This is a genomic window from Mycobacterium sp. 852002-40037_SCH5390672 (genome assembly GCF_001665875.1).
Lineage (GTDB): Bacteria > Actinomycetota > Actinomycetes > Mycobacteriales > Mycobacteriaceae > Mycobacterium.
Map to the genome: position 1 here is coordinate 1 of NZ_LZTA01000082.1, position 57,328 is coordinate 57,328.

Below are 57,328 nucleotides of genomic sequence, written 5' to 3' on the forward strand. Positions count from 1 at the left end.
AGGTGGTTCCGCCCACCCTCAATCTGGAAAACCTCGACCCCGAAATCGACCTGGACGTGGTGGCCGGCAAACCCCGCCCGGGCAACTACGAGTACGCGATCAACAACTCGTTCGGCTTCGGTGGGCACAACGTGGCCATCGCCTTCGGGCGGTACTGACGGCGACGCAGACGCCGGGCTGGATCGCCGAGCGCTCGTTTGGTGACTGAAGCACGGGGTAAAGCAGCGACTATGGCTTTCGCCGACTATCAAAACGAGTTGTACGACCAGTCGCTCCACGGCAATCAGCCGCAGTACCCGATCAGGTTCGAGGAGCTGGAGAAAAAGGCGTCGGCGGCGATGACGCCGAAAGTGCTGGGATACGTGGCAGGCGGCGCCGGTGACGAGCACACCCAGCGCGCCAACTGCGAGGCTTTCAAGCGGTGGGGGTTGTATCCGCGCATGGGAATCGCCCCCGAGCAGCGCGACATGTCCGTCGAGTTGTTCGGCATCAGGTTGCCGTCCCCGATTTTCATGGCACCCATCGGCGTCATCGGGGTATGCGACCCGGACGGGCACGGGGACATGCTCTGCGCGCGGGCCTCGGTCCGCACGGGTGTGCCGTTTTTCGTGGGAACACTGTCGGCCGACCCGATGGAAGACCTTGCCGCCGAGCTGGGCGACACCCCGGCCTTTTTCCAGCTGTACACGCCGCCGGACCGCACGATGGCCGCCAGCCTGGTGCACCGGGCCGAGGCGGCCGGCTTCAAGGGCATTGCCGTCACCCTCGACACCTGGGTCACCGGCTGGCGCCCCCGCGACCTGAGCGGCGGTAACTACCCCCAGGTGCCCAGTGGCTGCCTGGCCAACTACACCAGCGATCCGGTTTTTCGCGCCAGCCTGAGCCGGGGCGAAGACGCCACCGAGGCGGCGGTGCGCAAGCTACCGATCTTCGGTGGACCGTTTCGGTGGTCGGACCTGGAGTGGCTGCGATCCGAGACCAGCCTGCCGCTGATGGTCAAGGGCATCTGCCATCCCGACGACGTTCGCCGCGCCAAAGACATTGGCGTGGACGGCATTTACTGCTCCAACCATGGCGGTCGACAGGCCAACGGTGGGTTGCCCTGCTTGGATTGCCTGCCCGGGGTGATCGAGGCCGCCGGCGGGATGCCGGTGCTGTTCGACTCGGGTGTGCGCGGCGGCGCCGACATCATCAAAGCGCTCGCGCTGGGTGCTACCGCCGTGGGGATCGGCCGCCCCTACGCCTACGGGCTGGCCGTCGGCGGTGTCGACGGCATCGTGCACGTCTTGCGCTCGCTGCTGGCCGAAGCGGACCTGATCATGGCCGTCGATGGATATCCCTCACTCAAGGACCTGACGCCCGACGCACTCCGGCGCGTCGAATACGTTGACTCACACAGTTATTCGTAACTGCCCTCCACATACCAGCGCCGCTGGCGATAGCACAGCAGCAGCGCACGCTCACTCTCCAGCAATACCTGGGCGCGGGCGGTGCGACCCTTACCCAGGTCGGGATCCCACCATCGTTCGTCGACCGGCCAGGGCCCGGACCACCAGCACAGCCGCTCGTCCCGGCCCTGGGCGATCATGCGCGCGGGGTCGGCGGAGAACAGCCCCCGAATGGTCACCCGTATCGGATTTCCTTGGGCGTCAAGAAGTTCCACCGGATCGTCAAGCAACACCGCCGGTGAGGGCTCGGGCAGCCGGCCGGGCCACGGCAGGTCGGGGTCGGCCCGCGGTACCGGCTCGTCGCCCAGCGGGATCAGCGTGATGCGCTCGGCCGGGCCGCGCCCGCCGGACAGCACCGGCACTCGCACCGCCTCGGGGCCGAGCAGGCCCTGCACCCGCACCAGCGCCCGGCGGGCCCGCAGCCTGTCCTCCTCACCCAGGCCGCCCCAGAGCGGCAACTGCAACGCCTCGGCGGATACCACCTCCACCGCGCCCAGCCGCAACAACGTCACCGCGGCGGTGGGACGGGGATCGCGCGCGGTGCGGCTGCTCAACCATCCGTCGAGCTGCCAGCGCACCCGATCGGCGGTGGCATCCTCGGTCAACGGCTCGGCGCACCGCCACACCCGGTGCAGTTCTTCGCCGTTGGCGGTCACGGCGTGGATGGCCAGCCGGGTGCATCCCACCCCGGCGGCCATCAGCGTCTGATGCAGACGGCCGGCCAGTGAGCGCCCGGCGAACGCCGCGGCATCAACCCGGTCGATCGGCGGATCGCAATCCAGCACGGCCTCGAGTTCGGCCGGCGGCTCCCGGCCCGACGGCGGCCGTTCGGGTTCGCCGCGGGCCAACCGGTGCGCGGTCACCCCGTCGGCGCCGAACCTGGAAGCCACGTCGCTGCGCGACAGTGCGGCGAACTGCCCGATGGTACGAATCCCCATCCGCCACAACAGGTCCGTCAGTTCCTCGCGGCCGGCACCGGACAGGCTCGGCTCGGTGGCAAGTTGGCGGATGGACAGCACCGACAGAAACTTCGCATCGCCTCCCGGCTCGACGATACGGCCCGCCCGCGCCGCGAAGACCGCGGTGGACAACTGGTCGGCGATCCCGGCCTGACACTCGGCGCCGGCCACTGAACTCACAGCCACCGCATCGATCAGCCGTTCGGCGGCGGTGACCTCGGACCCGAAATAGCGGGCCGCCCCGCGCACCGGCATCACCAGGAGGCCGGGCCGCAGCACCTCGGCACGGGGTACCAGGTCGTCCACCGCCGCAACCACCGCTTCGAAGAAGCGGGCGTCGCGGTCCGCGTCGGCGGCGGTGACGTGCAGTTGCGGGCACCGGGCGGCCGCCTCCCGGCGCCGCAACCCCCGCCGCACTCCGGCCGCACGGGCGGCCGACGAGCAGGCGATCACCCGGTTGGCCAGCGTGACCGCGATCGGGGTGGTCGCGGACAGACCCGCGGCCGTCGCCGCCGCGACCGCGGGCCAATCCATGCACCAGATCGCCAAAACCCTTGAGCCAGAAGGGGGCACCACGGTATTACCCGGCTCGCGCTGGGGTCATCACCCGTCGTCCCGCACACATCCCGCTGACCTGCAGCCGCACCCCGGCGATCCGGCCGAATCCAGGGACGGGCGCCTCCCGACAGCCCGGAGTGATCTCATAACCACAGACCCGGGCGGCAAGGCGCGTGGGCGCCCCTTGCCAATCGCCACCGGTGACCAACAGGGTGCAGCCCTTGTTCCGGGCGCGGGCCACCACCGCGCGCGCCCGCGTTGGCGGCACCCGGCGCCCGCCCAGCCCCAGGACCACCAGATCCATGCCGTCGACGAGCACCGCGGCCACCTCCACCGGATCGGTTCCGGGATCCGGTATCACCGCGACCCGGCTCAGATCCGCCCCCATCTCCGCGGCGGCCAGCAGCCCGATGTCCGGCTGGCCGACGATTGCGGCGTTGCCACCGGCCGCCGTGACGGCGGCCACCATGCTCAGCAGCAGCGACCGGGCACCCGAGAGCACGGCGACCGTTCCCCGCGGCACCGGCGCGGGCAACAGATCGGCCAGCCACGACGGGAGGGCCAGCTGGAATTCCGAGTCCGGCAGCAGGTCGCCGGCGGGCGCGAAGGCCGGCCCGGCCTTCTTGCCGGAGATGCTCGCCATCCGCCGGCGAAGCGATTCCAGCTGTTCAGCACGGGTGTCCTGGCGGGGGCTGGAGGCAAAAGCCGCGGTCATGACAGCCTCCTAGCACCAGGTTCCGGGAAGTGTATTCGAATGTATGTTCGATACATTTCGAAGTAAACACCCGCCCTCCGACAACCGTCAAGCGACGCAAGGGGCAGTGTTATGCGATCGGTACTGGTGTGGCTGATGGGTGCCCTGTGGCCGATTTCGCGGCGGCCGGCTACTCCCATTCGATGGTGCCGGGTGGTTTGCTGGTGATGTCCAGCACCACGCGGTTGACCTCGGCCACCTCGTTGGTGATGCGGGTCGAGATGCGCTCCAGCACCTCGTAGGGAACCCGGGTCCAGTCGGCGGTCATGGCGTCCTCACTGGACACCGGGCGCAGCACGATCGGGTGCCCGTAGGTGCGACCATCGCCCTGCACGCCGACCGAGCGCACCTCACCCAGCAGCACCACCGGGCACTGCCAGATCAGGTTGTCCAGGCCGGCCGTGGTCAGTTCCTCGCGGGCGATCGAGTCCGCGCGCCGCAGGGTGTCCAGCCGCGCAGCGGTGACCTCGCCGACGATCCGGATCCCCAGACCGGGACCCGGGAACGGTTGGCGCGCAACGATTTCCTCCGGCAGACCCAGCTCGCGGCCGACCGCGCGCACCTCGTCCTTGAACAGCAGCCGCAGGGGCTCGACGAGCTTGAACTTCAGGTCGCCGGGCAGGCCGCCGACGTTGTGGTGGCTCTTGATGTTCGCGGTGCCGCTGCCGCCGCCGGACTCCACCACGTCGGGATACAGCGTGCCCTGCACCAGGAACTCGACACCGGAATCCTCAGAGTCCTTGTCCCCCACAATGTCTCGGACCGCTCCCTCGAAGGCCCGGATGAACTGGCGGCCGATGATCTTGCGCTTGCCTTCGGGGTCGGTCACGCCCGCGAGCGCGTCGAGGAAGGTGTCGGCCGCATCGACGGTGACCAGGTTGGCGCCGGTGGCTGCCACGAAATCGCGTTGCACCTGCGCGCGCTCGCCGGCGCGCAGCAACCCGTGGTCGACGAAGACACAGGTCAACCGGTCCCCGATGGCGCGCTGCACCAGCGCGGCGGCCACCGCGGAATCCACGCCGCCGGACAGCCCGCAAATCGCTCGACCGTCACCGATCTGGGCACGCACCTGTTCGATCAGCACCTCGGCGATGTTGGCGGCCGTCCAGTCCGCGCCCAACCCGGCGAAGTCGTGCAGGAATCGGCTGAGTACCTGCTGCCCGTGCGGACTGTGCATGACCTCCGGGTGATACTGCACGCCGGCCAGGCGCCGCTGCCGATTTTCGAAGCCCGCCACCGAAGCACCGGAACTGCTGGCCACCACCTCGAACCCGTCGGGTGCGGCCGTGACCGCGTCGCCGTGGCTCATCCATACCGGTTGCACATTCGGCAGTCCCGAATGTAGTTCGCCGCCAAGGACTTTCAACTCAGTGCGGCCGTATTCGCTGGTGCCGGTGTGCGCGACGGTTCCGCCCAGCGCCTGCGCCATGGCCTGAAACCCGTAACAGATGCCGAACACCGGCACCCCGAGATCGAACAGCGCCGGATCAATCTGGGGCGCGCCTTCGGAGTAAACGCTGGACGGCCCACCGGAGAGCACCAGCGCCAGCGGATCGCGGGCCTTGATGTCCTCCACCGTGGCGGTGTGCGGGATGACCTCGGAGAACACCCGCGCCTCGCGGACGCGGCGGGCGATCAACTGCGCATACTGCGCGCCGAAGTCCACGACGAGCACCGGTCGAGCCGGCGATCCGGAGACCTCGGATACCTCGATTTCAGGGATTTCAGTGGGGTCGGCCACGCACGCGAGTCTAGTGGCTGCCGGCATCGCCGCCGCCCCGCAGGGCTACAGCGAAAACACGTGACGCATTGTGTCGACGGCATCCGGGTCGCCGTCGAACTCGATGCGGCGTAGCGCTGCCTTACGCTTGACTTCGCTTGCCCCCAGCCGGGCGGTGACGAGGTCGGCCGCGCTGGCGGTCAGAGTCACCGAAGGCTCGCCCCGAGCGGCCGCGAGGCGGCCTTGCGTTACCGCGAACTCGAAACGGCGGCCGTCGATCTCGACGCGATACGTCGCCTCGACGTCGGCTGCGTTAGCGGCGTTGCCGCCCAGCAGTATTCCCGCGAGGAACCCGTTGAGCGGCGACACCGGGCCGTCCTCGACCGGGTCCAGTCGGTCCAGCCCGAACCACGCGATGCTGTGCAGGATCGGCAGTACCCGCTGCCAGCCCAGGTCGCTGAGCGTGTACACGGTACGCCCGATGGGCGCCGGCAGGTCGTTCCGGTCGACGAGCCCGGCCTCTTGTAGTTCTTTGAGCCGCTCGGCGAGCAGATTGGTTGCGATCCCGGGCAGCGCGTCGCGCAGGTCGCCGTAGCGGCGGGCTCCTCCGACCAGCTCGCGCAGGATCAGCAACGTCCACCGCTCGCCCAGGACGTCGAGGCCGCGCGCGATCGGGCAGTTCTGGTTGTAGTTCCGGACCGGCACCACGTCAGCCTACCGTGTTACAGACATGTTTTTCAACATATTACTTGATTTATTTGTCTATCGACTTTATCGTCTTGTCATGCATACCGCTCCGGTGCTCACGCGCTCCCGCAGTCATCCGATCGCCGCGCTCGCCGTCATCTGCCTTGGCGTCTTCGTCATCAGCGTCGATGCCACCATCGTCAACGTCGCGCTGCCCACGCTGTCACGTGAACTCGGTGCCGACACCGCTCAACTGCAGTGGATCGTCGACGCCTACACCCTGGTGATGTCCGGTCTGCTGCTCTCGGCGGGCAGCCTCTCCGACCGCTACGGCAGGCGAGGCTGGCTGAATTCCGGGCTGGCACTGTTCGCCGTAACTTCCGCGATTGCGGCACAAACGAATTCGGCGGACGCGTTGATCGCGGCACGCGCGGCCATGGGGGTGGGCGCCGCGGTGATCTTCCCGACCACGCTGGGACTGATCACCAACATCTTCACCGACCCGGTACCCCGCGCCAAGGCGATCGGACTGTGGGCGGCCATGGTCGGCGTCGGGGTGGCCGTGGGGCCGATCAGCGGCGGATGGCTGCTCGAGCACTTCTGGTGGGGCTCGATATTCATGGTGAACATTCCGATCGCGGCCCTGGCCATCATCGGCGGCACGCTGTTCGTTCCGACCTCGCGCGACCCCGCGACGCCGCGCGTCGACGTCCCCGGCCTCATCCTGTCCGCAACCGGGATCACGACGCTCGTCTACACGGTCATCGAGGCGCCCACCTGGGGCTGGACCGACGGCCGAACCGCGGCCGGATTCGCGCTCGCCGCAAGCATTCTCGCCGCATTTGCGCTCTGGGAGCGGCGCAGCACCCATCCGATGCTCGACGTCTCGGTGTTCGCCAACCGGCGGTTCTCCGGCGGCAGCCTGGCGGTGACCGCCGGGTTTCTCACCCTGTTCGGTTTCATCTTCGTCATCACCCAGTACTTCCAATTCATCAAGGACTACACGGCGTTTCAGGCCGGCGTGCGATTGCTGCCGGTCGCCGGGTCCATCGCGCTGGCCAGCATCCTTGGGCCCCGGCTGGTGGAACGAATCGGCACCACCGCCGTCGTCTCCGCAGGCCTCGCCATATTCGCCGGCGGGCTGGCGTGGGCGTCCACCGCCGACGCCGCCACGCCGTACAACCAGATCGCCGTGCAGATGCTACTGCTCGGGGGCGGCCTCGGCCTGACCTTTTCACCGGCCACCGAGGCCATCATGGGATCTTTGTCCGCCGACAAGGCGGGGGTGGGCTCGGCCGTCAACGACACGACGCGCGAACTCGGCGGCACCCTCGGAGTCGCCATCGCGGGCAGCGTCTTCGCATCGGTGTACTCGGGGCATCTGGGCGCCTCCGCCTTGACCGGACTACCCGCCGATGCCATGCGTCATTCGATGGCTGTGGCCCACACGGTGATCCAGCAACTGCCGGCGCCGCAGGCCGCTGCCGTCCGCGGCGTGGTCAACCGCGCGTTCCTGGACGGCATGCAGGTCAGCTCGCTGGTGTGCGCGGGCATCGCGCTGGGCGCCGCGATCATCGTCGCCTGGCTTCTGCCATCCCGGCAGTCGGCACACCGTCCGGAAACCGAGATCACCACGATCACCGAAAGGGCAACGCGATGAACACACCAGCTATGGGCAGCAGTTATGTCCCCGGGCACGCCGACGTGGAGGTCCAATGGCTGCTGCTGGGCGCGCCGATCGGCATCGCCGGGGCCCGGGTGCAGAAATGAACGACACAATCGAGAACCAGTACTCGACAGGACTGTCGCGCACCAACATCGAGCATGCGCTGGTCTGCGCCGGCAAAGACCTTGACCACCTCACCCCGGCCGACCTGGCATTGCTGGAGGACTTCCACACCATGGGCCGCATTGCCACCAACCAGCTGGTGGACCTGGCGCAAATCACCAGCGAGAGCTTGGTTCTCGACGCCGGCAGCGGAGTCGGTGGCACCGCCCGCTACGTCGCCGACCGCTACGGCTGCACCGTCGCTGCGGTGGACCTGACCGACGAATACTGCCAGACGAACCGTTGGCTCAACCGACTCGTCGGACTCGACGGCCTCATCACCGTTCGGCAGTCCGATGTCACCGAACTTCCCTTCCCCGACGGAACTTTCGACGTCGCCATCAGCCAGCACGTCCAGATGAACGTGCCCGACAAGGCCCGCCTGTACGCCGAGGCGCACCGCGTCCTCAAAGGTGGCGGGCGGCTTGCCCTGTGGGACATCACAATCGGGGATGATGGCCCCGCGCTCGACTATCCGCTCCCGTGGGCCGACGAGCCCGGGCGCAGCTGCCTGGTCACCCCCGAGCAATTGCGCGCCGCCGTGGAGTCCGCCGGGTTCACGGTCGAGCACTGGAACGATCTCACCGACCAGGCGGCCGCGCTCATGCAGGCCGTGCTGGCCCAGCCCGACAGCCCGCTGGGCCTGCACGCGTTCGTCACCGACTTCGGCCGGAAGGCTGAAAACCTCACCCAGGCCCTGGCCGACGGACGGCTTCGCGCCATCCAAGCAGTGTGCGAAAGGTAAATAGATGCACGCCAACGAGATTCCCGACCAGCGTTACACCATGACCTGGAGCGGCGGCCGCGGCACGGTGAAGTTCCTGCGCCGGTCCGACGGGTCGCGGTTGCGCTACTTCACGGCAGGAACCGGTCCGCCGCTCGTTCTGCTGCACACGGTCCGCACCCAGCTGGACTACTTCCAGCGGGTAGTGCCCGCGCTGTGGGACGAATACACCGTCTACGCGCTCGACCTGCCCGGGATGGGATGGTCCGACATCGCCGGCGGCGCACGCTACGGCGAGCCCGAACTGCGCGGCGCCCTCGTCGAATTCATCACCGCGCTGGACCTGCGGGACGTCACGTTGGTAGGCGAATCGATGGGCGGTGCGATCGCATTGCTGGCCTCGATCGAGCTGACAGGCCACCTGTCCAGCGTCATCGCCTTCAATCCCTACGACTACCCGAGTGGACTCGAGCGTGGCAACTGGCTCGCCCGCCTGATCGGAACGGCCGTCCGGCTCCCCGGCTCCGGGCCGATCTTCGCCCGGCTGGAAAACCGGCTCATCCTCAAAGGCATGCTTGCCGGCGGCTTCGCCGACCGCGGTGCGCTCCCGAAGGACTTCGTCACCGAACTGCGCCGCAGCGGCCGGCGCCGCGGCTACCCCACGGTGAACCGGGCCATCATGCGCAACCTCACCGGGTTCATCGACGCACGCGACCGCTACACCCAGGTGGAGGCCCCCGTGACGCTGATCTACAGCGAGCACGATTGGTCGCGCGTCGCGGACCGCGAGCAGGTCGCCCGCCGGCTCCCCCACGCCGACATCATCACAATTCCAGGCACCGGCCACTTCTCGGCGCTCGAGCGCCCAACGGAAATGGTGCGAATCATCCGCCGAAGCGCAACCGCCCGTCGATAACGCAGGGCCGGCCGGCGGCCACCGCACCACCCGCCGACCCAGACGAACCCGCTAGGACGACAGGCGTTGGTCCCACAGACGGTCAGGGGTGGCCGGCATCGCAGCGGTCTTGAGTGCGCCGAACCGGTAGGGGGTTGCCTCAGCTGACGGGGCGTGCTGGCTTTGCCACACGGCCGACTCGGCCGAATACCGGGACTGGGCGGGCTGCGGATGCTGCTGGCGTCGGTCGAAGCGGTCGAGCCGGTGCGCCGGTACCAGTCCGGTCAGCATGAGACTCCCGATCTCGCGCAGCATATTGCCTGCGGTGCGCCGGGTATCCGCCGCGCTGACGTAGCGGCGGGCGATGGTGAGAAAGTCCTCGGGTTCAACACCGGCGACATCCCGCACATGGGAGGTCGGCCCGCCCACCTCCCAGGTTCCGAGGCCGGTCTCGGGCAGGTAATGCCGCAAGCCGGACTCGAAGTACATGTCGACTCCGAGTCGCTTGGCGCCCACGCGCACAGCTCGCATGAACATCCACGGGGGAATTTCCATGAGGCGGACCCGCCGACCCAGCGCCTCGCCTATCGCGTCGGCGATATCTTTGCCGGACAACAGCTTTGGTCCAGTCGGGCGATAGGCCCGACCATCATGGCGGTGCGGGTCAAGCAAGGCACCCACCGCGACCCGGGCGATGTCTTCGTTGGACGGGGGCGCGTTGCGTCGTCCCCCCGTGCTGGGCATCGGCAGCACCCCGAGCTGGGCGGCAACCGGCAGAACTTGGAAATAGTTGTCAGCGAAAAACCCAGGATCAACGGCGACATGGGCGGTGTCCGGCAGCAGTTCAAACAGTTTGTCGGACAACCACTGCTGACGCGTCATCAAAGACGGATGCTCCGGACTGGCCAGCCACTGCCCCAGCGCGACCACTGCCTCAACGCCGCTGCGGCGCGCAGCCACGGCGAAGGAGACCGCACTGTCGAGTGCATGCGGGTGGTACGGGGGGTTGAAGAACAATCGGTCCACACCGTCGACTGCGGCCTGAACTTGTTGGAAGTCAAGCATATCCGCGACAACGATCTCGGCGCCCAAGGCGCGCAACCGTGCGCTGCGCCCGTCGTCGCGACGTACCAGGGCCCGCGTCGCCACGCCCTTTTCCAGTAATTGCGCTACGACCGCCCCGCCGATCCTTCCGGTGGCGCCGGTGACCAGCACCCGTGTGTTTGTCATTGGAGTTCCCTTCCTCATCGGATATGGTCGATGTGACCAATGGTTACTTCCGTAGTATGCGGCCGCTATGTGACCGCTGTCAACATCCGGGCGGACGTGAGATGGTAAGGGCATGGGTTCCGTGAGCACCGACTCCCCTGGCAAAAAGGGTTACCACCACGGGGCGTTGCACTCGGCCCTCATCGAGGCGAGCATCGCGCTGGCCCGCGAGGGCGGACCCGATCGGGTGATCCTGCGTGAGGCGGCCCGGGCCGCCGGAGTGTCGCACTCAGCCGCCTACCGCCACTTCGCCGACCGCGAGGCGCTGCTGGCCGAGGTGTCGCGCTTCGCGCGCAGCGAGCTCGCCGCGCAGATGCGCCGACGTGTCGATCGCAGCAACGATCCCCGCAAGAGGCTGCGCGCGGTCGGCACCGCCTACATCGACTTCGCGATTTCGGAGCCGGGGCTGTTTCGCACCGCGTTCACCTCGCATCCCGCGACATCCCCTGACGCGGAGCACACCACCGCCGGCGCCGAACCCTTCGACGTCCTCGGTCAGGTGCTCGACGAAGTCAAGGCCGCCGGTCTCCTGGATGCTGGGCGCCGACCGGGAGCCGAGGTCGCCGCCTGGTCAGCGGTGCACGGCCTGGCCGGGCTGCTGCTCGACGGACCGCTGCCCGCCAGCCCCGCCGCAATCAGATTCTCGCGAGACCAGGTGTTGGACCTCATCGAGCGCGGACTGCTGAACGACACCCCGCCGCACGCGAGTGAGCACGGCTGAAACCTGGCGGCACGCGCGCAACCATGGTGGAGTGGATAGCGCCCAACCCCGATACCCGAGAGCGAGGTACCCGTGCTGGGTCTGCCAGAGAAGGTGCGTGCCTGTCTGTTCGACCTCGACGGCGTGCTCACCGACACCGCCAGTGTGCACACCAAAGCCTGGAAGGCCATGTTCGACGCCTACCTGTCCGACCGGGCCAAGCGCACCGGCGACGAATTCGTCCCCTTCGACGAGGCCGCCGACTACCGCGAATACGTGGACGGCAAGAAGCGCGAGGACGGGGTCCGGTCGTTTTTGGAAAGCCGCGACATCCACCTGCCCGACGGCAGCCCCGACGATCCCGATGACGCCGAGACGATCTACGGCCTGGGCAACCGCAAGAACGACATGTTCCAGAAGGTCTTGAAGGAAGACGGCGTCAAGGTGTTCGACGGGTCGCGGCGCTACCTCGAGGCGGTGTCGGCCGCGGGGCTGGCAATCGCGGTGGTGTCCTCGAGCGCCAATACCCGCGACGTCCTCGAGATCACCGGCCTGGACCGGTTCGTGCAGAAGCGGGTGGACGGCATCACCCTGCGTGACGAACACATCGCCGGCAAGCCGGCCCCCGACTCCTACCTGCGTGGGGCGCAGCTGCTCGACGTCCCCCCCGACGGGGCGGCCGTGTTCGAAGACGCCCTGTCCGGGGTCGCGGCCGGCCGGGCCGGTAACTTCGGGTTCGTGGTGGGCGTCGACCGAGTGGGGCAAGCCGAGGACTTACGCCGCAACGGCGCCGACGTGGTGGTCACCGACCTCGCCGAGTTGCTGCAGTCATGATCACCGACGAATCGTTCCCCGTTGACCCCTGGCACGTACGCGAGACCCAGCTCGACCTCAATCTTCTGGCCCAGTCCGAATCCCTGTTCACCTTGTCCAACGGCCACATCGGGCTGCGCGGCAACCTCGACGAGGGCGAGCCATACGGCCTGCCGGGCACCTACCTGAACTCCTTCTACGAGATCCGGCCGCTGCCCTACGCCGAGGCCGGTTACGGCTACCCCGAAGCCGGCCAGACTCTCGTCGACGTCACCAACGGCAAGATCATCCGACTGCTGGTCGAGGACGAGCCATTCGACGTGCGCTACGGCGAATTGCTCTCCCACGAGCGGAATCTGGACCTGCGCGCCGGAACGCTGACCCGCGGCGCGCACTGGCGCTCCCCGGCGGGCAAAGAGGTCAAGGTGGTCTCCACCCGGCTGGTGTCGCTGGCCCAGCGCGGCGTCGCCGCCATCGAGTACGTGGTGGAGGCGGTCGGCGAATTCGTGCGCGTGACAGTGCAGTCCGAACTCGTCACCAACGAAGACCAACCGCATACGTCCGGCGACCCGCGGGTGGCGGCCATCCTGGAGAACCCGCTGGAAGAGGTCGCCCACGAATGCACCGATACCGGTGCGGTTCTCATGCACCGGACCCGCAGCAGTGCGCTGATGATGGCCGCTGGTATGGATCACGAGGTGGACGTCGCCGGCCGCGTCGAGATCGGCACCGATGCGCGCGCCGATCTGGCGCGCACCACCGTGATCTGCGGCCTGCGCGAGGGACAGAAGCTGCGCATCGTCAAGTACCTGGCGTACGGCTGGTCGAGCATGCGCTCGCGTCCGGCGCTGCGCGACCAGGTCGCCGCCGCGTTGCACAGCGCCCGCTACACCAGTTGGCAGGGGCTGCTGGATGCGCAGCGGAAATATCTGGACAACTTCTGGGATTGCGCCGACGTCGAGGTCGAGGGCGATCCCGAATCCCAGCAGGCCGTGCGATTCGGGCTCTTCCACCTGTTGCAGGCCAGCGCCCGCGCCGAGCGCCGCGCCATCGCCGCCAAGGGGCTCACCGGAACCGGCTATGACGGCCACGCCTTTTGGGACACCGAAGGTTACGTGTTGCCGGTGCTCAGCTACACCGCACCGCACACGGTGGCCGACGCGCTGCGCTGGCGGGCCTCGACCCTGGACCTGGCCAAGGAGCGGGCGGCCGAACTGGGGCTGGCGGGTGCCGCCTTCCCGTGGCGGACCATCCGCGGGCAGGAGTGCTCGGCCTACTGGCCGGCCGGCACCGCGGCCTGGCACATCAACGCTGACATCGCGATGGCCTTCGAGCGCTACCGCGTCGTCACCGGGGACCACGACCTGGAAGCCGAGTGCGGCCTGCAAGTGCTGGTCGAGACGGCCCGGCTGTGGCTCTCCCTCGGCCATCACGACCGGCACGGCGTCTGGCACCTCGACGGTGTCACCGGCCCCGACGAGTACACGGCGATCGTGCGCGACAATGCCTTCACCAACCTGATGGCCGCCAACAACCTGCACATCGCCGCCGACGCCTGCAACCGCCACCCCGATGTGGCCAAGGCGCTGGGGGTCACCACCGAGGAGGCGGCGTCCTGGCGCGATGCGGCCGATGCCGCCAACATTCCCTACGACGACGGGCTGGGTGTCCATCAGCAGTGCGAGGGGTTCACCACCTTTGCGGAGTGGGACTTCCAGGAGAACCACTCCTACCCGCTGCTGCTGCACGACCCTTACGTGCGCCTGTACCCCGCGCAGGTGATCAAACAGGCCGACCTGGTGCTGGCGATGCATTGGCAGAGCCACGCGTTCACGCCCGAGCAGAAGGCCCGCAACGTCGACTACTACGAGCCGCGCATGGTGCGTGACTCGTCGCTGTCGGCCTGCACCCAGGCGGTCATGTGCGCCGAGGTCGGGCATTTGGAACTCGCGCACGACTACGCCTATGAGGCCGCCCTGATCGATCTGCGCGATCTGCACCACAACACCCGCGACGGTCTGCACATGGCCTCGCTCGCCGGTGCCTGGACCGCGCTGGTGGCAGGCTTCGGCGGATTGCGCGACGACGAGGCCATCCTGTCACTGGATCCGCAACTGCCCGATGGCATTTCGCGGTTACGGTTCCGGTTGCGATGGCGAGACTTCCGGGTCACCGTCGACGTCAGCCACACCGATGTCACCTACACGCTGCGCGACGGGCCCGGCGGCAAGCTGAGGATTCGGCACGCCGGCGACGAGCTGGAGCTGAGCACCGAATCCGCGACGACGGTCGCGCTGTGTCCCCGCAAGCCACACCTGCCGCCGCCGCAGCAGCCGCCCGGCCGCGAGCCCATGCACCGGCGGGCGCTGTCCCGGGTCAAACTGTCCCGGGATCACTGAGGATCGGTGGGCCCGAGAATCCGTTGCACCTCGGCACCTGCCGCCTGGCGTATCTCGGCATCCGTCAGCTCTTCAATCCCCGTCGCGGCGCGCAGGATTGGCGAGAACAGCCGCCAACCGAACTGCAGGGCAAGGGCATTGGCCACCGCGAGCCGGGCCCTGACGTCGTCGTCGTACAACGGGCGCACGCCGTCGAGCAGCGTCGCGATGTTGGGGAAGCGCTTCTGCAACTGACCCGCCGGATAGCCGTCGAGCACGGTGCGGGCCATCACCCGCATCTGCCGGTCCATGGAACTCTCCAGGACGGCCGCGGGTGTATCGGTGCCCAGCAGGGCACTGAGGTTGGCGCCCAGGTGATCGAGCACGGCGCCGACCAATTGCTCCTTGGTGCCGAAGTGCCGGAACACCAGTCCGTGATTGACGTTGGATCGCGCGGCGATGTCGCGGATGGACGTCGCGGCCGGACCGCGCTCGGCGAACAGGTCGGTGGCGGCCTCCAGGATCGCCGCGGCCACTTCCGCGCGCCCGGTGGGCATTTTCCCGGGGCCCGTTGCAGAAGTTGTAGTCATCTGACTACACTACCAAATGTAGTCAGTCGACTACACCCGTTTCGACCCAAGGAAACGACAATGACAGGTCAGATAACCGTCACCAAGCTGGGCAGCCGCATCGGCGCCCGGGTGGACGGGGTTCGCCTCGGCGGCGACCTCGACCAGGACGCGGTCGAGAAGATCCGCCGGGCGCTGTTGACCCACAAGGTGATCTTCTTCCGTCACCAGCACCACCTCGACGACGAGCAGCAGCTCGCGTTCGCCGCTCTGCTGGGCACGCCCATCGGCCACCCGGCCGCTTCGGCCCTGGCCGCCAAGCACATCCCGGTGATCACCCCGATCGACTCCGAGTACGGCAAGGCGAACCGCTGGCACACCGACGTGACGTTCGCCGCGAACTATCCGGCGGCGTCGATCCTGCGTGCGGTCAAGCTGCCGGCCTATGGCGGCTCGACGCTGTGGGCCTCGACCGTGGCGGCTTACCAGTACCTGCCCGAGCCACTCAAGCCTCTGGTGGAAAATCTCTGGGCGCTGCACACCAACCGTTACGACTACGTCACCACCGAAGCCGCCATCTCGATGAACGACGCGCAGCGGGCGTTTCGGCAGGCGTTCGAAAAGCCGGACTTCCGCACCGAGCATCCCGTGGTGCGGGTGCATCCGGAGACCGGTGAACGCACCCTGCTGGCCGGCGATTTCGTGCGCGGCTTCGTCGGCCTGGACAGCCACGAGTCAAGCGCCCTACTTGAACTGCTGCAGCGGCGAATCACCGTGCCGGAGAACACCATTCGGTGGAACTGGACGCACGGCGACGTCGCCATGTGGGACAACCGCGCGACCCAGCACCGGGCGGTCGACGACTACGACGACCAGCCCCGGCTGATGCACCGCATCACCCTGATGGGCGATCTGCCGGTGAACGTGCACGGGGAGCACAGCCGCGTGGTCAGCGGCGCACCGCTGCAGGCGATTGCGAGCTAGCTGGCCGAGCTGACCGGATTGATCGGCAACCAGCGCAGCGCCCCCGGCGCGTCGGCCGGGACCACGGGCGCCTTGGGCGCGATCGGCTCCAGCCGGCGATACGGCTCGTTCTGCAATGGACGCTGGTCGTTCTCGCCGTTGTTCGGCCACAACGAGGCGGCCCGCTCGGCCTGGGCGGTGATGGACAGCGAGGGGTTGACGCCCAGGTTCGCCGAGATGGCCGCGCCGTCCACCACGAACAGCGTCGGGTAACCGTAGACCCGGTGGTAGGGGTCGATGACCCCGTGGTCGGCGTTGTCGCCGATCACCGCACCGCCGAGGAAATGCGCGGTCAGCGGGATGTTGAACAACTCTCCCCAGGTGCCGCCCGCCACGCCGTCGATCTTGTCCGCGATGCGGCGGGTGACCCTGTTGCCGACCGGGATCCAGGTCGGGTTGGGCTCGCCGTGGCCCTGTTTGCTGGTGTACCAGCGGATGCCCAGTTTCCCGCGCTTGGTGTAGGTGGTGATCGAGTTGTCCAGGTGCTGCATCACCAGCGCGATCATGGTGCGCTCGCTCCACTGGCGGGGATTGAGCAGCCGCAGCATGGCGCGCGGATCCTCGCGGGCGGTCTCGAGCAACTGCTTCCAGCGGGGCACGTCGGTGCCTTCGGGACCCGGCCCGTCGGTCATCAATGTCTGCAGCAGCCCCATCGCGTTGGAGCCCTTGCCGTAGCGGACCGGCTCGATGTGGGTGTCCGCCGTCGGGTGGATGGACGACGTGATCGCCACGCCGTGGGTCAGGTCCAGGTCCGGGGAGACCTCCAACCTTCCGGCTCCGACGATGGACTCGGAGTTGGTGCGGGTCAGCACGCCCAGGCGGTTGGAGAGCCGGGGCAGCCGGCCCTCGTCGCGCATCTTGAACAGCAGATGCTGGGTTCCCCAGGTTCCCGCGGCCAGGACCACATGCTTGGCGGTGTAGGTGCGCCGATCGCGGCGCAGCCAACTGCCGGTGCGTACGGTGCGTACCTCCCACAGGCCGTCGGGACGCTGCTCGAAGCGTTTCACCGTCGTCATCGGAATCACTTGTGCGCCAGAGGATTCGGCGAGCGCGAGATAGTTCTTCAGCAGGGTGTTCTTGGCGCCGTAGCGGCAGCCCGTCATGCAGCCACCACACTCGAGGCAGCCGGTGCGCTCCGGTCCCACGCCCCCGAAGTACGGGTCCGGCACCGTCTTGCCCGGGGCCTTGGTGCCGTCGGGACCGAAGAACACCCCGACCGGCGTCGGCACGAACGTGTCCCCACAACCCATCTCGTCGGCGACCTCTTTGACGATCCGGTCGGCATCGGTGAAGGTCGGGTTCTGGACCACGCCCAGCATCCGTCGCGCCTGGTCGTAGTGCGGCATCAACTCGTCGCGCCAGTCGGTGATGTGCGACCACTGCGGGTCTTTGAAGAAGGGCTCCGGCGGCACATACAGGGTGTTGGCGTAGTTCAGTGAGCCGCCGCCCACTCCGGCACCGGCCAGGATCAACACGTTCTTCAATGGATGGATGCGCTGAATGCCATAGCAACCCAGTCTCGGCGCCCACAAAAACTTACGCAGATCCCAGGACGTCTCGGCGAAATCCTCGTCGGCGTACCGGCGCCCCGCCTCCAATACGCCGACGCGGTAGCCCTTTTCGGTCAGCCGCAACGCGCTGACGCTTCCCCCGAAACCCGAACCGATGATCAGTACGTCGTAATCCGGCTTCATCGCACCAGTATGGCCTTACCGGCGGGTAACAAGCCAGCGCGGCCTGCGGTCAGCTACCGACCGTCAGGCCGACCTTTTGGAACTCCTTGAGGTCGCAATAGCCGGCCTTGGCCATCGACCGGCGCAGCCCACCGACCAGGTTGAGGCTGCCGAATGGATCGTCGGACGGCCCGTTGAGCACCTGCTGCAACGGCGGGCGCTCACCGACGGCGATCTGCAACAGCGCACCGCGCGGGAGCGACGGGTGCGCCGCGGCGGCCGGCCAGAACCATCCTTCGCCCAGCGCCTCGGCGGACTCGGCCAGCGGCGTGCCCAGCACCACCGCGTCGGCGCCGCAGGCGATGGCCTTGGCCAGCTCGCCGGAGGTGTGGATGTCGCCGTCGGCCAACACGTGCACGTAGCGGCCACCAGTCTCGTCGAGGTATTCGCGCCGCGCGGCGGCGGCGTCGGCGATCGCGGTGGCCATCGGCACGCTGATGCCCAGCACCTCGTCGCTGGTGGTCACTCCCCTGGTCGCGCCGTAGCCGACGATGACGCCGGCGGCGCCGGTGCGCATCAGGTGCAGCGCGGTGCGGTGGTCCTGCACGCCGCCGGCGACCACCGGCACGTCGAGCTCGGAGATGAAGGTCTTGAGGTTCAGCGGTTCCCCGGCCCCATCCCTATCCCGGGCCACTCTTTCAGCCGAGACGATGGTGCCCTGGATGACCAGCAGGTCGATGCCGGCAGCCACCAGCACCGGCGTCAGCGCCTGGGCGTTTTGCGGGCTGACCCGCACCGCGGTGGTGACCCCGGCGTCGCGGATCCGGGCGACAGCGGAACCCAGCAGGTCCGGGTTCAGCGGTGCCGCGTGGAACTCTTGCAGCAGCCGGATCGCCGCCGAGGGTTCGGGCTCCTTGCTGGCGGCCTCGACGAGCTGCGCGATCTTGGCCTCGACGTCGGCGTGCCGCCCGATCAGCCCCTCGCCGTTGAGCACGCCCAGGCCGCCGAGCTTGCCGAGCTCGATCGCGAACGCCGGTGACACCAGCGCATCGGTCGGATGAGCGAGCACGGGGATCTCGAACCGGTAGGCGTCCAGCTGCCAGGCGGTCGACACGTCCTGCGACGAGCGGGTGCGCCGGGAGGCCACGATGCTGACTTCGCTCAGTTCATAGCTGCGACGGGCGACACGGCCCATCCCGATCTCGACCATCTGGGCCTCAGCGTGCGTAGTAGTTGGGGGCTTCGACCGTCATGGCGACGTCGTGCGGGTGGCTCTCCCGGAGTCCGGCCGCGGTGATCCGGACGAACTGCGCCTGTTGCAACGCCTCGATACTCGGCGAACCGGTGTAGCCCATCGCCGCGCGCAGACCGCCGGTCAACTGGTGGATCACCGAGGACAGCGGCCCGCGGAACGGCACCCGGCCCTCGATGCCCTCCGGGACCAACTTGTCTTCCGAGAGCGCGTCGTCGGCGAAGTAGCGGTCCTTGGAGTACGACTTTCCGCCACCCGAACCCCGGCCGGCCATGGCTCCCAACGAGCCCATCCCCCGGTAGCTCTTGAACTGCTTGCCGTTGACGAAGATCAGCTCGCCGGGGGCCTCGGCGGTACCGGCCAGCAACGAGCCCAGCATGGCCGCCGACGCGCCGGCCGCCAGCGCCTTGGCGATGTCGCCGGAGTACTGCAGTCCGCCGTCGGCGATCACCGGCACGCCCGCCGGGCCGCAGGCCGCGACCGCCTCCAGAATCGCCGTGATCTGTGGGGCGCCGACACCGGCCACCACCCGGGTGGTGCAGATCGACCCCGGACCCACGCCCACCTTGACCGCGTCGGCGCCGGCGGCGACCAGGGCCGCGGCCGCCGACCGGGTGGCGACGTTGCCGCCGATCACCTCGACCTTCTCGCCCACCTCGGCCTTGAGCTTGCCGACCATGTCGAGCACCAGCCGGTTGTGCGCGTGCGCGGTGTCCACGATCAGCACGTCCACCCCGGCGTCGACCAGCATCATGGCGCGGACCCAGGCGTCGCCGCCGACACCGACGGCCGCGCCGACCAGCAGCCTGCCGTCACTGTCCTTGGTGGCCAGCGGGTGTTGTTCGGTCTTGACGAAGTCTTTGACGGTGATCAGCCCGGTCAGCCGGCCGTGGCCGTCGACGATGGGCAGCTTCTCGATCTTGTGGCGCCGCAACAGCCCCAGCGCCGCGTCGGCGGACACGCCCTCCTGCGCGGTGATCAGCGGGCCCTTGGTCATCACCTCGGCGACCTTCTTGGTCTGGTCGACCTCGAAACGCATGTCGCGGTTGGTGATGATGCCGACCAGCGCGCCCGACTCGTCGACCACCGGCAGGCCGGAGATCCGGAATCGTGCGCACATCGCGTCGACCTGGGCCAGGGTGTTGTCCGGGCGGCAGGTGACCGGGTCGGTGACCATGCCGGCTTCCGAGCGCTTGACCATCTCGACCTGACCGGCCTGTTCGGCGACCGGCAGGTTGCGGTGCAGCACACCCATGCCGCCGGCCCGGGCCATCGCGATGGCCATCCGCGACTCGGTGACCGTGTCCATCGCCGAGCTCACCAGCGGCACTTTGAGCCTGATCTTCTTGGTGAGCTGGCTGGAAGTGTCCGCGGTGGCGGGCACGACGTCGGAGGCCGCGGGCAGCAGCAACACGTCGTCGAACGTCAGCCCGAGCATGGCGATCTTGTGCGGATTGTTGCCTCCGGTGGGTACCGGGTCATCGACGAGACCACCCACCCGCACATAGGCACTGCCGACGAGGTCAGAGCTGTCTTCCAGGTGGGACGTGCCACGGGTCATCAGTGGGGTCCTCCATACGATGCGGGGTGAGAGACCCATCCTATCGGCTCGCCTGCCGGTGTAGCCCGCTTGCTCGGGCGCGCCGCGCGCACCAACCGGCACGGGCGAGCCACGCGGGAGGGCGAGCGTCTGCCTGCTGGCGTTATCCCGGGCGGGCTGCGTAGGCTAGAGGCGTGCGCGACCACCTCCCACCGGGTTTGCCGCCCGACCCCTTCGCCGACGACCCCTGTGATCCGTCGGCGGCACTGGAAGCCGTCGAGCCAGGCCAGCCCCTGGATTCCCAAGAGCGGATGGCCGTCGAGGCCGACCTTGCCGATCTGGCCGTGTACGAAGCGCTGCTGGCGCACAAGGGTATTCGCGGACTGGTCGTGTGCTGCGACGAATGTCAGCAAGATCACTACCACGACTGGGACATGCTGCGGGCCAATCTGCTGCAGCTGCTGATCGACGGCACCGTGCGTCCGCACGAGCCCGCGTACGACCCCGAGCCGGACGCCTACGTCACGTGGGATTACTGCCGGGGCTACGCCGACGCCTCGCTCAACGAAGCGACGTCGGACGCCGACGGTTTCCACCGCCGGCACTGATTGCTCACTGATTCGGAGTTAGCGGCGCCACCGGGGGTGGCGTCTGGCCGTGATGGTGGTGCTTGCCAACTGATGGACTCGGCGACACGCTCGGCGCGTCGGCCGGTGGACTGAGCGGCGCGGGCGTTCCCGCCTTCGTCGGTGCGATCGACGCGGCCGGCGGGGCAGCCGGGATCGCCGTGGCCGGCCCCGGCGGCGCGGCCGGGGGCGAAGCGACCGGCGGTGTGGCATTCGGGTCGCGCGCTTCGACCTTTGCGTTCAACAGCTTCAGCTGATTCATCAGGTCCTGTTTGCTGGCGGGGTCGTCAATCGACTGCACCAGGCTGCTCACCTCGGTCAGCTGGTTCTTGGCCTGATCCCACTGCCCGCGGTCGATCGATTCCTGCACCTTCGCCAGGTCGGCCTTGGCGGCCAGCATTTCCTGCTTTTCGTGCACCTGGGGCTGGTCGAAGAACATCGCGTGCAACCCGTACAGGGTGCCGCCGGGCCGGGCCTCGACCACCATGGCACCAAAACCACTGAGCACCATCAGCGCCGCGGCAACCGAACCCACGACGCTCAGGCCACGATGGCCGCGCCGGCGCTCCGCCAAACCGGTGCGCAACGCGTTGACGGCCTCTTCGGGCGTCACCAGTGCGCTGGCCGGCGGCCACCTCAGGTTGTCGCGCCAGTCCTCCAGCAGGGTGGTCAGCACGTCGACGTCGGGGTCCTCGACGTCGACCTGCCGGCGCTGGGCGAGCGCGTCGAGCAGCAGATCGGTGCGGGCGAATTCATCCAGGGATTCAGGCACAGTCACCTGCCGCAATCATCTCGGACTTCAGCCGCGACAGTGCGCGGTGCTGGGCAACGCGGACCGCCCCGGTGGTACTGCCGACGGCGGCCGCGGTCTCCTCGGCGGACAGGCCGACGACGACACGCAGGATCAGGATTTCACGTTGCTTGGCGGGCAGGATCTCGAGCAATTCGCTCATCCGGCTCACCGAATCGGCTTCGATCGCAAGCTGTTCGGGCCCCGCGTCGTTTGACCAACGCTCCGGAATCGAGTCGGTGGGATAGGCGAGATCACGTCCGGCAGCCCGGTGGGCATCGGCGACCTTGTGGGCCGCGATGCCGTAGAGGAAGGCCAGGAACGGACGTCCGCGCTCGCGATAGCGCGGCAGCGCCGTGATAGTCGCCAAGCACACCTCCTGTGCCACGTCATCCGCTGACAGGCCACCCCGATCGACTGTGCCGACACGCGCTCGGCAATATCGCACGACGATCGGACGAATGGTCTCCAGCACCTCCCGCAATGCGCCGTGGTCTCCGGTTACGGCCTTGGCGACCACAGCATCGAGACGTTCCCCTGCTGGAATTGTCATCGACGGTGATATCTCCAACGTTACGAAGCGGACACAACGCGGGCCAACCGGGCTAACTAACGAATTGACAATAACGGGCGGAAGGCCGTTTCAAGCGCAACGCCACGTTCCACCGGCGCGCCGCACTTGGCCTGCGCAGACATCTCGAATTTCGTGCAGCTGATGTGCCGGAAATGTGACACTTCCGATATCGATCAGCAAGCAAGCCAGCGCCCAACGAAGTGGTAGCAGCCCTAATCGGCCGGTGGTCGCCACCGCGATGTCGGCGATCGTGCGGGCGCGCTCGAGATCGCCGGCGCAGCACAGCGCGGCGGCCAGCACCACTTCGCTTTTGACCCGGTGCCGCGGCGATGCGACGGCCATGGCCGCGGCCAGCTCCACGCCTTCGCCGGCATGGCGGACGGCGACGTCGCCCTCGCCGCGGGCCATCGCGAGCTCGGCGGCCACCCACCGGCGGCGCACCGGCAGCCGGTCGGGCACCGGGGCTTCTGAGTTGGCCGATGCCAGCAACGGGTCGGCGCGCGCCAGCAGCGTCGCCGCGGCCGCGAAGCGCCCGACACCCAACGCGTCGGCCGCCAGCCCGATGAGGGCGTCGGCGCACGCCTCGGCGTCACCGCCGGCCAGCGCCAGGGCGCGCCCGTCCCAGCCCCGGGCCTCGGTGTGCCAACCGAGTTGGCGCAGGAACGATCCCTGCGTGCTCATGCCCAACGACACCAGCCGCCCGGCCGGAGCGCTGCGCCGTAGCACCGCGAGGTCGCGCAAGGCGGCGCCGTAGCGTCCCTGGCCTCCGGCCGCGACGGCGCGCAGCCACAGTTGGGCCGGCGTCGTCGCCGCCGGCAGCGGCCAGCTGCCGGGCCGGTCTCCGAAGGCAGCGGCGGCCAACTGCCGCCCGATCAAGGAAGTGTGACGAGTTTCAATCACAATGAGGTAGTAAACAGTTTGTGGTCTTCATGTTACCGAACCGTTAATCACTATAGCCCATGGATAAATTCCCCTTATCGGTCCCCCACCCGCTGAGCTGGGGAATCTCGTTTCGGTCAACTGCCTGGTAGCACGCCGTAGGTTTCGCGATTTCAATCGAGATGAACACAAAGTTAATTCTGCTCCGACGGGCACATATTTTGCCGGGCTAAGTGGCTATTGACGTAAATTCACCGTCGCCCCTAACGTCTACGCATGACGGGTAGTCATCGGTGACCCCACTCCACTTAATTTAAGTTGCACCTATCGCTTTCACGAACCTGACCTCGAGCGGGCGGTGCAGAGAGGGAACAAACCAATGCCACAGCCGGAGCAGCTACCTGGACCCAACGCCGACATCTGGAATTGGCAACTCCAGGGATTGTGCCGCGGCGTTGATTCATCGATGTTTTTCCACCCCGACGGTGAGCGCGGCCGCGCGCGCATGCAACGTGAGCAGCGCGCGAAAGAAATGTGCCGGCAGTGCCCGGTGATCCAGGAGTGCCGCTCGCATGCCCTCGAAGTCGGTGAGCCCTACGGCGTTTGGGGCGGCCTGTCGGAGTCCGAGCGCGACCTGCTGCTCAAGGGCGACATCGGCCGCGGGCGCACCATCCGCCGCTCGGCGTAGTCCCTCGATTCGACCCGTCCCCGTCGCGGTTGAACGATCTACGGCGCCAACCCGTGTCCTAGGCATGGACTAGGCCGGCCGGTCGCGGTCCTAGTCGACGCGGCGTCGAGCCCGTTGCGTCCCGCCGGCTCCCGCACACACCGGAGGGGCGCTGTGGCGAATCGGTGGCAGCATGTCGAAAATCGAATCCGCACTACCGGGCTTGCGGTGCGGACCACCCTGGGTCAACAGGCGTGGCTGGACCGGCCCGGCTACCGGCTCGAGCACGCTCTGACCTTCTTGTTCGCGGCCATGGGTGGTCACCGCGACCGAGTCAGCAACGCACTGCATGGCACGTGGCTCGGTCATCCGCTGCACCCGGCGTTGACGTCGGTGCCGACCGGCGCGGTGGCGACGACGCTCGTCATGGACGCGGTCAGCGCGCTGCCCGGCAGTGCCGCCCGACTGCGTGAGGGGTCAAGGTTCGCATTGGGTGTCGCACTCGTGGGGAGCCTCGGCGCCGCCGCGACCGGCGTGACGGATTGGCAGCACACCCACGAGCAGTCGCGCCGGATCGGCCTTGTCCATGGCGCCCTCAACGTGATCGCAACGGCGCTGTATGCGGCGTCGTGGTGGGATCGGCGCCGCGGCCGCCACCGGCGTGGAATGGCGAGCAGCGCGGTGGGTTACGGCCTCACCCTCGGCAGCGGCTACCTGGGCGGGGCTTTGGTGTTCGGATCGGGCACCGGTGTGGACCGGTCCGGCCCCCGGTTGAGTGGCGACCGCTGGATGGCGGTGCTGGCGGCAACCGCGCTGGACGGCCAGCCGCAGCGGGTCGCGGTCAACGGCGTCGGCGTGGTCCTGTATCGCAGCGACGGCCGGATCATCGCGGTCGGTGAGCACTGCCCGCACCTCGGCGCACCGATGAGTGACGGCTGGATCGACCGCGGCCGAATCGTATGTCCCTGGCATGGTTCCAGATTCGCGTGCGGATCGGGTGATGTGCTGCGCGGCCCGGCGACGACGGCCCTGCCGCATTACCCGGTGCGGATTCGCGACGGGCTCGTCGAAATACATGGAATGGCGAAATGAACGCCTACGAGGTCCTTTTCGAGCACCACAATGTCTTACGCGATCTCTGCGCGAAGATCACCGATATACCGGCGGATAGCGACGAGCGCCAGGACGCGCTCGACGGACTGCTGATTGAGCTGGACATCCACATGCGCATCGAGGACGACTTGTTCTACCCGGCCGTATCCGCGGCCAGCACGTTGGTCGCCATCGCCCATGCGGAGCACCGGCAGGTGTGGGATCAGCTGGCGGTGCTGCTGCGCACGTCGCCCGCCGCGCCGGAATACGCCGACGAATGGGAGGCGTTCGTGACGGTCCTCGACGCCCACGCCAGCGAGGAAGAGCGCGACTTATGCCCGGCCCCAATAGATTTGAGTGATGACATGCTCGACGCGCTGGGAATCCGAATGGCCGAGCGCATCGCCCGGTTGCACCGCTCCCCCATCAACAGGTTCCGCGTTCGAAGCCGCAAGGCCCTGCTGAGCTCGCTGGGCAGGTAGGCGCGGCGGGGCCGTGTCAGACCGCGCTGTTAACAACGTCTTTGAGGCCGGCAACACGACGCCGACGCATCTCGGGCGCATCGTGGGCCCAGCCGCGGGCGCGACGGGGCGGGGCCGCCGAGTAGGTCGCCGTTTCGGCGAGGGCGAATGTGGGTAGGCACCGCAAATGATGAAGGCCGCATGCTTTGCGGTCGCGGCGCTTACCGCGACCGTCGCACCGTTAGCCGCATGCTCAAACCAGCAAGGCAGCCAGCCCAATACGTCACCGCTGACCAGCTCGACACCAGGGGCGGAGCGGTTGACCACCCAGCTGAAGACCGCCGACGGGAGTCCGGTCGCCAACGCGACCTTCGAATTCGCCAACGGCTACGCGACGGTGACCGTGGAAGCCGGCCCCAATCAGGTGCTCAGCCCCGGATTCCACGGGCTGCAAATCCATGCGGTGGGCAAATGCGAGGCCAATTCCGTTGCGCCGAGCGGAGGTTCGAGCGGGGACTTCGACTCCGCCGGAAGCGTCTATCAGGCGGCCAATCACACGAGTTACCCCGCCAGCGGTGACCTGACCGCCTTGCAAGTGCGTTCCGACGGCTCGGCGAAACTGGTCACCACCAGTAATGCGTTCACCTCAGCCGACCTGAGAAACAGCTCGGGCACCGCGCTGATCATCCACCAGACCGCGGATAATCTGGGCACCACCGCCCCCTCGGGTGAATCGGGCAAGCGACTGGCCTGCGGTGTGATCGCGGCCTCGTCCGCGACGACGACCTCGTCGACCACCAGCGTCACGACCAGCACCACCACCACCGTCGTGCCGCCGGCATCCACCAGCACGAGCACCAGCACCGTCACGGTCACCAGCACTCCGACCCTGACGTCCACACCGACCACGACCGTGACGACTCCGCCTTACTATCCGCCCGGGCGCTGACGCTAGGCCGAAAACCGAGTCTGGACGGCCGTGGGGCCCTTACAGTTCTGGCATGCAGACGGCACTGTTTGCCCTGGGCCTGGTGCTTTTCCTGCTCGGGCTGCTCACCGGGCTGGCCGTGCCCGCGTTGAAAAATCCGCGCATGGCGCTGTCGAGCCACCTCGAGGCGTTGCTCAACGGCATCTTCCTGGTGGTGCTCGGCCTGCTGTGGCCGCACCTGCATTTGTCCCACGCGTGGGGGATCGCGGCGGTCGCACTTGTCGCCTACGCCGGCTACGCGAACTGGTTGGCGACGCTGCTCGCGGCGGCATGGGGCGCCGGCCGCAGATTGGCGCCGATCGCGACCGGCGACCACGAGGCCTCGGGGGGAAAAGAAGGGCTCGTCAGCTTTTTGTTGATATCCCTGTCGCTGGCGATCTTAGTGGGCGTCGGCATTGTCATCGTCGGGCTCTGACGACGACCCACCAGCACAGTGAGGCCTGAACGATAAAGCGCCCCCGGCCTTTTCGAGCCGGGGGCGCTTGTCGTCGTTTCACTCAGTGGTGGTGATGATGACCGTGGCCGTGGTCATCGGATTCGTTCGCCGGCTTTTCGACAATCGCGGTTTCGGTGGTGAGGACCATCCGGGCCACCGACGCCGCGTTGAGCACCGCCGAGCGAGTGACCTTGACGGGGTCGATGACACCGTCGACGATCAAGTCACCGTAGGTGAGCTTGTCCGCGTTCAGCCCGTGCCCGTTGGGCAGCTCGATCACCTTGTGCACCGCGACCGCCCCGTCGAGGCCGGCGTTGGTGGCGATCCAGTACAGCGGCGCCGCCAATGCCTCGGAAAAGACGTCGACGCCCAGAGCTTGATCGCCCTTGAGCGTTCCGCGGAGCTTGTCCAGCGCCTTGCGGGTCTGCAGCAGCGCCGAGCCGCCGCCCGCGACGATGCCCTCCTCGACCGCGGCCTTGGCCGCCGCGACGGCATCTTCGACGCTTTCCTTGCGTTCCTTGAGCGCGGTCTCGGTGGCGGCACCCACCTGGATCACGGCCACGCCGCCGGACAGCTTGGCCAGCCGCTCCTGCAGCTTCTCGCGGTCCCAGTCGGAGTCGCTCGCCTCGATCTCGGCGCGCAGCTGCTTGATGCGGTTGGCCACCGCGTCCTTGGGGCCGCCACCGTCGACGATGACGGTGTCGTCCTTGCTGACCACCACTCGGCGAGCCGAGCCCAGCACATCCGTGCCGACCTCACGCAGCAGCAGTCCGGCATCGGGGTTGATCACCTGGCCGCCGGTCACGACCGCCAGATCCTCGAGGAACGCCTTGCGGCGGTCGCCGAAGAACGGCGCCTTGACCGCGACGGCCTTCAGCGTCTTGCGAATGGAGTTGACGACCAGGGTCGCCAGTGCCTCGCCTTCGATGTCCTCGGCGATGATCAGCAGCGGTTTGCCCGATTCGGCGATTTTCTCCAGCATGGGCAGCAGGTCGGGCAGCGAGGTGATCTTGTCCTGGTGCAACAGGATCACCGGGTCGTCCAGCACGGCCTGCTGGGCGTCGAAGTCGGTGACGAAATACGCCGACAAGAAGCCCTTGTCGAAACCGACGCCCTCGGTGAACTCGAGCTCGGTGCTCAGCGTCGAGGATTCTTCGACACTGACCACGCCGTCGGTACCGACCTTGGTCATCGCCTCGCCGACCAGCTCACCCAGCAGGGCATCCCGCGACGACACAGTTGCCACCTGTGCGATTCCGTCCTTGCCGGAGACCGGGGTGGCCGACGCCAGCAGCGCCTCGGACACCGCGTCGGCGGCCTTGTTGATTCCCGCCCCCAGCTCGATGGGGTTGGCGCCGGCCGCGACCAACCGCAGACCGCCCTTGACCAGCGCCTGCGCCAGCACGGTCGCCGTCGTGGTGCCGTCTCCGGCGACGTCGTTGGTCTTGGTCGCGACCGACTTCACCAGTTGGGCACCCAGGTTCTCGAACGGGTCTTCCAGGTCGATCTCGCGGGCTACGGTCACGCCGTCGTTGGTGACCGTCGGCCCGCCGAACGCCTTGGCCAGCACCACATGCCGGCCGCGCGGCCCGAGCGTCACCCGTACCGCGTCGGCGAGCCTGTTCACGCCCGCCTCGATGGCGCGACGCGCTGTCTCGTCGTACTCAATGATTTTGCTCATCAGGCTCCTTCAGCCAAACGCATGCCGCCCCGGAAATCACCCGCGCATGACGCGGGGATCCCCGGGGCGGAACACGGTTCTTACTTGGAGACGACAGCCAGCACGTCGCGTGCCGACAGGATCAGGTACTCCTCGCCGCCGTACTTGATTTCGGTGCCGCCGTACTTGCTGTAGATGACGGTGTCACCTTCCGAGACGTCCAGCGGGATGCGCTTCGCGCCGTCTTCGTCCCACCGGCCGGGGCCGACTGCGACGACGGTGCCTTCCTGCGGCTTCTCCTTGGCGGTGTCAGGAATGACCAGACCAGACGCGGTCGTGGTCTCGGCCTCGTTGGCCTGCACGAGAATCTTGTCCTCGAGTGGCTTGATCTTCACCTTCGCCACGATTGGAGCCCTCCAGTGTTTGGGTCGGGTCCGGGACGTGCCCGGACCGGAGTTGACGGGCGGTACGGGTTGACCCCGCACCTTCCGAGTTATCAGGTGTTCGGCATCCGTCCATGCCCGAGCGCCGTCGTCGCGGGTGCCGACACAGGGGCTTGGCCGATTGCCACCTAGCACTCTATACATGCGAGTGCTAGCACTCAAGGGCACCCCGCTGCTTCTCGCACGTTGGCCTGTCCGCGCTCAGCGAACATCAGCTCACCTGCCCTTTCAGCACCGGCAGCCCCGGATCGCTGGGCACGTCCAACGGGGAGGGCGGCGCCCCCGCGGCCACCAGCTGCGCGGCGAAGGACGCGATCATCGCCCCGTTGTCGGTGCACAGCCGCGGCCTGGGGATCCGCAGCGCCAGCCCGGCCGCGGCGCAGCGCTGCTCGGCCACCTCGCGCAACCGCGAATTCGCCGCCACTCCGCCGGCGATCAGCAAGGTCGAGGCGCCGAGATCCGTCGTCGCACGCACTGCCTTGCGGGTCAGCACGTCGGCGACGGCCTCCTGGAACCCGGCCGCGACATCGGCGTTCACCGCGTCCGGGTGGCTTTCCAGGTATCGCGCGACGGCGGTCTTGAGCCCGGAGAAGCTGAAGGCGTACGGATCGTCGCGCGGTCCGGTCATGCCGCGCGGAAAGGCGATGGCGTCGCGATCACCGGTGCGGGCCAGCTCGTCGAGCACCCGGCCGCCCGGGTAACCCAGCCCCAGGAGCCGCGCCACCTTGTCGTAGGCCTCGCCGGCGGCGTCGTCGACGGTGCTGCCGAGCTCGACGATCGGCTCGCCGAGGGAACGCACATGCAATAAGTGGGTGTGGCCCCCGGAGACCAGCAACGCCACACACTCGGGCAGCGGCCCGTGCTCGTAGACGTCGGCGGCCAGATGGCCGCCCAGGTGGTTCACCGCATAGAAGGGCACCCCCCAGGCGGCCGAATACGCTTTGGCCGCAGCAACTCCGACCAGCAGGGCACCGGCCAGCCCGGGACCGATGGTGGCCGCGACGATGTCGGGCTTGTCCAGTCCGGCGGTAGACAGCGCGCGGCGCATGGCGGGGCCCAGCGCCTCCAGGTGCGCGCGCGAGGCGATCTCGGGCACCACGCCGCCGAACCGCACGTGTTCGTCGACGCTGGACGCCACCTCGTCGGCCAGCAGAGTCACGGTGCCGTCGTCATCCAGCCGCGCGATGCCGACTCCGGTTTCGTCGCAAGAGGTTTCGATGGCCAAGATGTTGGTCGTCATAGCGCCTCCCGCCGCATCGTGTACGCGTCGGCGCCGCTGACGCGGTAATAGCGGCGGCGCAGGCCGATCTGCTCGAACCCGACGCTGGTATACAGCCCGATGGCCGCCTCGTTGTCGGTGCGGACTTCCAGGTACACGACACCGCCGTCGGCGAAGGTCAGCAGCTCGTCGAGCAGCCGGCGGCCGATGCCCCGGCCTTGGTATGCCGGATCCACGCCGATGGTGTGCACCTCGTATTCGTAGGGAGGGGTGCGGCCCAACCGCGAGATGCCGGCGTAGCCGACCAGCGTCTCTCCCACCCGCGCGCCCACGTAATGGTTGTGGGCGCTGGCCAATTCGCGGTGAAACGCCGCCGCGGGCCAGGGGTCGTCACCGTCGAAGAGCTGCGCCTCCAGCTCGGCGCAACGCTGTGCGTCGCCCCGGGTCAGGCCGCCGACAGTCGCGGGCTCGCTGCGTGCGGTCACTGCCGCGCCGCCAACGGTTTGGCATCGGGCCGACGCAGATACAGCGCCACCAGCGGCTCCGGGTCGGCGGACCAATCGGCCACGGCGGCAACCAATCCGGCCGGTGTCGGCGAGGCGGGCTCGCACACCGGCACACCGAACAGGCTTGCGTGGTCGGGCGAGCCGGCGACGGCCTGCGCGGTGCCCGGGTCGACGTCGGCCGGGGGGTTGACCGATGGGCCGTGGGTGCGCACTCCGTCGCGGTAGCGGGCCCAGTAGACCTCGCGACGGCGGGCATCGGTGACCACCAACGTGTCCCCGGTGGTTCGCACGCCGATGGCGTCCAGGCTGCACACGCCGCGCACACCGATGCCCAGCGCATGCCCGTAGGCGGCGGCGGTGGCCATGCCGGCCCGCAGCCCGGTGAACGGGCCCGGACCACAGCCCACCACGACAGCATCCAGGTCGGCCATCGATAGGCCTGAATCGCTGAGGGCGGCAAGCACATTCGGTGTGAGACGTTCAGCGTGGGCCCGGGCGTCGACGGTGATCCGCTCGGCCAGCACATTCAGATCGTCACGCCGCACGATGCCGGCCGTCACCGCCGGGGTGGAGGTGTCCAGGGCAAGGACAATGCTCGTACGGCTCATGAGGCATCCTCGTTGGCCGCCCACCGCCAGGTCGCGATCCGTACGTCGGATCGGGTGACGCGCTCCAGCCGGATGTCCAGATGCCGCTCGGCAAGCCGCTCCACCAAGCCCTCGCCCCATTCCACCACGACGACAGCGTCGTCGAGATCGCTGTCCAAGTCCAGTGAGTCGAGTTCACCGAGCAGGTCGGCGCCTTGATTGTCGGTGTGGTCGAGCAACCGGTACATGTCGACGTGGATCATGGCCGGGCCGCCGGGCCGCCGCGCCGGGTGCACCCGCGCCAGCACGTAAGACGGTGAGGTGACCGGTCCGTCGACATCCATCGCCGCGGCAATACCCTTGGCCAGCACGGTCTTTCCCGCGCCGAGCGGGCCGGAGAGCACCACCACGTCGCCCGCGCGCAGCTGCCGGCCCAGCTGCGACCCCAGCGCCATGGTGTCCTCGACGCGCTCGAGCGTCGCGGTGCCGCCATTGATCTCAGCCACCGCGCCGCAGCCTTTCTCGCATTCGGCGCATCCGCAGGGCCGCCTTGCTCGGGGTGGCCCGCCTGACCAGTCGGACCAGGCCGCCGTTGATGGCCTCGGGCTTGTCGAGCAGCGCCAGGTGGCTGGCGCCGGCGACGATGACCAGCTCGGACTGCGGCAGGGCGGCGGCCATCCGTCGTGAATATTCGTCCGGGGTGAGCAGGTCGTGGTCGCCGCACGCGATCAGGGTGGGGACTCGCAGCAACGTCCACAGCCCGGCGGTTTCGTCATGTTCTTCCAACGCGTCCAGGAAGCCCACCATGGTGGGGATCGGGGTGCTGTTCATCATGCGCTGGGAGAACGCGTCCAGGCTCCGGCTGACCTGCAGGTCGCTGTAGGAGGCGGCTCGCAACACCGGGCCGATCAACGACCGGGACACGTTGCGGCCGCGGTGCATCAGCTTCGGCGCGGATCGTGCGGCGACCCGGACCGCTTCCAGCGCAGGGTTTTTCAGAATCTCGCCCAGCGGTGACCTCGAAACGCCCTCGGCCGCTGACGAAATCAGCGCGGCGCCCACGATTCGACGGCCGTACTGCTCGGGGAACTGGCGGGCATGGGACAACACCGTCATGCCGCCCATCGAGTGGCCCACCAGCACAACCATTCCGCGTGGTACCACCACATTCAGCACGGTCTGCAGGTCCTTGCCGAGTTGGGTCAGGGTGTAGGTCTCGGGGTCGGCCTCGCCGGATCTGCCGTGCCCGCGCTGGTCGTAGAAGACCACCCGCACGCCGGGACCCAACTGATCGGGGAGCCGCGTGCGCTGAAAATGAAAGGCGCCCATCTGCAGGCAGAATCCGTGCACGAACACCAGGGTCAGCGGTGCATCGGCCGGTCCGGTATCGCGGACCGCCAGCGGTATCCCGTCGGGCGTGGCCACCACCAGGCTGGCGTCGTCCTCGAGCCTGTTGAAATCCTCATCGGCGTAAGGGTCTTCGGCGGTGGCGCGCTGGGTCATCGACCGGCGGGCGGAGGCTCCGATGATGGTGGCGACGGCGGTCACCCCCGCGCCTCCCGCAAGCCAGGCCCTGCCCTTGCGGCGCCGGCGGGATTCCTCAGCGCTCAACGGTTTGTGCCTCGCGGTAGGTCCTGGTGATCCGCCCGCGGGGACTGGTCACCACTTCGTAATGGATGGTGCCGAGCAGATCGGCCCAATCCTGCGCGGTGGGTTCACCGCCGCCGCCGGGCCCGAACAGGATCGCCTCGTCACCTTCGGCGACGTCGACGCGCCCCGGGCCGAGGTCGACGACGAACTGGTCCATGCAGATCCGCCCGACGCCCGGCCGCCGCCTGCCGTTGATCAGCACCTCGAGCCGGCCGCCCAGCGACCGGAAGATGCCGTCGGCGTAGCCCACCGGCAACAGCGCGAGGTTGGTGTCATGCTGCGCGGTCCAGGTGTGCCCGTAGGACACGCTCTCCCCGGCACGAATCGACTTCACCAGGGTCACAATGCATTTCACCGTCATCGCCGGCACCAGACCCATGTCGCCCAGCTCGGGTACCGGGCTCAGCCCGTATACCGCGATGCCGGGGCGCACCATGTCGAAGGCCAGATCGGGACGAGACATCGTGGCAGAGGAATTCGACAGATGCGCCACGTCGAACCGCACACCCTGATCGCGCGCCTGCGCCAGCATGTCGGCGAACCGTTGGGCCTGAAGGTTATTCACAGGATTCGCGGGCTGGTCGGCGTACACCATGTGCGACATCAGCCCCCGCAGCACGATGGCCTGCTCGGCGACCGCCCGGCGCAGCGCGGTCAGCATCGAGGCGTATTGCGCCGGTAGTACCCCGTTGCGGTTCAGCCCGGTGTCGACCTTGACGGTGACCGTCGCGGTGCGGCCGGTGCGGCGCGCCGCGTCCAACAGCTCGTCGAGCTGGCGCTCCGATGACACCGCGATCTGAACGTCGGCCAGCAGCGCGGGCCCGAAGTCGATACCCGGCGGATGCAACCAGGCCAGCACCGGCGCGGTGATTCCGTCGGCGCGCAGCGCCAAAGCCTCGGCGACGGTGGCGACCCCCAATTCGGCCGCACCGGCGGCCAACACAGTGCGGGCCACCGGGGTGCCCCCGTGGCCATAGCCGTCGGCCTTGACGACGGCCATCACCTGGGCGGAACCGGCGTGCTCACGCAGCACCCGCACGTTGTGCGCAATCGCCTCCAGGTCCACGACGGCCTCGGCGAGGACGCCCGGCGCCAGGGATATCGGGGTAACTGCCACGGTCGCCATTGTCCCAGAGCCCGGTTCCGGCATGCCCGTCCCACCGCCACGCGGGTGTGCCCGACGGCGCTGAGTGTGCGGTCAGGGTGGCGACACGCCGAGGCGGCCCGCCCTAAGCGCACACCGAAAGCCCTGGGCGCACGCTCAGTGCGCGAAGTGCTCGGCCCTGTAGTGCCCACCCGGCTTGAGCTTGTCGAGGGAGGCCAGCGCGGTGCGGGCGTCGTCGTGCAGCGCCCGGGCCAGGTCGGCGGACAAGCCCTCGCGCACCACGATGCGCAGCACCGATATGTCCGTGGCGTTGTCGGGCATGGTGTAGGCGGGCACCTGCCAGCCGTAGCCGCGCAGCTCGTGGGAGACGTCGAACTCGGTGTAGCCCAGACCGCGGGCGAGGCGGAAGCTGACCACCGGGATCGCCGAACCGTCGGAGATCAGTTCGCAGTGGTCCCCGACACGCAGTTGCTCCCCCAGCCATCGCGCGGTCGAGGACAGCGTCTGCATGACCTGCGTGTATCCCTCGCGGCCCAGCCGCAGGAAGTTGTAGTACTGGCCGACCACCTGGTTGCCCGGACGCGAGAAGTTCAGCGTGAAGGTCGGCATGTCACCGCCCAGGTAATTGACGTGGAACACCAGATCCTCGGGCAGGTACTCCTTGCTGCGCCACACGACGAACCCGATGCCGGGATAGGTCAGCCCGTACTTGTGGCCGCTGACATTGATCGACACCACCCGGCGCAGCCGGAAGTCCCATTTCAGCTCCGGGTGCAGGAACGGCACCACGAAACCCCCGCTGGCGGCGTCGACGTGGACCGGAACGTCCACGCCGCCTTCTGAAAGGGGTTTGCCGGCCAGTTTGTCCAGCGCCGCACAGATCTCGGCGATGGGCTCCAGCTCGCCGGTGTAGGTGGTGCCCAGGATCGCCACCACACCGATGGTGTTCTCGTCGACGGCATCGATGACCTGCTCGGGGGTGATGACGTAGCGGCCTTCTTCCATCGGCAGGTAGCGCGGCTCGACATCGAAGTAACGGCAGAACTTCTCCCAGACCACCTGCACGTTGGAACCCATCACCAGGTTCGGGGTGCGGCCCTTCCAGTCTTTGCCGACCTTCTCGCGCCAGCGCCATTTCATCGCCAGGCCGCCCAGCATGACCGCCTCGCTGGAGCCGATCGTCGACACCCCGCAGGCGCTGGACGGGTCGTCGTCGCGCAGGCCGTCGGCGTGAAAGAGGTCGGCCACCATGCACACGCAGCGCTGCTCGATGGCCGCGGTCGCCGGGTATTCGTCCTTGTCGATCATGTTCTTGTCGAACGTCTCGGCCATCAGTTTCTCGGCCTCGGGATCCATCCAGGTGGTGACGAAGGTGGCCAGGTTCAACCGGGAACTGCCATCGAGCATGAGCTCGTCGTGGATGAAGCGGTACGCGGCGTCCGGGTCCATCGACTCCTCGGGAAGCCGCAAGGCGGGTATCGGCGCGGTGAACAGGCGACCGGTGTAGGCGGGCGCGATCGAGTGGGCGGGCATGTAGGGGTGTTGTGGCACAGGGGTTCCTTTCTCCTGTTACAGGGCGGCCAGGGCGGCCCGGATGTGCGGAACGATCCGCGACGCCGACGTCGGCGCCTCACCCGGGCCGGGGTCGGCGGCCGACAGTGCCGCCGCGCGCGTGTGCACGAACGCCGCGGCGGCGGCCGCCTCGACCGGCGGCAAACCCGCCGCCAGCAGCGCGCCGATCATGCCGGACAACACGTCGCCGGAGCCGGCGGTGGACGCCCAGGACTGCCCGGCCGGATTGAGATAGACCGGGCCGCCCGGATCTGCGATGACGGTGACGTTGCCCTTGAGCAGCACCGTGGCGCCGAATGCGTCGGATAGCTTGCGGCACGCACCCACCCGGTCATCACCGGGCGGGTTACCCGCCAGGCGGGCGAATTCACCGGCGTGCGGAGTCAGCACGGTCGGCGCGGTGCGGTTGGCCACCAACTCGGGGTGGGCCGCCAGGATGGTCAGCCCGTCGGCGTCCACGATCACCGGCAGGTCGGTTTCCATCGCGAACCACAACGCTGCGGCCCCGACGTCGTCGGTGCCCAATCCCGGCCCGACGACCCAGGACTGCACCCGTCCGGCCGAGGCGGGGGTGGGCGAGGCGATCACCTCGGGCCAGTGCGCGAGCACCTCACGGTGCGCGCTGCCGGCGTAGCGGACCATGCCGGAGGTGGCCGCGACGGCGGCACCGGTGCACAGCACGGCGGCGCCGGGATACGTCGACGAGCCGGCCATCACGCCGGTGACGCCCTGCGTGTACTTGTCGTCGTGGGGCCCCGGTACCGGCCAGCGGGCGGCCACGTCGGCGGCCTCGAAACCCAGAACGTCGGTGTCGGGTAGATCGAGCCCGATGTCGATCAGCTCCACCCGCCCGCAGTCGCCGAGCGCGTGCACGGGTTTGAGCCCACCGAAGGTGACGGTCAGCGCGGCACGCACCGCGGGACCGGTGATCGCCCCGGTTGCCACATCGATGCCGCTGGGGATGTCGACGGCGACGACCGGGATGCCGCGGGCGTCGACCTCGGCGAACACCTCGGCCGCGGCCGGTCGCAGCGGGCCCGTGCCCGAGATGCCCACCACCCCGTCGATGACGAGATCCGTTGCCGGCGAGATGCTTTCGACAATGCGCCCGCCGGTCTGCCGGAACGCCGCCAGCCCCTTGCGGTGGGTGCGCTCGGGCTTGAGCAGGATCGCGTCGGCGGCCGCGCCGCGACGGCGCAGGAAGGTGGCCGCCCACAGCGCGTCTCCGCCGTTGTCTCCCGAGCCGACGACCGCGCACACACGTCGCCCGGCTACCCCGCCGGTGCGGGCGGTTAACTCACCGACGATCTCGGTGGCCAGCCCATAGGCGGCGCGCCGCATCAAGGCACCGTCGGGCAGCCTGGCCAGCAGTGGCGCTTCGGCCTGCCGGATCGCTTCTACGCAGTAGTAGTGGCGCATCAGAGTCAGATTACGTGTCACCGTCGCGGTGCACCGCCGCGCTCGGCTCGCCGGCATCCACGGCGGTCGACACCGCTTCGGAGTGGCCTGGCGCCCATAGCCTTTCGGGGCCCGCCGGTGCCGGCATCAGGTCGAGGTTTCCGGCGGCACCCGGCGGCGCACCATGGTCCGCAGTCGCGCCGGACTCAACCGCCGGCTGCCTTCGGAGCGCGTGCGAGTCATCGGGTAGAAACACAAGCCGATGAGGATCGAGGTGAAGTGCCCGATCGCGGTGAAGTTCAGTTCGTTACCCATCGTGATCAGCGGGAAACCGAAGATGACGAACAACACCCCGAGATAGCCCCAGCACCAGGGCCGGGCGATGTGGTAGGTCAGCACGGCCATCACGCCGACGAGGAAATAGCTCACCCCGATGTCACGGGCATGCACCAGTCGTTGCGACGCATCGTGTTCCTCGATGGCGAAGTAGAGGATGCCTTCGCTGATGTAGGTGGCGAGGATGTGAGAGCTCAATCCCACGGTGAGCCAGCGCAGTTGGCCGAGCCAGTGTTCGGCCGGCGCGAGAAACAGGGTGAACAGCAGCAGGTAGGGCTCGAAGTTCTTGCCGTCGATCCACAGCAGGCTGGAGAACAGGACGTCGAGCGGATCCCTGCCCAACTCGTGAATGTTGGTGGAGCGGTGCAGCAGTACCGAATGCAACTCCCTGCCGGTGAGATGGGTCTGGATGATCGTCGTGATCATCAGCACCAACAGCCAGCCGTAGGTCAGCGGCGCGCTTGTGACGAAATGCCAGACCGCCAGCGTCATGCTGCGCACTCGTCTGCGAACCGATGGATGCGCCACGACATCAACCTTCGCACGCGCGGCGCGGTGCCGGAGAACTTCGGCGGCAAACACGCCGCCGGCGATCGGCTAGTTCGCCGGTGCGGGGGCCGGATCCGCCGGTGCCGGGTCCTGTTCCGCCGGTGCGGGGGCCGGATCCGCCGGGGCCGGATTCGCCGGCGCGGCAGCGGGCAACGGTTTCAAATGTCGCCACCAGGAGCTGATGTAGAGAATCATCGAGACCGCCAACGCGACCAGCACCCAGATGACGACGGTGATGTCGACCCAGCTTCCGAATGGCGGCGAGCCGGGTAGCGCGTTGCGCAACGGCACCACCGCGAACAGCATGGCCGCGTACCACGTTGTCATCGGCGGCTGAAACGGTCGCCGGTCGCGCGCCGTCTGGACCGCAACGAACAGGGCCAGACTGGCGATCGTGACGAGCACGCCGAGGATGACGACGGCGAATGCCGCGGTGCTGAGCGAGCGCCGCACGTTCAGTCGGTAGGGGCCGTCCGCCTGGGATCTGGTGGCGGACAGCCGCCATCCCGAGAGGTGGTCGACGAAGGTGACCGGCACATGGTCGGGGGCCCGGTCGGTGTCGGGGCCGTAGAAGATTTCGACTTCGATCGGCCCCGAGCGATATTGATCGAAGGGCCAGCGCTCGATCTGGCCGGCGATGGTCAAAGGAACGGCCATCAGGCCGGGAAGCATGCCCTTGGTCCAGGTGTGCCGCGACGGCATCGCCGACGAACGCACGCGCAGGCTGAGATCGTCCTTGAGATGGTGGGTTTTCGGGTCCAACAACGCCAATCCGGGATTGAACGCCAGGTTGACGGCGAGCACGCTGTTGTTGGACTGAATATCTTCCACGTTGATGGTCGCCGACGGCTTGTCGCCGTCGACAGCCGGAGCGGCCACATCCAGATGCCGGCCACTGCCGCTCTGCGCGTACATCGCGACCGCCACCAGGTATGCCGCGAGGATGAGGACGATAAGACCTACGACGCCGTACTTCGTGCCGGCCGATCGCATACTTCCTCCCGTACGGATGTAGCCCAACCCACCTGCCGCAAATGCTGTCCCAGGGCAATGTAATGGATCGGCTGCGTGTCCGCCGGTGATACGGGCGAAGGGGCGCGGGCTATGCCCGCCTATTCGACGGTGACGGACTTGGCCAGATTTCGCGGCTTGTCGACGTCGTAGCCGCGGGCCTGCGCCACCGACGCGGCGAACACCTGAAGCGGGATGGTCGACAGCAGCGGCTGGAGAAGCGTTGACACCGAGGGAATTTCGATCAGGTGGTCCGCGTAGGGGCGCACGGTGTCGTCGCCTTCCTCGGCGATCACGATGGTGATCGCGCCGCGGGCCTGGATCTCGCGGATGTTGGACAGCAGCTTGGCGTGCAGCACGGCCGACCCCTTGGGCGACGGCATGATGACGATGACCGGCAGATCGTCTTCGATCAGCGCGATGGGGCCATGCTTGAGCTCGCCGGCGGCGAAACCCTCGGCGTGCATGTACGCCAATTCCTTGAGTTTCAGCGCGCCTTCCAGCGCCACCGGGTATCCGACGTGGCGCCCCAGGAACAGCACCGTCGGGGACTGAGCGAATTGATAGGCCAGGGCGGCCACCGGCTTGATCGTCGCGATCACCCGCGCGACAAGGTCCGGCATCGCCTCCAGCTCGTGGTATTCGCGCTGCACCTCGTCGGGGTACTTGGTGCCACGGGCCTGCGCCAGGGCCAGCCCCACCAGATAGTTGGCGGTGATCTGCGCCAGGAACGTCTTGGTCGAGGCCACCCCGATCTCCGGGCCGGCGCGGGTGTACAGCACGGCGTCGCATTCGCGCGGAATCTGCGAGCCGTTGGTGTTGCAGATCGCCAAGACCTTGGCTTTCTGCTCCTTGGCGTGCCGAACCGCTTCGAGCGTGTCCGCGGTCTCGCCCGACTGCGAGATGGCGACCACCAAAGTGCTGCGGTCCAGAACCGGGTCGCGGTAACGGAATTCGCTGGCCAGCTCGACCTCGACCGGCAGCCGCGTCCAGTGCTCGATCGCGTACTTCGCCAACAGCCCGGAGTGATACGCGGTGCCGCAGGCCACCACGAAAACCTTGTCGATCTCGCGGAGTTCCTGATCGGACAGGCGCTGTTCGTCGAGGACGATCCGGCCGTCGACGAAGTGTCCCAGCAGCGTGTCGGCCACGGCGGTGGGCTGCTCGGCGATCTCCTTGAGCATGAAGTACTCGTAACCGCCCTTTTCTGCGGCGGCCAGATCCCAGTCGATGTGGAACTCGCGGTATGCCCCAGGTCCCAAGTCGTCGTTGCCGTCGAAGTCGGTGATCCGGTAGCCGTTCGCGGTGATCACCACGGCCTGGTCCTGGCCGAGTTCGATGGCGTTGCGCGTGTGCGGGATGAACGCGGCGACATCGGAGCCGACGAACATCTCGCCGTCGCCGATGCCGATGACCAGTGGGGTGGAGCGGCGGGCGGCGACGATGGTGCCGGGGTGGTCGGCGTGGGCGAACACCAGCGTGAAGTGGCCGTCCAGGCGGCGCAGCACCGCGAGCACCGACGCCGCGAAATCGCCCGCGGTGTCGCCGTGCCGATATGCCTGGGCCACCAGGTGCACCGCCACCTCGGTGTCGGTGTCGCTGGCGAACTCCACGCCCTGGGCCTCCAGCTCGTGGCGCAGGTTGGCGTAGTTCTCGATGATGCCGTTGTGGACGACGGCGATCTTGCCGGCGGCGTCGCGATGCGGGTGGGCGTTGCGGTCGGTGGGGCGTCCATGGGTGGCCCATCGGGTGTGGCCCAGACCGGTGGTTCCGGTCAGGGACGACGGCGGCATCTGGGCTACCGCCTCTTCCAGGTTGGCCAGCCGGCCGGCGCGACGGCTGACCGTCAGGATGCCGTCACCGTTGGCCAGGGCGATGCCCGAAGAGTCGTAGCCTCGGTACTCCATCCGGCGCAGCGCGGCCAGGACGACTTCACAGGCGGGCTGCTGCCCGACGTAGCCGACAATTCCGCACATTCTGAACAGGGTAGTGCAGGTGCACCACCACTCCCGCACTCCGCGGTGATGGTTAGGCCGCCCACCTGCGCGAAAGGCCCGTTTTGACCGACCCGTACCGCACCGCGCAACCCACGACGCGCTGGCCGGTTGGTGGAGTGTGGACGTCCCTGCTGGTGATGAACCGGGGTTGCGCTGATCGCCAATTGGAACGCTATCCGCGCCCCGGCCGGGCGGCCGCCGGGCAGGTACCGCGATAGTCATTCACTCATTCGTCACAAACGGCGGAATCATTTTTCACTTAGCGTATTCGTAACGTTTTCGTTTGCTGCGTCGCCCACCAGATTTTTGCGCCTAATATCCAAAATATCAGCAAACACCGGAAACAACCCGAACCTGCGGGAAGGATGGGCCGCTTGACGCCCGTCCGATCACGATCACGCAGCGTGTCAGGCACGAACCCGTGGTCATCCATTTGCCGTCAGGGGTTTATTCTGCGTAGGTCAGATAATCTGGCTACCTGGGACCACGCTTTTAGCCGAGCCATGAATTCAGTCGTCAGTGGTTGTTAACCGGGAATTGTGCAACGGGTCGTATTGAGATGCGTAACTTTTCGGACCGCCTATCGGGCGCCATGAGGAGGCAATCATGACCGCAGTTCGCTACGACGACGTGGTGCCCGCCTCGGTGGCACCGGCGCCCAGGCAATCACCCAGGCAGCGCCAGCAGCCGTCGACCGGCTCGGGAAACCCCTTGATGGACATGACCACCCGGCTGCTGGCCATCCCGCTGCACCAGCTCTACGCGGCGCTGTGGCGGGCGGGTGTCATCGAGGTCCGGGGCTAGAAAAGGACCGCGAAACGCCTGGGTAAGGCCCGTGCCGGGCGCCCGGCGTTCCTTGTCCCCCGTCGCCCGATTGCGATGCGCTAACGTCAACGCGTGGCCCGCATCCGCAAGCTCGTCGCAGCACTGCACCGCCGTGGCCCGCATCGAGTTTTGCGTGGTGACCTGGCCTTTGCCGGCCTGCCGGGTGTGGTGTACACCCCGGAGGAGGGGCTGAACCTGCCCGGCGTGGCGTTCGGCCACGACTGGCTCGCCGGCGCGGCCCGGTATTCGAACTTGCTCGAGCATCTGGCGTCGTGGGGCATCGTGGCCGGCGCGCCCGACACCCAGCGCGGCCTGGCTCCGTCGGTGCTGAACTTCGCCTTCGATCTCGGCACCGCCCTGGACATCGTGTCGGGCGTGCGCCTGGGACCCGGCAAGATCAGCGTGCACCCCGCCAAGCTCGGCGTGGCCGGTCACGGTTTCGGCGGCTCGGCGGCGGTGTTCGCCGCGGCCGGGATGCCGGCCAAGCTCGCGGCGGTGGCGGCGCTTTTCCCCAGCGTCACCAGCCCACCGGCCCAGCAGCCGGCCGCGACACTGAAGGTCCCCGGAGTGATCTTCACCGCACCGGGTGATCCCAAAACGCTGAACTCCAACGCGTTGGCGCTCGCCGACGTGTGGGACGCGGCGACGCTGCGCATCGTCAGCAAGGCCGAAGCCGGTGGGCTGGTCGAGGGCCGCCGGCTGACCAAGGTGTTGGGGCTGGCCGGTCCGCACCGGCGCACCCAGCGCTCGGTTCGGGCGCTGCTGACCGGTTACCTGCTCTACACGCTCGGCGGCGACAAGGACTACCGCGACTTCGCCGATCCGGAGGTGCACCTGCCGGGCACGGAGGCGATCGACCCCGAGGCGCACGCTATTCCCCTGGAAGACAAGATCGTCGCCCTGTTGAAGTGAGGCGGCGGCGCCCAGCGGGTAATTGTCCGTTATGTCGACCGTGCAGGCGCTCTACGACCGCTGGATCATCGAGCTGTGGAACGGCCAGCCCATCGCGGCCGAGATCGTCACCGAGGACTTCGTGGGTCACTGGCCCGGCCGGGAGATACATGGGCCGCGGGGCCTGGCGCAGGTCATCGAGCAGACCCGAAACATATTCTCGGACTTGAGCTTTGCCATCGAGATCGGGCCGCTGTGCGACGGCGACCTGGTCGCGGGCCGCTGGGTGGGCACCGGTCTGGGTCCGGACGGCCCGGTTTCGTTCACCGGCAACGACATCCTTCGCCTGGCCGCCGACGGTCAACGGTTCGCGGAGTACTGGACGGGCACTTCGGCGGGCTGAGCGTCCCGGGTCGCGCGGCAGCTGGTAAGTGTCATTGATGCGAATCGGGATCGCGCTGAATTATTCGGGCGGCTTTCACGAGGCCGTCGACCGCTTGGTCGAACTCGAGAAGTCCGGCATCGAAGTCGTGGTGGTGGCCGAGGCGTATGCCTTCGACGCCATCAGCCAGCTGGGCTATCTGGCCGCCAAGACGAACACCGTCGAGTTGGCGTCCGGGGTGCTGCCGATCTACATCCGTACGCCGTCGTTGTTGGCGATGACCGCCGCGGGGCTGGATTACGTGTCCGACGGGCGTTTCCGTCTCGGCATCGGCACCTCCGGGCCGCAGGTGATCGAGGGATTTCACGGCGTCCCGTTCGACGCCCCGATCGGCCGCACCCGCGAGATCGTGGAGATCTGCCGCAAGGTGTGGCGCCGCGAACGCGTGCAATACGACGGCAAGCACTATCAGCTGCCGTTGCCCGCGGACCGCGGAACGGGATTAGGCAAGTCGCTGCAGCTCATCAATCACCCTGTACGCGAACGCATTCCGGTCAGCATCGCCGCGCTGGGCCCCAAGAACGTCGAGCTCACCGCCGAGATCGCCGAGGGCTGGCAACCCGTCTTCTACCTTCCGGACAAGGCCGCCTCGATGTGGGGTGAGGCTCTGGCGGCCGGTGCCGCCAAGCGCGATCCCGCGTTGGGGCCGCTCGATGTGATGGTGCACGCGTCGCTGGCCATCGGGGACAACCTTGACGAGCGGCTGGCCTGGGTCAAGCCGCAGCTGGGGCTCTACATCGGCGGGATGGGCGCCAAAGGCCGCAATTTCTACCACAATCTGGCGACGCGCTACGGGTTCGGCGAGGTCGCCGACCGGATCCAGGAGCTGTACCTGTCGGGCCGCAAGCAGCAGGCCATCGACGCGGTGCCCGACGAGCTGGTGCGCGGCATGTCGCTGATCGGCCCGCCCGGATACGTCGCCGAACGCATGGCCGCCTTCGCCGAGGCCGGGGTGACCACGCTGCTGGTGAACCCGCTGGCCACCGACCGCGAGGAATCCATGCGCTTTGTCGAGGAAGCTTTGAAGCTGCAGCCCTGAGCGGTCATTGCCCCGCCTGCGGAAGCTGGTCCGCGGCAATCTCGCAGGGTGTTGACCCCTCGTTCGCCGCCGGTGCAGGCTCGGCGGAGGGAGCGGCGGGCGGTGCCGGCGGCTCGCCCGGTGGTGACGTGTCTGCCGGCGGTGCGCCCGCCGGTGCCGGGGCCTCGACCGGTTGAATCGGGTCGCTGGGCGCGCTCGGCTCGGGTGGGCCGACGGGTTGAACCTGGTCTGTTTTGGCGGGATCGTCGGCGTGCTCGGCGGCCTTGTCGTCAGCTGCGGTCTTGTCATCGATGACGTCGCCGGTGTGCTCGGGATCTTCCGGGTGGAACGGGTTTTCGTCGAAGGCGTTCTCGTCGTCGGCGCCGGCCAATGAGTCTGCGCCGCCCAGGCCGTCGCCCGTCGATCCGATCAGCCCGCCCACCGCATCGACGATGCGCCCGGCCAGCCCGAGCAGCCCGCCGCCACCGCCGAGTCCACCGCCCAGACCGCCGCCGCCGAGTCCACCGACGTCGCCCATGGGCATGCCACCCAGATCGCCCGCCGGCATGCCCAGGGCATCGCCGAGCGCGGCTCCCCAGTCCGCCGGAGGCGCCGGGGCGGCGGCGACCGGCGGCGGTGCCGGAGCAACCGAATCCGGTGTGGCACCGCCCGAAGCGGGCACGGCGGACATCAATGTCGGCGCGGGATCGGCCGGCGGTACGGGCGCGACGGACACCGGCGGGGCGAGTTGCGTCGGCACAAAACCACGTCCGAGATCACCGGGACATTCGAAGCGCGTCGTCGGTACGGCTGCCATCTTGTCGATGACCATGGCGTAGGACGTCTCGACCCCGTCCGAGGCCGACCGCATCGCCGTCAACCAGTCGTTGCGAATGTCATTGTCCACGTATGGCATAACCTGCTGGCGCACCACGTCGGCCGCGCTGTCCCGGTCCCCCGCCGTGACCGCGGCCGCGGCGGCCAGCCATGCCGGCCGCGGCAGCCGCGCGCGGTCGTCGACGGCGATGGCGGTCGCCACTTTCGAGTCCACCAGATACCACAGGTTGTCGCGCAGCGACTCGCACCGTTGGGCCGCCGCGCGCAGTTCGGTGGCGACCGCGTCCGCGGTGTCGCAATGCCGCTGCAACAGCTGCACCGCGGCGTCCCCGCCCGAACCCGTCCACGCCGCGGCCAGCTCGGCCACCTGGGCGCGCTGCATCCGCAGCGCTTCGGCCGCCACCACGCCCGCCGCCCGCAGCTCCGCGCAGTCGCGGTCCAGCGCGCGCAGGTCGAGACCGTCCTCAGCCGCATACCGCTCGCGAACCTGTGCGGGATGCATTGTCAGATCGGGGTTTTGGTAGCCCAGCGCATGACAGGCCTGCACGTAGGTCTGGGTGTGCTCGACGGCAACCCGGCCCTCGGCGAGGCGCGCGGCCACATCCAACCGGTCGGCCACGAGCTAGGCGATCCGCGCCGCGGCATACAGTTCGGCGTCGGCATAGCGCTCGGCGCTGGACCGCAGCGCGAGGGCGATCTCGGTCGACGCACGCGACCACTGCGACACCTGAGCCACCAGCCGCTCCAATTCGACGCGCAGGGTGTCCCCGCGCGCGGTGTGCGCCCGCCCGGCGCTGGCCCCACCGAACGCCAGCCTGGCCAGATGGTCGCTGACCGCGCGGTCGAGGAAGTCGGCCGCCATCGCGAATTGGTTAGCGACACGTTGCGCCGCCGGCACATCGATCTGCGTACGGGCGACGGCTACAGGGCGTGTTCCCCCAACGGATTTCATGCCTTATCCGACGCCCCCAGACGCGCCGGGGTTCCGAGGAGATCAGAGCGCGTCGCTGACCGCTTCGGCGACGCGAGCGGCGACCCGCTGAGCTATGTCCTTCTCGGGCGCTTCCACCATGACGCGGATCATCGGCTCAGTTCCCGACGGGCGCAACAGGATTCGGCCGGTATCGCCCAGCTCGGCCTCGGCCTGCCCGACGGCGCTCTGCACCGCGGGCGCGCTGGCGGCGGTGTCCTTGTCGGCGACGGTGACATTGATCAGCACCTGCGGCAGCGTCCGCATCGCGGAGGCCAACTCGGCCAGCGACGAGCCGGTCTGCGCCATGCGGTTCATCAGCCGCAGCCCGGTGACGATGCCGTCGCCGGTCGAGCCCAGCGCGGGCATCACGATGTGCCCGGATTGCTCGCCGCCCAGACTGTAGTCGCCGGCCCGCAATTCCTCCACGACGTAGCGGTCGCCAACACCGGTGGTGCGCACCGTGATTCCGGCCGAGCGCATGGCCAGGTGCAACCCCAGGTTGCTCATCACGGTGGTCACCAACGTCTTGGACGCCAGCTCGTCGGCCTCGTGCATGGCCAACGCCAGCACCACCATGATGTGGTCGCCGTCGACCAGATTGCCGTTGGCGTCGATGGCCAGGCACCGGTCGGCGTCCCCGTCGTGCGCCAGGCCCAGGTCGGCGCGGTGCGCGACGACCGCCGCGCGCAGCGAATCCAGGTGCGTCGAACCGCAGTTGTCGTTGATGTTGAGCCCGTTAGGGTCGGCGTTGATCGCGATCACCCGCGCGCCGGCCGCGCGGTAGGCGCGCGGGGCCACCGCGGAGGCCGCGCCGTGGGCGCAGTCCACCACCACGGTCAGCCCGTCGAGGCGCAGCGTGCTGGCCTTGCTCAGGTGGCGCAGGTAGCGGTCGGCCGCGTCCTCGGCGTCAATGACCCGCCCGATCCCGGCGCCGACCGGGCGCAACCCCGGGTCCGCCCCGAGCAACGCCTCGATCTGCTCCTCGGTGCCGTCGTCGAGCTTGCGGCCGCCGGGACCGAAGATCTTGATGCCGTTGTCGGGCATCGGGTTGTGCGACGCCGAGATCATCACCCCGAAGTCGGCGTCGTAAGCACCGGTCAGGTAGGCCACCGCGGGGGTGGGCAGCACCCCGACCCGCAGCGCGTCGACGCCGTGACTGGTCAGCCCGGCGATCACCGCCGCCTCGAGCATTTCGCCGCTGGCCCGCGGATCGCGGCCGATCACCGCGACCCGCCGGCCCGGTGCCGGCGCGCTCGCCAGGTGCCGCGCCGCCGCGGAACCCAGCGCCAGCGCCAGCTCGGCGGTCAACTCGCGATTGGCGACCCCACGGACACCGTCGGTGCCGAATAGTCGACCCATGCGAACAAACCTCTCACAGTTGTCGGGCTAGCACCTAACGTGCCCGTTCCTTTGTGAACGAAACCGGCCACGTCCGGGCGCAGACACGCCGCAGCCGGCCACAACTTGTGCACCACGATGCCAAGTTGTGGCCGGATAGCGACGGCTGATCAGCGCTTGCTGTACTGAGGCGCCTTACGGGCCTTCTTCAGGCCGTACTTCTTGCGCTCGGTGGCGCGCGGGTCACGGGTGAGGAAGCCGGCCTTCTTCAGCGGGGGCCGGTCCTCGGGCTGGGCCACGATCAGCGCCCGGGCGATGCCCAGACGCAGCGCGCCGGCCTGCCCCGACGGGCCGCCGCCGTGCAGCAGCGCGTAGATGTCGAAGCTGTCCACCCGGTCGACGGTGACCAGCGGGGCCTTGATGAGCTGCTGGTGCACCTTGTTGGGGAAGTAGCCCTCCAGGGTGCGGCCGTTCAGGTTGAACTTGCCGGTGCCCGGCACCAGGCGCACCCGCACCACGGCCTCCTTGCGGCGGCCGACGGTCTGGATGGGCCGGTCGAACACGAAGGACTCGGCGGGCGCGGCGGCTTCGACGGTGTCGGAGGCCTCGACCGGGGCTTCGGTCACCTCGGCGACCTCGACGGTCACTTCGACTTCCGGGGTTTCCGGGTTATCCGCGGTTTCGGGGTTTTCCGGGTTTTCCACGGCCTCGGGCGTTTCGGTCACTGGGCCACCTGCTTGATCTCGTACGGAACGGGCTGTTGTGCGGCGTGGGGGTGCGTCGGGCCGGCGTAAACGTGCAGTTTGCGCGCGATCTGGCGGGCCAGCTTGTTCTTGGGCAGCATGCCGACGATCGCGTCCTGAACGACACGGTCGGGGTGCTTGTCCATCAGCTCGCGCATGGTGCGACTGCTCAGACCACCGGGATACCCCGAGTGGCGGTAAGCCAGCTTCTTGTCCAGCTTCTGGCCGCTGAAGGCGACCTTGTCGGCGTTGATGACGATGACGAAGTCACCGCCGTCGACATTGGGGGTGAACGTCGGCTTGTGCTTGCCGCGCAACAGGGTGGCTGCCACGACGGCAAGGCGGCCAAGCACCACGTCCGTGGCGTCGATGACGTGCCACGATCTCGTGGTGTCACCCGCCTTTGGCGTGTACGTAGGCACAGCGCTTACCACTTTCTCTTTGCGAGCCTCTTGGCTCGGGGTGATCCCGGTGTGACCCGGGGGCCGGTCAGGCGTTCGCGGCAGGGCTTGTCTCGGCGACCGACATTGACCCGAGGCCCCGGCGTACCGCACGCCAACGGAGCAGCTTACCGACCGCCATCCCCGCAGGTCAAAATGACTGTGTGGTCCCGACGGCTCTCCCCCGTCAGGACCACACAGGTCTCACGGCGCGGCTAGGACCGCGCGGTGTCTATTCGGCCGCTACCGCGCCCAGATGCCGGCCGCCCGACGGTCGGCTTCGGCCACCTCTTGCGCACCGTCGCGTACCGCATTTCCCAGCTCGACCAGTATCTCGTTGAGCGCGGTCGCCGACTGATGCCATTTCAGCTGCTCAGCCTGGTAGGCGGCGGCCGCTTCAGAGGTCCAGAGCTGCCGCAGCGGTGTGATCTGTGTGCACAGCTCGTCCAGCGCGGCGTTGAAGCGGGCCGACGTGGAGTGGATTTCCTGGCGCACCGAGTGTTCGATTTCGCCGAAGTTATAGGAAAGCACCGGGTCCACGGGGATCCTCCCTCGTCACAGGTTTCCGCCGGCGGCGGCGATGTGGTGTGCATGGTTTTGGCCGGCCTCCTGCAGGGTGGCCGCATTGTGCCGAATGGTGTCGGCGATGGCGTTCAGGGCGTGGTAGAGCCGCAGCGACTCCGCGTTCCAGCGATCCATCACCTCTTTGAAGCGCGCGGCGGCGAGCCCGCCCCACGCCGACGCAGGCACGCCGTTCATGCGACCGACGAATGCCTGCAGCATCGCCCTGATTTCCTCGTTGCGGACGTCGGTGGCACCCGCCACCGACCGCATCAGGTCCAAGTCGGTGCTCAGCGTGTTCGATGCAGCCATACCAAATACGACCCACGCGGCCGTCTTGCGGTTCCATAAAATTCTCATCCGACCGCGTGGGCGGATCGCACCGCCTGTTCGCACGCATCGCGGACGGCGTCTTCGTCGCCGGCCCGGCTCTGGCAACCGATGCTGATCCGAACCGGGCCGTCCAGCAGCACCGTCCAGCGCACATGATGGCCGGGGCGCACTTCGCGGTAAGTCACCGCCGGCCGGCCGACGCTGGTTCCGGACGGGTTGAAGTCGACAAACACCCCGGGCGGCGCCGCGTCGATCGCGCGCTTCAACCGGTCCGCGGTGCCGCTCAATGTCTCGCCCGCGACCGGCGATTGGGTGATGTGCAAAGCCACTTCGGGATCTGCCGGCGACGTGACCTGCACCCGTGCCGAGCCCGGTCCACTGACCACCCGCTGCTTCGACCATGCCACCGGCACCGACAGCGCCACCCGGCCCTCCACCAGAAATGTAGTGGGCGCCGTTTCCACCGGCTTCGACGCTACGACACCGGGGCGGCCCATCGTCACTGCGGTCGGTGCCGCCGCGGCGATCACGATGGCGGCCGCACCGAGCCCGCTCCGCGTCCGACCGCGCGATCGGTTGGCACCGGCGGGTGTGATCTTCGCACGCACCGGGTAGGCCGATGCCGCGAGTCGGGCCAGCCGGATGTCGTTGATCGTGAGGATGTTTGGGATCTTCTGTCCGCTTCCGCGCACCGCGTCGGCGATCAGCGTCGCCAGCACCGGCGCACCGGCGACGGCGCTCGGTGTGTCGATCAGCGCGGCCGCGGGCGCCATCGCGGCGATGACACCCGCAACGCCGTGGGCGACGGACTGCGGTTCGGCGTTACGCGGTATGGCGGTGACCTCGCTCGCCGTGATCGCCACCAGTCGCTCGGCGATTTCGACCACGACCGTCGCGGCCGGTGCGGCACCGCAAGACTGCATCAGCAGCGACGATCGTGCCCGCATCCGCGCTTCACCTGCCACGGACGCAGCGGCCGCACTCACCACGTCCACGCGCGGCGCCGACCACCACGAGGGATGAATGACGACCATACCGTCGCGGTGCCCCCGGGTTGCCGATCGCAGCGCGGCTTCCCACAATGCGTCGACGGCTACCGGGCGCTCCCCTACCAGCGCTACCCGGTCGTCAATCGCATCCAGCGCCGCCCGAACGATGCCGGCCATGTCGTCGTCGGCGACTGTGCTTGTCGCACAACATAACCGGCGGATCGTGCCGGGTCCGGCTTCGATGATTGCAGGGTGGTCGCTCATGGTGGGCTCCAGGCAACCTGGACGAGTTCTTCGGCACCGGCCCGAGTGCTCAGGACGCCGCGGCCCGGCGGCAATCTCATCGGCCGCGTGGAACCGAACGATCCGCCTTCAGCTGGACATCCGCTCATCAGCAGCGACATGCAACCGAGGTCGTGCAGACTCGCCAGTAGTGGCTCGAACATCGCGCGCTCGACGCCACCGCTGCGGCGGGCAATGACCAGATGTAATCCCAGATCCGCTGCATACGGCAAGAACTCGACGACGGGTGCCAGCGCATTGCCCGTCGGGGTGGCGACCAGGTCGTAGTCATCGACGACGACAAAAAGTTCCGGCCCCGACCACCAGACACCGCTGCGCAACTGGGCCTGGGTGGCGTCCGGCGGCGGCATCCGCGCCCGCAGAGACTCGATCAGCTCGGGCAGCAATACAGCCAGCGCCGCGGGCGACATGGCATAACCGCTGAGATGTTCCGACTCGACGACACCGAGCAGTGCGCGCCGAAAGTCGACGATCAACAGCCGGGCTTGCATGGGCGTCTTCGTCCGGACGATTTCGCGGCACAACGTCCGCAACGTCGCGGTCTTCCCGCACTCGTTGTCGCCGAGGACCAGAAGATGGGAGTGGCTTCCGAAATCGATTGCCATCGGCCGTAGTTCGCGTTCCCGTAGGCCAAGCAGGATCGGCGTACCCGATTCGGCGTTCGATCCGCGCACTGCGATCTCGATCGCTTCGCGATCCACCTGCATGGGCAGCTGGGGTATCGGCGGAGCAATCGATTCACCGGCCGGCACCTCGGCGATGGGCAGGGCAATCACCATGTGCAGGCCCTCACGGGAAAGACCACGGCCCGGGCTGTCACGCGGCACATGCTGCGCGGCCTTGCGGTCGATTTCGGAGTCCGCGGCATCGCCCAGCCGTAACTCGACGCGAGTGCCGATCTGATCCCTCAGCGATGGCCGGACCTCGGCCCACCGCGACGCCGACAACACCACGTGCACACCGAACGAAAGCCCTTGAGCCGCCAGTGCGGTGATCGACTCCTCCAGCGTTTCGAATCCTTGGCGCACGCCCGCCCAGCCGTCGATGACGAGGAAGACGTCACCGAACGGATCATTGTTCATGCGCCGCTGACGGTATTGGGCGATCGACGCGATGCCGTGCTCACGAAATAGGGCTTCACGGCGACGCACGAGCGACTCGCATTCGGCGACCATCCGGGCGACCAGACGCGGTTCCGCTCGCCCCGCCACCGCACCCACATGCGGCAGGGCGTCAACCGTCGACAGCGCCCCACCGCCGAAATCCAGGCAGTAGAACTGCACCTGACCAGGATCATGCGTGGCCGCCAGGGCCGTAATGAGGGTGCACAGCGTCGTCGACTTTCCCGATTGGGGTGCGCCGATGACCGCCACATTGCCTGCGGCTCCTGACATATCGACCATAAGCGGTGTCCGGCACTGATCGAAGGGGCGGTCGATGATGCCGATGGGGACCGTCAGGTTCCCCGGCATGCAGCCAGCGTCGGCCAGCACGGTGCGCAGCGCGGGCGCCGACCCGAGCGGGGGCAGCCAGACCCGATGCGCGAATGGCCCCTGGCCACCCAGGCGATCCAGCACAGCATGCGAGATGGTCCGTTCGGGCGTCCCGCTGACGTCGGCGGCGCGGGTGACCGCCCCGGTTACCCGGGTGCTGAACACCCGCACCGAGCGCGCTGTGACGGCGGGCGCACGAGATGGCGTGTTCGCCGGCAGCGGTGCCGAAACCAGGGCGGCCTGGAAGCGAATCGGTTCACCACCGCTGATGCGCAAGAACCCGGCGCCAGGGGTGCCCGCCAGCCGGTATGCGTCCAGATTCCCCAGCACGGCTTGGGATTCGGCGGCGGACAGCGTTTTCAGGCAGATCCGGTACGAGAGGTGGGCTTCCAGTCCGCGGAGGCGGCCCTCATCGAGGCGCTGGCTGGCCAGCAGCAGGTGCATGCCCAGTGAACGGCCGAGGCGGCCGATCGCGACGAACATGTCGGCGAAATCGGGATGCTGGCTGAGCAATTCGGAGAACTCGTCGACGATGATGAACAGCGTGGGCAGCGGGGCGGCACCAACCCCGCGCACGCGTTGGTATGCCGCGACGCTGGCGCAGGCCGCTGTCCGCAGCAATTGCTGGCGACGGTTCATCTCACCGGCCAGGGCATCGCGCATCCGGGCCACCAGCGGCGCGTCGTCGGCCAGGTTGGTGATCACCGCCGACACATGGGGAGCGTGCGCATAGTCGGAAAATGTTGCGCCGCCCTTGAAGTCGACGAGGAGCAGATTCAGCGCTTCCGGTGAGTTGTGGGTCATCATGCCCAGCGCGATGGTGCGCAACAGTTCCGACTTCCCCGATCCGGTGGCGCCGATGCACAGCCCATGTGGGCCCATCCCGTCTTCGGCCGGCTCTTTGATGTCCAGCTCGAGTGGGACACCCTCAACGGTGGTTCCGATCGGTACGCGAAGTCGGTCGCGGTGCCCTCGGCGACGCCACACAGTGACCGGATCGAAACGGTCCAGATCGGAAAGCCCGGCCATTTCTTGCCAATTGGGGCCAGAAGGTGCCGAGCAGGCCGTGCGCGCGTGGTGCCCGGCCAGCCGGCGTGCACAAATCAGCGCGTCGATGGGCGCCATCCGGTCGGGGCGCAATCCGGATGCCGGGTGGGCGGGGGTCGTGATTTTCAACGGTGCGCCATCGCAGCCGGTGCCGACCCCGATGCCGGTTGCGCCGATGATCGGATCGAGACCCTCGGCCAGATCGGTGATCACCACTACTTCGGGTCCTTGCACCGCCGCGAGCGCATGCCGCGCCTCTGCCGCGCCCGAATAGATCATCCGCACCGGACCCGCCTCGTCGGTGTGGACCGGATGCTGGTTGTGGGGCAGCCATTTCAGCCAATCCCAGTAGGCTCGGTTCTCCTCGTCGATCGCAGCGGCGATCAGCACGTGATCGGGTGCGTGCAGTACGGCCAGTTGGCAGACGACCGCACGCAGTAGCCCGCGCACCTCGGCCGGATCGCCGTCGATCGTCACGAGTGTTCCGGCACCCAAGCCGATCGTGGCCGCAGCGTGGATCGCCGAATGGGTGTGCAGGAAGTTCCGTAAAGCCGCGGCAGTGACCGGATCGCGGAGTTCCTCCGGCGGCAGCCGCGGGGCAACCAATCGGCGGGCGAGCGGCTGGGTTCCCATGCCCACCCGGACGAGGCCGAAGTTGACGTCGGTCGGCCGCCGCTCCCACATCCGTGGGCCGCCGATCAACGTCCACAGCGTGTCGGGATCGGGATGGCTCCTGACCGATGACATGTGCTGTGCCACAGCAATTTCGGATACAGGCTGACTCAACCTGCTCAGGTATTCGAGATATTGATCGCGGTCGGCATCGATCCCGCCGCCGTGCCGACGGGTTCGGGCGGTCAGCCCGGTTACCACAGTCGAAACCAGCATCATCGCCGGGAATGCCAGAAACATCGGGTTACGGGCCGCGCCGGTCCCAGCGGTGAACACCGCGGCCATGACGCCCATGCACACCAGGGAAAGCACAACCGGCACCAGCCGTGGCAGCATGCCCGGCGATTCCGGAGATGGGAGTTCGGGCGGCGCGTCTACCACGATGTCTTCAGCGGGAACCTGCGGTACCGCCGACACGAACGCCTGGGTCATCTCATCCCCTCCCGTGCGACGACGGTAAGAAGCACCGGCATCGGCGACAAGTCACCTGTGGACAGCCGGAAACCGGACGGTCCAAATCTGGCTATGTTCTCTGCTAATCCGACCGAAGGGTTCACTGTTGGCTGCATCCGATGCCGGACTGCGACGCGTCTCAGTGCACTGGGACGTTGCCGTCGTCGACGTCACCCTGCCCGCCGGGATCCCTGTCGCCGTGCTGATTCCGTCGATCGTCGACATCCTCGGGGTGGATCACCGGGACGACGAAGCCGGGCGCTATCACTTGGCGGTGCCGGGCGCGTCCGGATTGGATCCATCAATGACGCTGGCGCAGCACGGCATCGAAGACGGCGCAATCCTGGTGCTGAGCCGGCGATGCGCGCCGTTGCCCGCGCCCCGTTATTTCGACATAGCGCAGGCCGTGTCGGCCCACGCTCGAAGCCGCGGCACAGCCGTGCAGGAGCGCTTCGTATGGGCGGGCAGTCCGGTTCATCGGTGCGGCCGCGGCGATCCTGTTGACCGGAGTCGGGGGTGCGGTGATCGTGCGAAACATGTTTTTCACCAACGTGACTAGGGACGCCGGCACCACGATCGCTGTTTTGGTGTCGGCCGGCGCCCTCGCCTTGGGGCTGGCGTCCATCGCGCACCGCGGCTATGGAGACCAGATCGCCGGGCTGACGCTGAGCGTGATCTCCACAATGTTCGCCGGAATTGCCGGCGTTGTGGCGGTGCCGGGGGCTCCCGGTGTGCCCAATGTGTTGCTGGCCGCGGCGGCGGCCGGGGTCACTGCGGTTGTGGCGATGCGCGTATCCGGTTGCGGCGTGGTCACATTGACGGCCGTGTCGTGCTGCGCCATGGTTATCGCCGTGGCGGCGTTGGTGGGTGTGATCAGCGGGGCGCCATTGCACGTCATCGCTTCGGCAGCTGGGCTGGTATCCCTTGGCCTGCTCGGCGTGGCGGCGCGCGCATCTATCGCGTTGGCGGGGTTATCGCCCCGACTGGGGACGCCGGAGGTGGCTGAAGTAGAACCGGGCGGCGCGAGGGTGTACCGCCAGGCGGTCCGCGCCGACAGGTGGTTGGCAAGCCTGCTTGCCGGATTGTCGGTATCAGCCGCGGTGGGCGCGGTCGTCACCGTGCTTGCCGGCGCGCCACGGCTGTCCTGCACCGCGTTCGGCACGCTCACCGGGGCGCTGTTGCTGTTGCGCTCCCGATCCGGCGACACCAGAAGGATGCTGGTGTTTGCGGCCAGCGGAATCATCATTGCCGCAACGACCTTCGGCGTGGCCGCCTCGCGCCCGGTGGCGCACGGCGCGTGGGTCGCGGCGGCAACCACAATGTCGGTCGCCGCGGCGATGTACCTCGGGTTCGCCGGTCCGGCACGACCCGCGTCGCCCGTCCTACGCCGTGGCGTCGGCCTGCTGGAGTGGTTGGCGCTGGCAGCAATGGTTCCGTTGACCTGTTGGATATGTGGACTCTACGGTGCGGTGCGGGGTTTGAACCTCACGTGATGAGCTCACGCGCCGGCCGCCTGCTGGCGGTGTCGGCGCTGACACTACCGATCGCGTTCGGAGCGCCGGCGGCACAAGCTGTTTCGCCGCCCGGTGTCGATGACAGGTGGTTGCCCGAGCCCGCCCGGCCGGCGTCGGCGTGGCCGACCCTGCAACGCGAGGTTTGCGCGACGATGGCTGTCGACTCGGGACCAGGTCGCAACCGGCCAGTGGATCTGGGCGACCTACCGGCGGTGTGGCAACTCAGCCGCGGCGCCGGGCAACGGGTCGCGGTCATCGACACCGGGATCTCACGACACCGTCGGCTGCCCGATGTGGTGCCCGGTGGCGATTACGTGTCCACCGGTGACGGAACGCAGGATTGCGACGCGCACGGCACGCTGGTGGCTGGAATCATCGCGGCCGCCCCAGATTCCAAGTCCGACAGCTTCAGTGGGGTGGCGCCGGAGGCCACGTTGATCAGCATTCGTCAGTCCAGCGCGAAGTTCGCCCCGGCCAGCGACCGGTCCCGCATCGGGGTCGGTGACGTGGACAGTCTGGCGAAAGCCGTTCGGACGGCCGCCGATCTCGGAGCCTCGGTGATCAACATTTCGTCGATCGCGTGCGTACCGGCGGCCTCGGCGCTCGACGACCGTGCGCTGGGTGCCGCGCTGGCCTACGCCGTCGACGTCAAAAATGCCGTCGTCGTGGCCGCGGCCGGCAATACCGGCGGCGCCGGACAGTGCCCCCGGCAACGGACCGACGCCACCTGGCAGACCCTCACGGTCACGGTCAGTCCCGCCTGGTATGACGACTACGTGCTGACCGTCGGTTCGGTGAATGCCGATGGAGTGCCGTCGCCATTCACCCTTGCCGGCCCCTGGCTCGATGTCGCCGCACCGGGTGAGGCGGTGACGTCACTCGCGCCGGAGCCGGTATCCGGCACGAGCTATGCCGCCCCGATGGTCAGCGGAGTGGCCGCGCTGATCCGGGCCCGCTTCCCGGCGTTGCCCGCGCGCCAGGTGATGCAACGCATCAAGGCGACGGCGCGTCATCCGCCCGCCGGGTGGGATCCCCTGGTCGGTAACGGCACCATTGACCCGCTCGCCGCGGTCAGCACCGGCACGGGTACCGGCGCCACCGGTCCCGGCCCATCGCCGGC

At 68.2% G+C, this 57,328-nt stretch carries 53 protein-coding genes and 2 pseudogenes (1 of these 55 cut by a window edge); 21 read left to right on the plus strand and 34 right to left on the minus strand.

Features of this window, described 5'->3' with window-relative positions; all coding sequences use genetic code 11:
• Positions 1–158, plus strand: a pseudogene (locus A5782_RS25565) (beta-ketoacyl-ACP synthase); the annotation flags it as partial.
• A 72-nt stretch (positions 159–230) separates the two neighbouring features.
• Entirely contained in the window at positions 231–1,409 is a 1,179-nt protein-coding gene (locus A5782_RS14840) for an alpha-hydroxy-acid oxidizing protein (RefSeq protein ID WP_067101288.1), read from the plus strand.
• On the opposite strand, the gene A5782_RS14845 is transcribed toward A5782_RS14840, so the two are convergent.
• The 4 genes from A5782_RS14845 to A5782_RS14860 all read right to left on the minus strand — a co-directional run bounded on the left by A5782_RS14845 (position 1,400) and on the right by A5782_RS14860 (position 6,144).
• A complete protein-coding gene (locus A5782_RS14845; protein ID WP_067101291.1) occupies positions 1,400–2,941 on the minus strand; it encodes a DNA polymerase Y family protein in 1,542 nt (513 codons plus the stop codon). The two genes, A5782_RS14840 and A5782_RS14845, sit on opposite strands and share 10 nt — an antisense overlap.
• Positions 2,942–2,987: 46 nt before the next feature.
• On the minus strand, positions 2,988–3,680 hold the full coding sequence (locus tag A5782_RS14850) for a hypothetical protein (RefSeq protein ID WP_067101294.1): 693 nt from the start codon (positions 3,678–3,680) through the stop codon (positions 2,988–2,990).
• A gap of 169 nt (positions 3,681–3,849) precedes the next feature.
• The gene (gene guaA, locus A5782_RS14855) at positions 3,850–5,442 is read right to left on the minus strand and encodes a glutamine-hydrolyzing GMP synthase (protein WP_197694236.1); all 1,593 of its coding nucleotides are present in this window, start codon (positions 5,440–5,442) and stop codon (positions 3,850–3,852) included.
• 63 nt (positions 5,443–5,505) lie between these two features.
• Positions 5,506–6,144 (minus strand): helix-turn-helix domain-containing protein, encoded by a 639-nt coding sequence (locus A5782_RS14860; RefSeq protein ID WP_067101523.1) that lies wholly within the window; start codon positions 6,142–6,144, stop codon positions 5,506–5,508.
• Between the two features lie 79 nt (positions 6,145–6,223).
• Between A5782_RS14860 and A5782_RS14865 the strand changes: the two genes are divergently transcribed.
• The 3 genes from A5782_RS14865 (at position 6,224) to A5782_RS14875 (ending at position 9,594) form a co-directional block, all read left to right on the plus strand.
• Positions 6,224–7,786, plus strand: a complete 1,563-nt coding sequence (locus tag A5782_RS14865) for an MFS transporter (protein ID WP_067101297.1) — start codon at positions 6,224–6,226, stop codon at positions 7,784–7,786.
• Between the two features lie 106 nt (positions 7,787–7,892).
• Positions 7,893–8,699: a class I SAM-dependent methyltransferase gene (locus A5782_RS14870; RefSeq protein ID WP_067101300.1), complete on the plus strand. Its 807-nt coding sequence runs from the start codon at positions 7,893–7,895 to the stop codon at positions 8,697–8,699.
• Between the two features lie 4 nt (positions 8,700–8,703).
• On the plus strand, positions 8,704–9,594 hold the full coding sequence (locus A5782_RS14875) for an alpha/beta fold hydrolase (RefSeq protein WP_067101304.1): 891 nt from the start codon (positions 8,704–8,706) through the stop codon (positions 9,592–9,594).
• A 51-nt stretch (positions 9,595–9,645) separates the two neighbouring features.
• Here the strand turns inward: A5782_RS14875 and A5782_RS14880 are convergent, their stop codons facing one another.
• The gene (locus A5782_RS14880; RefSeq protein ID WP_067101307.1) at positions 9,646–10,803 is read right to left on the minus strand and encodes an NmrA family NAD(P)-binding protein; all 1,158 of its coding nucleotides are present in this window, start codon (positions 10,801–10,803) and stop codon (positions 9,646–9,648) included.
• Positions 10,804–10,915: 112 nt separating this feature from the next.
• On the opposite strand from A5782_RS14880, the gene A5782_RS14885 reads away from it, so the two are divergent.
• The 3 genes from A5782_RS14885 to A5782_RS14895 are packed head-to-tail and all read left to right on the plus strand — an operon-like array spanning position 10,916 to position 14,754.
• The gene (locus tag A5782_RS14885; RefSeq protein WP_067101310.1) at positions 10,916–11,563 is read left to right on the plus strand and encodes a TetR/AcrR family transcriptional regulator; all 648 of its coding nucleotides are present in this window, start codon (positions 10,916–10,918) and stop codon (positions 11,561–11,563) included.
• Between the two features lie 51 nt (positions 11,564–11,614).
• The gene (locus tag A5782_RS14890) at positions 11,615–12,376 is read left to right on the plus strand and encodes a beta-phosphoglucomutase family hydrolase (RefSeq protein WP_197694237.1); all 762 of its coding nucleotides are present in this window, start codon (positions 11,615–11,617) and stop codon (positions 12,374–12,376) included.
• On the plus strand, positions 12,373–14,754 hold the full coding sequence (locus tag A5782_RS14895) for a glycoside hydrolase family 65 protein (protein ID WP_067101317.1): 2,382 nt from the start codon (positions 12,373–12,375) through the stop codon (positions 14,752–14,754). Before A5782_RS14890 ends, A5782_RS14895 begins: the two co-directional genes overlap by 4 nt.
• On the opposite strand, the gene A5782_RS14900 is transcribed toward A5782_RS14895, so the two are convergent.
• The gene (locus A5782_RS14900) at positions 14,748–15,323 is read right to left on the minus strand and encodes a TetR/AcrR family transcriptional regulator (RefSeq protein WP_067101320.1); all 576 of its coding nucleotides are present in this window, start codon (positions 15,321–15,323) and stop codon (positions 14,748–14,750) included. The two genes, A5782_RS14895 and A5782_RS14900, sit on opposite strands and share 7 nt — an antisense overlap.
• Before the next feature lie 60 nt (positions 15,324–15,383).
• On the opposite strand from A5782_RS14900, the gene A5782_RS14905 reads away from it, so the two are divergent.
• Positions 15,384–16,286, plus strand: coding sequence for a TauD/TfdA family dioxygenase (locus A5782_RS14905; protein WP_067101323.1), 903 nt, complete (start codon positions 15,384–15,386; stop codon positions 16,284–16,286).
• On the opposite strand, the gene A5782_RS14910 is transcribed toward A5782_RS14905, so the two are convergent.
• Genes A5782_RS14910 through guaB form a run of 3 tightly spaced genes read right to left on the minus strand, consistent with a single transcriptional unit; the run spans position 16,283 to position 20,811 of the window.
• Positions 16,283–18,019 (minus strand): GMC oxidoreductase, encoded by a 1,737-nt coding sequence (locus A5782_RS14910; protein ID WP_067101326.1) that lies wholly within the window; start codon positions 18,017–18,019, stop codon positions 16,283–16,285. The two genes, A5782_RS14905 and A5782_RS14910, sit on opposite strands and share 4 nt — an antisense overlap.
• 49 nt (positions 18,020–18,068) lie before the next feature.
• Entirely contained in the window at positions 18,069–19,208 is a 1,140-nt protein-coding gene (locus tag A5782_RS14915) for a GuaB3 family IMP dehydrogenase-related protein (protein WP_067101328.1), read from the minus strand.
• Between the two features lie 7 nt (positions 19,209–19,215).
• The gene (guaB, locus tag A5782_RS14920; RefSeq protein WP_067101331.1) at positions 19,216–20,811 is read right to left on the minus strand and encodes an IMP dehydrogenase; all 1,596 of its coding nucleotides are present in this window, start codon (positions 20,809–20,811) and stop codon (positions 19,216–19,218) included.
• 173 nt (positions 20,812–20,984) lie between these two features.
• On the opposite strand from guaB, the gene A5782_RS14925 reads away from it, so the two are divergent.
• On the plus strand, positions 20,985–21,398 hold the full coding sequence (locus A5782_RS14925; RefSeq protein WP_067101334.1) for a DUF5319 domain-containing protein: 414 nt from the start codon (positions 20,985–20,987) through the stop codon (positions 21,396–21,398).
• Positions 21,399–21,402: 4 nt separating this feature from the next.
• On the opposite strand, the gene A5782_RS14930 is transcribed toward A5782_RS14925, so the two are convergent.
• The 3 genes from A5782_RS14930 to A5782_RS14940 form a co-directional block, all read right to left on the minus strand.
• On the minus strand, positions 21,403–22,194 hold the full coding sequence (locus tag A5782_RS14930) for an anti-sigma-D factor RsdA (protein WP_197694234.1): 792 nt from the start codon (positions 22,192–22,194) through the stop codon (positions 21,403–21,405).
• Positions 22,181–22,759 (minus strand): sigma-70 family RNA polymerase sigma factor, encoded by a 579-nt coding sequence (locus A5782_RS14935; RefSeq protein WP_067101339.1) that lies wholly within the window; start codon positions 22,757–22,759, stop codon positions 22,181–22,183. Before A5782_RS14935 ends, A5782_RS14930 begins: the two co-directional genes overlap by 14 nt.
• A gap of 90 nt (positions 22,760–22,849) precedes the next feature.
• The gene (locus tag A5782_RS14940) at positions 22,850–23,680 is read right to left on the minus strand and encodes a hypothetical protein (protein WP_067101342.1); all 831 of its coding nucleotides are present in this window, start codon (positions 23,678–23,680) and stop codon (positions 22,850–22,852) included.
• 358 nt (positions 23,681–24,038) lie between these two features.
• Between A5782_RS14940 and A5782_RS14945 the strand changes: the two genes are divergently transcribed.
• The 5 genes from A5782_RS14945 (at position 24,039) to A5782_RS14965 (ending at position 27,282) form a co-directional block, all read left to right on the plus strand.
• The gene (locus A5782_RS14945) at positions 24,039–24,347 is read left to right on the plus strand and encodes a WhiB family transcriptional regulator (RefSeq protein ID WP_064883744.1); all 309 of its coding nucleotides are present in this window, start codon (positions 24,039–24,041) and stop codon (positions 24,345–24,347) included.
• A 279-nt stretch (positions 24,348–24,626) separates the two neighbouring features.
• Positions 24,627–25,418: a Rieske 2Fe-2S domain-containing protein gene (locus tag A5782_RS14950; protein ID WP_082942943.1), complete on the plus strand. Its 792-nt coding sequence runs from the start codon at positions 24,627–24,629 to the stop codon at positions 25,416–25,418.
• Positions 25,415–25,900 (plus strand): hemerythrin domain-containing protein, encoded by a 486-nt coding sequence (locus A5782_RS14955; RefSeq protein ID WP_067101345.1) that lies wholly within the window; start codon positions 25,415–25,417, stop codon positions 25,898–25,900. The genes A5782_RS14950 and A5782_RS14955 overlap by 4 nt, the downstream gene beginning before the upstream one ends.
• Positions 25,901–26,066: 166 nt before the next feature.
• Positions 26,067–26,828 carry a superoxide dismutase family protein gene (locus A5782_RS14960; RefSeq protein ID WP_067101348.1) on the plus strand — a complete coding sequence of 254 codons (762 nt, stop codon included), beginning with the start codon at positions 26,067–26,069 and terminating at the stop codon, positions 26,826–26,828.
• A gap of 52 nt (positions 26,829–26,880) precedes the next feature.
• Positions 26,881–27,282, plus strand: coding sequence for a hydrogenase (locus A5782_RS14965; protein ID WP_067101351.1), 402 nt, complete (start codon positions 26,881–26,883; stop codon positions 27,280–27,282).
• An 82-nt stretch (positions 27,283–27,364) separates the two neighbouring features.
• Here A5782_RS14965 and groL read toward each other — a convergent pair whose 3' ends face one another.
• The 13 genes from groL to glmS form a co-directional block, all read right to left on the minus strand.
• Entirely contained in the window at positions 27,365–28,984 is a 1,620-nt protein-coding gene (gene groL, locus A5782_RS14970) for a chaperonin GroEL (protein ID WP_067101354.1), read from the minus strand.
• 80 nt (positions 28,985–29,064) lie between these two features.
• Positions 29,065–29,367, minus strand: a complete 303-nt coding sequence (gene groES / locus A5782_RS14975; protein ID WP_007773431.1) for a co-chaperone GroES — start codon at positions 29,365–29,367, stop codon at positions 29,065–29,067.
• 250 nt (positions 29,368–29,617) lie between these two features.
• Positions 29,618–30,646, minus strand: coding sequence for a tRNA (adenosine(37)-N6)-threonylcarbamoyltransferase complex transferase subunit TsaD (tsaD, locus tag A5782_RS14980; protein ID WP_067101358.1), 1,029 nt, complete (start codon positions 30,644–30,646; stop codon positions 29,618–29,620).
• Positions 30,643–31,110, minus strand: coding sequence for a ribosomal protein S18-alanine N-acetyltransferase (gene rimI, locus A5782_RS14985; RefSeq protein ID WP_067101361.1), 468 nt, complete (start codon positions 31,108–31,110; stop codon positions 30,643–30,645). The genes tsaD and rimI overlap by 4 nt, the downstream gene beginning before the upstream one ends.
• The gene (tsaB, locus tag A5782_RS14990) at positions 31,107–31,739 is read right to left on the minus strand and encodes a tRNA (adenosine(37)-N6)-threonylcarbamoyltransferase complex dimerization subunit type 1 TsaB (protein WP_067101364.1); all 633 of its coding nucleotides are present in this window, start codon (positions 31,737–31,739) and stop codon (positions 31,107–31,109) included. Before tsaB ends, rimI begins: the two co-directional genes overlap by 4 nt.
• Positions 31,736–32,224 (minus strand): tRNA (adenosine(37)-N6)-threonylcarbamoyltransferase complex ATPase subunit type 1 TsaE, encoded by a 489-nt coding sequence (gene tsaE, locus A5782_RS14995; RefSeq protein WP_067101368.1) that lies wholly within the window; start codon positions 32,222–32,224, stop codon positions 31,736–31,738. The genes tsaB and tsaE overlap by 4 nt, the downstream gene beginning before the upstream one ends.
• The gene (locus tag A5782_RS15000; protein ID WP_197694238.1) at positions 32,217–33,266 is read right to left on the minus strand and encodes an alpha/beta fold hydrolase; all 1,050 of its coding nucleotides are present in this window, start codon (positions 33,264–33,266) and stop codon (positions 32,217–32,219) included. The genes tsaE and A5782_RS15000 overlap by 8 nt, the downstream gene beginning before the upstream one ends.
• A gap of 52 nt (positions 33,267–33,318) precedes the next feature.
• On the minus strand, positions 33,319–34,485 hold the full coding sequence (gene alr / locus A5782_RS15005) for an alanine racemase (RefSeq protein ID WP_197694235.1): 1,167 nt from the start codon (positions 34,483–34,485) through the stop codon (positions 33,319–33,321).
• 144 nt (positions 34,486–34,629) lie between these two features.
• Positions 34,630–36,006 carry a glutamate decarboxylase gene (locus A5782_RS15010; protein WP_156623956.1) on the minus strand — a complete coding sequence of 459 codons (1,377 nt, stop codon included), beginning with the start codon at positions 36,004–36,006 and terminating at the stop codon, positions 34,630–34,632.
• A gap of 36 nt (positions 36,007–36,042) precedes the next feature.
• Positions 36,043–37,464: a bifunctional ADP-dependent NAD(P)H-hydrate dehydratase/NAD(P)H-hydrate epimerase gene (locus A5782_RS15015; protein ID WP_067101379.1), complete on the minus strand. Its 1,422-nt coding sequence runs from the start codon at positions 37,462–37,464 to the stop codon at positions 36,043–36,045.
• A gap of 126 nt (positions 37,465–37,590) precedes the next feature.
• Positions 37,591–38,307, minus strand: coding sequence for a rhomboid-like protein (locus tag A5782_RS15020; protein ID WP_156623952.1), 717 nt, complete (start codon positions 38,305–38,307; stop codon positions 37,591–37,593).
• Between the two features lie 69 nt (positions 38,308–38,376).
• A complete protein-coding gene (locus A5782_RS15025; protein WP_067101384.1) occupies positions 38,377–39,321 on the minus strand; it encodes a DUF4436 domain-containing protein in 945 nt (314 codons plus the stop codon).
• 119 nt (positions 39,322–39,440) lie between these two features.
• Positions 39,441–41,315, minus strand: a complete 1,875-nt coding sequence (gene glmS / locus A5782_RS15030; protein WP_067101387.1) for a glutamine--fructose-6-phosphate transaminase (isomerizing) — start codon at positions 41,313–41,315, stop codon at positions 39,441–39,443.
• 627 nt (positions 41,316–41,942) lie between these two features.
• Here glmS and A5782_RS15035 point away from each other — a divergent pair.
• The 4 genes from A5782_RS15035 (at position 41,943) to A5782_RS15050 (ending at position 44,533) form a co-directional block, all read left to right on the plus strand.
• The gene (locus A5782_RS15035) at positions 41,943–42,140 is read left to right on the plus strand and encodes an Rv1535 family protein (RefSeq protein WP_067101391.1); all 198 of its coding nucleotides are present in this window, start codon (positions 41,943–41,945) and stop codon (positions 42,138–42,140) included.
• 93 nt (positions 42,141–42,233) lie between these two features.
• Positions 42,234–43,073 carry a dienelactone hydrolase family protein gene (locus A5782_RS15040; RefSeq protein WP_067101394.1) on the plus strand — a complete coding sequence of 280 codons (840 nt, stop codon included), beginning with the start codon at positions 42,234–42,236 and terminating at the stop codon, positions 43,071–43,073.
• Between the two features lie 31 nt (positions 43,074–43,104).
• A complete protein-coding gene (locus tag A5782_RS15045; RefSeq protein ID WP_067101398.1) occupies positions 43,105–43,455 on the plus strand; it encodes an ester cyclase in 351 nt (116 codons plus the stop codon).
• Between the two features lie 37 nt (positions 43,456–43,492).
• Positions 43,493–44,533 (plus strand): LLM class F420-dependent oxidoreductase, encoded by a 1,041-nt coding sequence (locus tag A5782_RS15050; protein ID WP_067101401.1) that lies wholly within the window; start codon positions 43,493–43,495, stop codon positions 44,531–44,533.
• Between the two features lie 4 nt (positions 44,534–44,537).
• Here A5782_RS15050 and A5782_RS15055 read toward each other — a convergent pair whose 3' ends face one another.
• The 9 genes from A5782_RS15055 to eccCb form a co-directional block, all read right to left on the minus strand.
• Positions 44,538–45,968, minus strand: a complete 1,431-nt coding sequence (locus tag A5782_RS15055; protein ID WP_067101405.1) for a hypothetical protein — start codon at positions 45,966–45,968, stop codon at positions 44,538–44,540.
• A 3-nt stretch (positions 45,969–45,971) separates the two neighbouring features.
• Positions 45,972–46,301: a type VII secretion target gene (locus A5782_RS15060; RefSeq protein ID WP_067101408.1), complete on the minus strand. Its 330-nt coding sequence runs from the start codon at positions 46,299–46,301 to the stop codon at positions 45,972–45,974.
• Between the two features lie 42 nt (positions 46,302–46,343).
• On the minus strand, positions 46,344–47,681 hold the full coding sequence (gene glmM / locus A5782_RS15065; protein WP_067101411.1) for a phosphoglucosamine mutase: 1,338 nt from the start codon (positions 47,679–47,681) through the stop codon (positions 46,344–46,346).
• Positions 47,682–47,830: 149 nt separating this feature from the next.
• Positions 47,831–48,286 (minus strand): 30S ribosomal protein S9, encoded by a 456-nt coding sequence (gene rpsI / locus A5782_RS15070; protein ID WP_197694239.1) that lies wholly within the window; start codon positions 48,284–48,286, stop codon positions 47,831–47,833.
• A gap of 95 nt (positions 48,287–48,381) precedes the next feature.
• Positions 48,382–48,825 carry a 50S ribosomal protein L13 gene (rplM, locus tag A5782_RS15075; RefSeq protein ID WP_067101415.1) on the minus strand — a complete coding sequence of 148 codons (444 nt, stop codon included), beginning with the start codon at positions 48,823–48,825 and terminating at the stop codon, positions 48,382–48,384.
• Positions 48,826–49,086: 261 nt separating this feature from the next.
• Positions 49,087–49,389 (minus strand): WXG100 family type VII secretion target, encoded by a 303-nt coding sequence (locus tag A5782_RS15080; protein WP_156623953.1) that lies wholly within the window; start codon positions 49,387–49,389, stop codon positions 49,087–49,089.
• Positions 49,390–49,398: 9 nt separating this feature from the next.
• Entirely contained in the window at positions 49,399–49,716 is a 318-nt protein-coding gene (locus tag A5782_RS15085; protein ID WP_067101421.1) for a WXG100 family type VII secretion target, read from the minus strand.
• 44 nt (positions 49,717–49,760) lie between these two features.
• Complete coding sequence (locus A5782_RS15090; RefSeq protein WP_067101424.1) at positions 49,761–50,990, minus strand: type VII secretion-associated protein; 1,230 nt, start codon at positions 50,988–50,990, stop codon at positions 49,761–49,763.
• Positions 50,987–54,673, minus strand: coding sequence for a type VII secretion protein EccCb (gene eccCb / locus A5782_RS15095; protein ID WP_067101427.1), 3,687 nt, complete (start codon positions 54,671–54,673; stop codon positions 50,987–50,989). The genes A5782_RS15090 and eccCb overlap by 4 nt, the downstream gene beginning before the upstream one ends.
• Positions 54,674–54,800: 127 nt before the next feature.
• On the opposite strand from eccCb, the pseudogene eccD reads away from it, so the two are divergent.
• Positions 54,801–56,187, plus strand: a pseudogene (gene eccD / locus A5782_RS15100) (type VII secretion integral membrane protein EccD).
• Positions 56,187–57,328: the 5' portion of a type VII secretion-associated serine protease mycosin gene (mycP, locus tag A5782_RS15105; RefSeq protein ID WP_067101430.1), read on the plus strand. It continues 169 nt past the right edge of the window; 1,142 of the gene's 1,311 nt are visible here — the first part of the coding sequence; the start codon lies at positions 56,187–56,189; the stop codon falls past the right edge of the window. Before eccD ends, mycP begins: the two are co-directional and overlap by 1 nt.

Bases quoted from the DNA above. Each gene is read 5' to 3' on its own strand.
- A5782_RS14840 (WP_067101288.1), top strand. From the start codon at position 231: ATGGCTTTCGCCGACTATCAAAACGAGTTGTACGACCAGTCGCTCCAC.
- A5782_RS14845 (WP_067101291.1), bottom strand. From the start codon at position 2,941: ATGGATTGGCCCGCGGTCGCGGCGGCGACGGCCGCGGGTCTGTCCGCG.
- A5782_RS14850 (WP_067101294.1), bottom strand. From the start codon at position 3,680: ATGACCGCGGCTTTTGCCTCCAGCCCCCGCCAGGACACCCGTGCTGAA.
- A5782_RS14865 (WP_067101297.1), top strand. From the start codon at position 6,224: ATGCATACCGCTCCGGTGCTCACGCGCTCCCGCAGTCATCCGATCGCC.
- A5782_RS14870 (WP_067101300.1), top strand. From the start codon at position 7,893: ATGAACGACACAATCGAGAACCAGTACTCGACAGGACTGTCGCGCACC.
- A5782_RS14875 (WP_067101304.1), top strand. From the start codon at position 8,704: ATGCACGCCAACGAGATTCCCGACCAGCGTTACACCATGACCTGGAGC.
- A5782_RS14880 (WP_067101307.1), bottom strand. From the start codon at position 10,803: ATGACAAACACACGGGTGCTGGTCACCGGCGCCACCGGAAGGATCGGC.
- A5782_RS14885 (WP_067101310.1), top strand. From the start codon at position 10,916: ATGGGTTCCGTGAGCACCGACTCCCCTGGCAAAAAGGGTTACCACCAC.
- A5782_RS14895 (WP_067101317.1), top strand. From the start codon at position 12,373: ATGATCACCGACGAATCGTTCCCCGTTGACCCCTGGCACGTACGCGAG.
- A5782_RS14900 (WP_067101320.1), bottom strand. From the start codon at position 15,323: ATGACTACAACTTCTGCAACGGGCCCCGGGAAAATGCCCACCGGGCGC.
- A5782_RS14905 (WP_067101323.1), top strand. From the start codon at position 15,384: ATGACAGGTCAGATAACCGTCACCAAGCTGGGCAGCCGCATCGGCGCC.
- A5782_RS14910 (WP_067101326.1), bottom strand. From the start codon at position 18,019: ATGAAGCCGGATTACGACGTACTGATCATCGGTTCGGGTTTCGGGGGA.
- A5782_RS14915 (WP_067101328.1), bottom strand. From the start codon at position 19,208: ATGGTCGAGATCGGGATGGGCCGTGTCGCCCGTCGCAGCTATGAACTG.
- guaB (WP_067101331.1), bottom strand. From the start codon at position 20,811: ATGACCCGTGGCACGTCCCACCTGGAAGACAGCTCTGACCTCGTCGGC.
- A5782_RS14935 (WP_067101339.1), bottom strand. From the start codon at position 22,759: ATGACAATTCCAGCAGGGGAACGTCTCGATGCTGTGGTCGCCAAGGCC.
- A5782_RS14945 (WP_064883744.1), top strand. From the start codon at position 24,039: ATGCCACAGCCGGAGCAGCTACCTGGACCCAACGCCGACATCTGGAAT.
- A5782_RS14955 (WP_067101345.1), top strand. From the start codon at position 25,415: ATGAACGCCTACGAGGTCCTTTTCGAGCACCACAATGTCTTACGCGAT.
- A5782_RS14960 (WP_067101348.1), top strand. From the start codon at position 26,067: ATGATGAAGGCCGCATGCTTTGCGGTCGCGGCGCTTACCGCGACCGTC.
- A5782_RS14965 (WP_067101351.1), top strand. From the start codon at position 26,881: ATGCAGACGGCACTGTTTGCCCTGGGCCTGGTGCTTTTCCTGCTCGGG.
- groL (WP_067101354.1), bottom strand. From the start codon at position 28,984: ATGAGCAAAATCATTGAGTACGACGAGACAGCGCGTCGCGCCATCGAG.
- tsaD (WP_067101358.1), bottom strand. From the start codon at position 30,646: ATGACGACCAACATCTTGGCCATCGAAACCTCTTGCGACGAAACCGGA.
- tsaB (WP_067101364.1), bottom strand. From the start codon at position 31,739: ATGAGCCGTACGAGCATTGTCCTTGCCCTGGACACCTCCACCCCGGCG.
- A5782_RS15010 (WP_156623956.1), bottom strand. From the start codon at position 36,006: ATGCCCGCCCACTCGATCGCGCCCGCCTACACCGGTCGCCTGTTCACC.
- A5782_RS15015 (WP_067101379.1), bottom strand. From the start codon at position 37,464: ATGCGCCACTACTACTGCGTAGAAGCGATCCGGCAGGCCGAAGCGCCA.
- A5782_RS15025 (WP_067101384.1), bottom strand. From the start codon at position 39,321: ATGCGATCGGCCGGCACGAAGTACGGCGTCGTAGGTCTTATCGTCCTC.
- glmS (WP_067101387.1), bottom strand. From the start codon at position 41,315: ATGTGCGGAATTGTCGGCTACGTCGGGCAGCAGCCCGCCTGTGAAGTC.
- A5782_RS15035 (WP_067101391.1), top strand. From the start codon at position 41,943: ATGACCGCAGTTCGCTACGACGACGTGGTGCCCGCCTCGGTGGCACCG.
- A5782_RS15045 (WP_067101398.1), top strand. From the start codon at position 43,105: ATGTCGACCGTGCAGGCGCTCTACGACCGCTGGATCATCGAGCTGTGG.
- A5782_RS15050 (WP_067101401.1), top strand. From the start codon at position 43,493: ATGCGAATCGGGATCGCGCTGAATTATTCGGGCGGCTTTCACGAGGCC.
- A5782_RS15060 (WP_067101408.1), bottom strand. From the start codon at position 46,301: ATGAAATCCGTTGGGGGAACACGCCCTGTAGCCGTCGCCCGTACGCAG.
- glmM (WP_067101411.1), bottom strand. From the start codon at position 47,681: ATGGGTCGACTATTCGGCACCGACGGTGTCCGTGGGGTCGCCAATCGC.
- A5782_RS15085 (WP_067101421.1), bottom strand. From the start codon at position 49,716: ATGGCTGCATCGAACACGCTGAGCACCGACTTGGACCTGATGCGGTCG.
- A5782_RS15090 (WP_067101424.1), bottom strand. From the start codon at position 50,990: ATGAGCGACCACCCTGCAATCATCGAAGCCGGACCCGGCACGATCCGC.
- eccCb (WP_067101427.1), bottom strand. From the start codon at position 54,673: ATGACCCAGGCGTTCGTGTCGGCGGTACCGCAGGTTCCCGCTGAAGAC.